This window comes from uncultured Arcticibacterium sp., assembly GCF_964021845.1.
GTDB lineage: Bacteria > Bacteroidota > Bacteroidia > Cytophagales > Spirosomataceae > Arcticibacterium.
Window position 1 is genome coordinate 115,343 of sequence record NZ_CAXHZC010000008.1, and the last position, 57,671, is coordinate 173,013.

Genomic DNA, 57,671 nt, shown 5'->3' on the forward strand with positions numbered 1-57,671 from the left:
AATAGCCATGATGGTAACTGGGCTTATGGCTCTTGCTTTTTTAAGTTTTTCAGGTATTAAATTGTAAACCTATTATTTATGCTACCTATACTTCTTAGTAGTATTGTTGTTTTTGTTTTAGTGGTTCTGTTGTTTGTATTCTTAATACTTACAGCTAAGGCTAAACTCTTGCCACAAAACGATGTGAAAATTATTGTTAATGGTGATAAGGATAATCCAATTATCACAAAGTCGGGAGATACATTGTTAAATGTTTTGGGTGCTAATGACCTGTTTCTTGCTTCTGCCTGTGGTGGAGGTGGAACATGTGCCATGTGTACTTGTAATGTTTATGAAGGTGGAGGAGAAGTTCTTCCTACGGAAACCAATCACCTTAACCGTCGTCAAGTAGGCGAGAAGCTTCGTTTGGCCTGCCAAGTGAAAGTTAAGGAGGATATGGAAATTAAAATTCCTGATGAGGTTTTTGGTGTCAAAAAATGGGAGTGTGAGGTTACTTCAAATTATAACGTTGCATCTTTTATTAAGGAGTTTCAGGTGAAACTACCGGAAGGTGAAAACTTAGATTTTGAAGCAGGTGGTTATATTCAAATTGACGTACCTAAAACTACCGTAGAATTTAAAGACATTGACATTACTGCTCACCCAAAGTATCATGAAACAGCTGATAAATTTAAAGAGGAGTGGGATAAATTTAACCTATGGCCTTTAAAAATGGTCAATGATGAGGAGGTTTTTAGGGCATATTCTATGGCTAATCATCCTGCAGAAGGTAATATGGTTAGTTTGACTATTAGAATAGCTACACCACCATGGGACAGAGCCAAAAACACATGGATGGATGTAAACCCGGGTTTATGTTCTTCTTATATTTTTGGGAGAAAACCAGGTGATAAAGTAACTATCTCTGGACCTTACGGTGAGTTCTTTATTAAAGACACGGAAGCAGAAATGCTTTATATAGGTGGAGGTGCAGGAATGGCACCAATGCGTTCTCACTTGTATCACTTATTCCATACACTAAAAACTAAGCGTAAGGTTACTTTCTTTTATGGTGGACGTACCAAAAGAGAATTATTTTACATAGAAGAGTTTAGAGAAATAGAGAAGCAATTTCCAAATTTTAAATTCTGTATTGCACTTGATAATCCTCAACCAGAAGATAATTGGGTACTTAAGAAAGATATTAATGATCCAGAAGGTGATGGTTTCAAAGGCTTTGTGCACAATGTGGTTATTGACGAATTCTTAAGTAAGCACGAAGCTCCTGAAGATTTAGAACTTTACTTCTGTGGACCACCGATGATGAATCAGTCGGTTATTAAAATGGCAGATGATTGGGGTATTCCAGACGAAAATGTAGCATTTGATGACTTTGGAGGTTAAGAAGAATCTTCTCTTCATAGTATTTATCACAATAGGGTTGTTGTCTTGTAAGCAAGGCAATAAACCCTATTCTGTTTTTCAGGGCTATGCTCAGGGAAGTACTTTTAGAATAGTGTATGAGTCTATATCGGAAAAAGACTATGCTTCAGATGTAGATAGTATTTTGCTAGTGATAGATAAAAGTATGTCGCTTTGGGATAGTACCTCTATCATTCGCAAGGTTAATGAAACAGAGGAAGCTGTGCTTGTAGATAGTCACTTTGCTAATGTTTTTAAGCGTTCACAATATTTTTATGAAATCAGTGAAGGGGCATTTGACCCAACTTTAGGCCCATTAATAGATGCTTGGGGTTTTGCAAGAAAGCATGGGACCAGTTTACCTACTGATAAAGCTATTGACAGTCTTAAAAACTTTATAGGACTTAATAAATTCCGCTTAGAGGGAAATACGCTCTACAAAGATTTTGCGGGAGCTCAATTGAATTTTAATGCCATAGCTCAGGGTTATACAGCAGATGTTTTGGGGGACTATCTCGAGACCCAGGGTGTCAAAAACTATTTAGTGGAAATAGGTGGAGAAACAAAAGCTAAGGGACTGAATCAATCTGGAGAGAAATGGAAAGTAGGAATAGAAAAACCAGACTTTAACCAGACGAGTGCTACCAATGCCATTAAGACGGTAGTTGGTTTAACAAATGGGTCTTTGGTGACCTCGGGTAGCTACAGGAAGTATATAGAAAAGGACGGTAAAAAGTATAGTCACACTTTAAATGCTATTACAGGAAAACCTGTAACACATAATTTATTAAGTGCCGCGGTGGTAGTACCTGAGGCAATGGATGCTGATGCCTATGCCACCATGTTTATGGTGATGGGAAAAGATTCCGCTATAACTTATGCAAACGAGCATGGCTTGGCCGTTCAGTGCATCTTTGATGATGAGGGAACCTTAGGTATAGCCTATTCCAATGCCTTTAAAGAACTAATAGTTTTAGAGAACTAGTCGTTTTGACAGGCTTCATCAGGTAGCTTTCCACACACACCACATACAGCTCCCTCTTTTTGAAGCATTGGGTTGTTATTGGCACATGTACCTTTGAATCTTCCGTTTTTTACAAATAGTATTCTCACGCTAAAAAGGAAAAAAGCAAAGAGAACTGCCGCAAGTGTAACTAGTAATAATTTCATGTTGCAATTTAACTATTTCTTCTAAGAACGTAATTACACTTGGTCATATTGAGGGATTTCTTTACTTTAGGTATTCTTATTTTAATCTAATTAAAGCTGTACTAAATGATAACTAAAGTAAAAACCCTATTAGAAGGAAAAGAACTGCAAGAAATAGTGACTGTTACGCCTACTACTACGGTAATAGAAGCGTTGGCGGTATTAGAAAAATATAAAATAGGAGCAGTTTTGGTCATGGAAAATGGTGAACTAAAAGGTATTTTTTCAGAAAGAGATTATGCAAGAAAGGGAATCATCAAGGGAAGGAAAGCAAAAAGTACTTTTATGAGCGACGTGATGACTACCAACGTTATAACGGCCAAAGTAACTGCTGGTATTAGAGATTGTATGGAATTAATGACCAATGGACATTTTAGACACCTTCCGGTAGTGAATGAAGAAGATAAGGTAGTAGGTGTGCTAAGTGTAGGTGATATTGTAAATGGATTGATAAAAGAACAAAGAACGCACATAAACTTTTTGGAAAACTATATATCAGGCTCTATAGCTGGCTGATAAATGAAGAAAAAGACGCTTTATATTATTCGACATGCTGAGGCAGAAGATTTTGGAAATTCTGCCATGTTGAAAGACTTTAATAGAAACCTGACGGGCAAAGGGATTTCCCAATCGGCTAGATTGGGAAGTTTTTTGGTTAAGGCTAATGTTAAAATTGATGGTTTTGTTTCTAGTCCAGCAAATCGTGCTTTTCAAACAGCAAAGGTTCTATTGGAACAATATAAATTAGACGAAGAGCAAATAACTCTAGAAGAATCTCTATATGGAGGAGGCCCAAGAGCTTATCTTTCATGCTTAAATGGAATCTCAGAGAATTTAAGTTCAGTTGCAATCTTTGGTCATAATCCGGATATTACTTTTTTTGCAGAATATTTAACACGAGATGATGTAGGTGGAAATATGAAAAAGGCTACCATAGTTGAGTTGGAATTTGAAAACCAGGACTGGGCCGAGATCTCTGGTAACACGGGAGACTTGGTAAGAAGGGTTGATGTAAAGAGTATTGAGGTTTAAAGAATGAAAAAGAAAAACATTTTCAAAATAGCCTTTGTGGTCTTTGTAGGCATAGTTATTCTATTGCTTTTGGATATGGCAAGGCATACTACAGCACCGTGGAACAAGGACAAACAAATAGAAAGAGCTGTTAACCCTTAAGCTTAGAATTTAAGGGTAGTTAAAATAGGATGATGGTCTGAAGCAAAGAGGCCTCCCCAAGTTTGAGAAATGGCAGCGTGTTTAAGTACTGTGATACCGCTATTTATAAAAATATGGTCTATTTGGCTATTTTCTCTTTCACTTGACTTAAAGCCTGTGAAGCTATCTATAGGGCCGTAATGTGGCGTCTTTGATACATCCTGCGTGTTTTTTAGACCACCATTTGTATAAATCAAAATAGGTTCATCTGTAGGAGTGCTATTAAAGTCTCCCATAAGTATTACTGGGTCTTTCATTTTTGCAATTAGAGCTAGAAGTAATTTAGAGCTCTCTACACGGGCTAGATCTCCGCGGTGGTCATAGTGCGTATTAATGGCTACAAAGGCTTTACCATCAGATTTTCTTATAAAGTGAGCCACGGTAGCAATTCGTGGCAAGGCTGCATCCCAGTCTTTAGAGGGTTTTTCAGGGGTCTTAGAGAGCCAAACAGTATTCCAACTAGTCAATGCTAGTTTAGATGAGTTATAGAAAATAGGGGAGAACTCTCCACCAGCTTTTCCATCATCTCTACCTACACCTACCCATTTATAATTAGAAAGGGCTTCTCCAAGAAAAAGTACTTGTGGTTCTGTAGCCTCTTGTAAGCCACATATATCTGTTTCAAAATAAGAGATGGTTTCGGCTACATGTTCTTTTCTGTTTTCCCATTGATTTATACCATCATTTGGGGTGGCATATCTAATGTTGAAAGACATCACGTTTAGTGAGGACTGAGACAAGCAAGAAATAGGAAGAAGTAAAAGAAGAATTCTTAATAACATAATTGGGTTGAAATTGTGTTCGAATTTACATTAACCCAAAAGGCTTTGAAACTATTGATTAAATAATTTCAGAAAATTATTTATCAGCCAAGATTCTTCTGCTTTTAATACAGACTGTACAGTGCTATTAGTGAAGTTAGTAACCTTATTTATATCGTCAATTATTTTCAACACCTCTTTTTTCTCATCGGTGTCTGGTTTTAGTTGAGATTTGATTTCGTCCATTGTTTCTATTATGGGCTCTATCTCTCTCCTTTTTCTTTCTTTGGCTATTTGACGGGCTACTTTCCAAATATCCTTTTCGGCTAAGAAGTATTCTTTACGCTCTCCAGGAAGTAATTGCTTATTAATCAAACCCCAGCTCATAAGGTCTCTCAAATTCATGTTCACATTTCCTCTGGAGATTTTTAAATCTTCCATGATTTGGTCTGCGTTCAGTGATTTGGGCGACAGTAATAGTAGGGCGTGAATTTGCGACATGGTTCGGTTTATCCCCCATTGAGTAGCAAGTGTACCCCACGTATGGATAAATTTATCCTTCGCTTCTTGTAGTTCCATAAATAGGCTTTATAAAAATCTTCTAGGTTTGCACGTAAGTCTGAACGTCAAAGTAAACTAAGGATATTGAATTTTCAAAATTTTCTGAAACTTATTTGACTGGCAAAAAGAAAGGAATCCATTCTTTTTGCAAAGATTAGATTCCTTTTTAATTAGCTGTCTACATGTGAGAACTAAAGCATTTCTTCGTCGTCGTCTGCTTTGACTCTGCCTGGTGTAGCTATGTTTGTAGAGTCAGAGGGTCTTCTAAAAGTCTCACCGGGACTAAAGATACAGTCGCCAGAAACTCTTACACCTGAAGGAATATCGAAAGAGCTTTTGCCAAATTCTAAGTCTTTATCAGCGTATACTTTTTGCATAAATAGTCCCCAGGCTGGTAATGCCATTCTGGCTCCTTGCCCATGGTAGATAGACCTAAAGTGAATAGATCTTTCTGAGGCTCCCGACCATACTCCAGCTACCAAGTTAGAGGTAAGTCCCATAAACCAACCGTCAGAGTAGTTTGAAGTGGTTCCTGTTTTACCAGCTACTTCATTACCACCTAGTACACCGTATCTTCCTAATCCTGCTGATGTACCTCCAGGCATTGTAGAGCCTTTCATAAGGTGAATCATTTTATAAGCAGATTCGGCACTTAAAACTTCTTTTTGGTCTGGGAGGTATTCTCTTATAAGTTCACCGTGCTTGTCTTCTATTCTGCTAACAAACAGTGGCTCTGTGTATTTTCCACCATTGGCAAATACAGAATAGCCGCCAAGCATCTCAAACAAAGTTACTTCACTAACACCTAAACAAAGAGAAGGACTATTAGCTAATTCACTTTTTATACCTAATTGTTTTGCCATCTGTATAACATTAGACGGTTTAAACTGTTTTATCAATCTCGCACTCACCGAATTAATGGATTCTCCCAAGGCCCTTCTTAATGTTAGCGAGCGGTATGAATACTTTCCGTCTGAGTTTTTAGGCGTGTAAGTTTTACCAACTAAGCCATCTTCCGCTCCAAATGTGATAGGTTCGTCCACTACTTCTTCACAGGTAGAAAAACCATTGTCAATAGCCGTGACATAAACAAATGGTTTGAAAGTAGAACCAGGCTGTCTTTTACTTTGCTCTACGTGGTCATATTTAAAGTGTTTAAAATTGATACCACCTACCCAAGCTTTGATGTTTCCGTTTCTTGGGTCCATAGCCATCATACCCATGTTTAAGAACCTCTTATAATACCTAATGGAGTCCATGTGAGACATAGTTGTGTCTTTTTCGCCTTCCCAAGTGAACACTGTCATGTCTACAGGTTTGTCCATTTCGGCAAATATCTTCTTCTCGTCTTTGCCATACTTCTTTTTAAGGTCTCTGTAAATCTGTGTTCTTTTAGCTACGGTTTCTATAAAACCAGGAATTTCTACATAACCGCTAGATGATTCCGCATTTCTTCGCTGTACCCATGGATTTCTTCCTTTCCAGTGCTCGTCAAATATTTTTTGCTGTTTCGCCATATGCTCTTCCATGGCCTCTTCAGCGTAGGCTTGCATTCTGGAATCTATGGTTGTATAGATTTTAAAACCTTTGGTGTATAAATCTTCTGGCTTGTAACCATATTTTTGAATTTCCTTTTTAGCCCAATCTTTCAAAAATTGTCTAAAATACGGGGCAGGACCATTGTTATGAGAGTCTGGTGAGTAATCAAGTACAATATCTTCTTCTTTTAACTGGTCAAAATCATCTTTGGCTAGTTTGCCATATTTTACCATTTGAGCCAAAACTACATTTCTTCTTGGCTTGGCGTATTGCGGTCTAAATTTAGGATTAAACCTTGATGGATTCTGAATCATTCCTATCAGAAGAGCTGCTTCGTTTACGGTAAGTTCAGATGGGGACTTTTGGAAATACGTTTTAGTGGCAGATTTTATACCATGTGCACCACTACTAAACTCAATAGTATCAAGGTACATTTTCATGATTTCCTTTTTCGTGTACCTTTTTTCAAGCTTTACACAGGTAATCCATTCCTTAGTTTTAATTATTAAAGTTCTTAGTACCGGCACATTGTAAAGGATACCTTGGTAAGATTCATCCATCCTTAATCTAAACAGGTTTTTGGCGAGCTGCTGTGTAATGGTACTACCCCCACCTTTATGATTTAAGGTAAGAACACCGGTTAATACACGAATCATAGCCCTTGCATCTATACCACCATGTTTGGTAAAACGTACATCTTCCGTAGCAATAAGAGCGTCAATCAAATAAGGAGAAAGTTCTTCCCAGTCTGCAGGGCTTCGGTTTTCGTAAAAAAATTTCCCGAGAACTTTTCCATCAGATGAGATAACTTCTGTGGCAATTTCACTTTTAGGATTGTCAAGGTCATCTACTGATGCCATTTTTCCAAAAAGCCAAAAAAGGTTAAAATTTACAGCTAGTAAATAAACTATGAATAGACCGATTCCTCCAAAGAAGAATAGGTAGAAAAAATTAATAAGCTTTTTGAATTTGCCTTCGGCTAACATGCCGACCTGTGGAATCTTCATAATATATAGGAAAACGAGTTTATTCTAAGTTCAAATTTAAGGGTTTATGGCTAAGAACGAATTCTTTTAAACCAAATTTCAATGAACACAGATTTGATTTAATCTTTTAAGTTATTATAATTTATACCTCGGCAGTGGACTTATAGATTGTTCTGTAAATTCTTTTGCCAAAAACTTATAGTAAGTACTTACCGCAATCATGGCGGCGTTGTCTGTACAATATTCAAATTGAGGAATAAAAACTTCCCACTTTTCTTTTTGTCCAGTTTCTTGTAATGCGTTTCTTAAGCCTTTATTTGCCGCCACACCACCAGCTATGGCCACATGCTTTACTTTATGCTTTCTAGTTGCCTTTTTTAGCTTTTGGAGCAGTGTCTTTACTAAAGTGTATTGATAACTGGCACAAATGTCGTCCATGTTTTCATCAATGAAATTAGTATCCTCTTTCACTTTTTTCTCAAGAAAGTATCTCAAAGCAGTTTTGACACCTGAAAAAGAAAAACTGAGACCTTTCATTTCTGAGATAGGAAACTCATATGCTAGCGGGTTTCCCTTGGCAGCATGCTTGTCAATCATTGGTCCCCCCGGATAATTTAAACCTAACATTTTGGCTCCTTTGTCAAAGGCTTCGCCCACGGCATCATCTTGGGTTTCGCCTATAACTTCCATTTCTAGGTAGTCTTTGACCAAGACTAATTGGGTATGGCCACCGCTAACAGTCAAACAAATAAAGGGAAATGCAGGTTTTGGGTCGTCTATAAAATGAGCTAAAATATGGGCTTGCATGTGATTGACCTCAATGAGCGGTATCTTATTTGCCAAGGCAAAGCCTTTAGCAAAGGAAGTACCTACCAGTAAGGAACCTAAAAGGCCAGGCCCCCTTGTAAAACCTACTGCTTTGAGTTCATTTTTTGTTACCTTTGCTTCCTTTAGGGCAGCGTCTACCACAGGTAAAATATGTTGTTGGTGTGCCCTTGAAGCTAGCTCCGGAACCACGCCGCCATATTTTTCATGTATAATTTGGGTAGAAACAATGTTGGATTTCACTTCGCCGTTAATAATAACCGATGCTGATGTTTCATCACAGGAAGATTCAATGGCAAGCAAGGCGATTTTTTCGGGCATAGTGTTACTTTAGAATAGCAAAATTAAGAAGAACAAAGCAAAAGGATTTGATAAAAAGTCTGAAAATAGGATTTAGGGCATTTTGGCTCCTCATTCTACTAATAGTAGCTATGGGTGCTATGCTTTTCTATGCTTTGCAATATTCCGAGTTTCAGACCGACATGAGTCAGAAGGCGGCCAACTGGCTTTCAGAAAAACTTGGGTCAAAGGTAACGGTAGGAAATGTACAAATTTCTTGGTTAGATGAGATAAGGCTAGAAGATGTCAATATAAAAGATTTAGACGGGCGAGACATGATTTATGTTCGCGAGGTTTATGTTAACTGTAAAACTAATTTTACACTAAAAGGCGACCAGGTTATCAATTTCGATAATAACCTCGATTTTGTGATGCTCAAAGAGCCCGACGTAAAGCTTATAAGAGAGGAGAATGGAAAGCTTAATATTGATGCTTGGATTAGCAAAGCAGCTTCTCTAAGGGCAAAGAGAGACACGCTAAACCCTCGAAGTACGAAATCTTTTACCATAGATGAAGCAGTAATTCAGAATGGTACATTTCAACTTACGGATGATTTTAAGGAGCTTTATCCAGAAGAACTTTTTGACTACTCTAACTTCAAAATAAAGAACATCACAGGAAATGTGAAAGATTTCTTTATTCATAGAGACACCATCACTTTTCACGGAACTAACATTAAAGGTTTAGAGCCAAGAAGCAACCTTGTTATAAAAGGAATTGATACTGACTTCTTTTATTCCAAGAAACAGATTCTGCTTCAAAACTTAGTAGCTAAAATTAATAACTCCGTTATCAAGGATTTCATAGGCATGTATTATGACAAGCCTTCAGATTTAAATAGGTTTAATACGCATGTACGTTTAAAGGCTAAGCTTAAAAACTCAGTTTTTGATTCTCAAGATTTGGGGAGAATGTCCATGGCAATGTATGCTTATAACGAAAACTATAGGGTAGATGCCAATTTGAGCGGATTGGTTTCTGACCTTTATTTTGAAAATGCCAAGGTTGGTTTTGGAGAACAAAGTTATTTGGCAGGAAAAGGACATTTTAAAGGTTTGCCAGATGTTCAGAATGCTTTTTACCACATGGAGGTTTCGCCTTCTTTTATAAATGCTCCAGATGCTAAGCAATATGCGGGCATAGATAATTACAACAAGTATGTAGAGAAGTTTGGCAAGGTGAATTTTGAAGGTCTTTTTAAAGGGACTTTTGAAGATTTCTTTACTGATGCAAAAGTTAACTCGTCCAATCTTGGCTCTGTAAACGGTAAGGTTCTTTTTGAAGTAGAGCCAATAACAAAGTTGCCAACTTATAATACGGACATAATAGAAAGTAAAATTCATTTAGGAAAGCTGACCAATAACCAGAAATTAAAAGACATCTCATTTAAAGGGAAACTTATTGGAGCGGGTTCTAGTCTAAATGACGCCTCTTTTGACATGGATGGCCTTATTGATAAAATCTGGTTCAATAATTATAACTTCAGAAACATCAAAGTTGATGGCTTACTTCGTCAGTCTGTTTTTGATGGAAATGTGGTGGTAAACGACCCAAACTTAAATGCTTCCGTTAATGGACGTGTAGACTTTAACCCAGAGCAAAACCAATTTAGAATTAATGGTCAGATAGATAAAAGTAACTTAATGCCTCTGGGTTTTACGGACGAGCCTATTCAGTTAGTCACCGAATTTAATTTCGACTTTGATGGTAATAAACTAGATAATTGGTTAGGTCAGGCAGCGTTTAAAAATACTTTTGTTAATAGAGAAGACCGAAACTTGGTTATTGATGATTTAAAATTTCTAAGCAGAAAAGAGAAGAATCAGCGAATTATGGGTGTTCGTACAGAATACTTTGATGGCGATATTTCTGGGGAATTTATTCCAAGTACTCTTTTAGCAGATTTGCTGGAGCTCAAAAAAGAGTATGGTTTGTTTTTCTCAGGAACAGCAGATGAAAGAGAAAGGTATTATAAGACCAAAGTTAAGGACTCTTTAAAGCTAGATTATGCTGCTCACTATTCGCTTGATGTAAAAGATACTAAAGACTTTTTTGCATTCTTTAACCCAGAAATTTCTGTCAACAAAGGCATGCAAGTCTCTGGTGATGTTAAGATTCAGTCTACTTCTCAGGTTTCGCTGTATACCACTGTAGATACCTTGATTTATAAAGGCAACTCCTTTTATAATAATGAGCTTGATTTTTATTCATCAAAGAGTGCTTTCTCGGCAGATGTGCTTACTTCATTAGTACTGTCTTCAGATGAACAAAAACTTTCTAGTGAGGTAGAAACAGAGAACCTTCAGCTTAATGGCTCTTGGGGGGGAGCTAAGAAGCTAAGTTTTGACGGAGGTATTCGTCAAAAAAATAGTACGAATAGAGCTTTGCTGTTTGGAGATTTAAGTTTCCTGAAGGATGGTTTTGCCATTAGTGTTAACCCTAAGAATAGTTTTGTGGACCTTCTAGATTTTAAATGGGTGTTTGATTCGGAGAATCTTGTAACTGTTTTTGGTTCTGAAGTGCAGTTTGAAGATTTTAGAGTTTCTAACAAAGAGCAAAGTTTGGCTCTCAGTGGTTTTGTTTCAGAAGATTCTACAAAACAGCTTTTTGCAGCAATAAATGAGTTTGACTTAAGAGCTTTGGAGCCCTTGGCTGCGTTAAGAATTGAGGGAATTGCAGATGGCGATGTATCCATTAGTAATTACTACAGAAATCCAATATTGCTTAGTAATGTGGTGGTTTCAGAATTAGTGTATAAAGATATTTTGGTAGGTGATGTTAATGCCGTTATTGATTGGGATAGGTTTTTAGGGAAAGTTAAGATTGACTCTAAAATTGAAAGGGAAGGTATAAAAATATTAGATGTAGTGGGCACCTATGACCCGAATTCTACTAATGGGATGAACCTAACGGCTGATTTAGATAATGCTAATTTGATTATTCTAGGGACTTTTGTTGATAATATCTTTTCAGATTTGGGCGGCTATGCTAATGGCGAACTTTCTATCACTGGAGGTCCAAGAGACCCAATTGTTAGAGGTGACGTTAAGATTGACGATGGTAGGCTGAAGATTAACGCTACAGGCAGTTATTTATATTTTTCCGATATAATTAAGTTTACAGAAGAAGGCTTTGTGGCAGATAAAGGTGGTTTTAAGGTTTATGACGCCAAAAACAACGGAAACGAGGCCTATTTAGAAGGAGGGATATTTAATGGTGGTGATGGAAATTTTATGATGGGGCTTCATGCCTATATTAAAGACCCTGATGGCTTTAGACTATTAAACACTGGGATTAATGATAATGATGCATTTTACGGAAATGCTTACGCTTCAGGCGACATTCACTTAACGGGTGATTTTTCGGATATACTTATTGCTGGTAATTTGGTGAGCAAGCCAAAAAGTAAAGTGACCATACCCTTAGACGCGGCAGCGAGTGTTGATACTGACGTGGAAGCCATTCCTTTTGCGTCTAAACCGAGTGAGGAAGAGGAGAAAGGAGAGAAGAAGGTTGTAAATAGAAATATTAGTGGTGTAAGGCTTTCTTTTAATTTGACGGTAACGCCGGAAGCCGAGGTCGAGATACTAATGGATAGGAGCAATAATGATAAAATTAATGCATTCGGTAACGCTCGTTTATCGTTTGATTATGATTCTAGAAACGACAATTTCACCATGAGTGGGCCCTATGAAGTGGTATCAGGGAAGTACGATTTTAGCTTTCAGAATTTGGCGTCGTTAAGAAAATTTGAAATTTTAGAAGGAAGTAGGATTTCTTGGTCAGGAGACCCTTATAACGCAATTATTGCTATTAAAGCTGCGTATCAAACTAATATTGATATGAGCGGAATATGGAGCAGTGAGGCCTCAGACTCAGAGGTGGATAATACGAGGTACCCGGTTAATGTTACTGTGAATATTAGCGATGAGCTTCAAGCCCCAAAAATTGACTATGAAATAAATTTTGAGCAAAATCAAATTCCAAGCCGACATCAGTCAGACTTGTTGGCTTTTGAGCAAAGGCTTCGAGATAACGAACAATTATTGAGTAGGAACGTAAGTTCCGTAATAGCTTTCAATAAACTCTTTCCTGAGAATAATATAAGAGACGCTTTTGACCAACAGTTCCTGATTGATAATATCAATAGTATGCTATCTAATCAAATAGGAAACTTAGCTAATAAATTAGACCCTAACTTACAGGTAGGGGTTCTTTTAGGAGACTTTAGGCAAAACCTTCTAAATAACATGCAGCTTAATTTTAGTTATAAGTTTCTGAATAACAGAGCTAAATTAAGTGGTAAAAGTTCTTATTCTAACGGACTAGAGAATGCCGCTACTTTTGCTGCTGCTCAAGGGCAGCTTTCTGTAGGCGGTGAGCTGGAATATCTGCTTTCTGAAGATGGTATTTGGAAACTTAAAGTGCATTCTAGAAGTGTACCTAATTCTAATTACTCCTTTCTTAATGCCACTACGGGCAATGTCACTGTTTCTGGAGCAAGTATTTTATTCTCTAGAAACTTTAATTCATTCTTTAACAAAAAGCCCAATAAAATACCAATAGGCGTGGGGAAAAAGGAAGAAGAGGAAGACGCCGAAGTGATTCCTGAAATTTCCTTTGCACATTAAGGATTCCACCAATAAGTGAATTTCATCACTATAGCTCGGTTTCTTACGTTAAAGTTTTCTGCTAAGTAATTATCTGTATACACTATGAATAAATCAGATGCTGGGCTGTAACGCCACTGTAATCTAGTATTCAGGTTAACATTATTATTTTGCTGGTTATACTGGAAGAAATTAGTGAAGAATAGCTTATTAGAAAGTGTTACGTCAATTCTGGGTCCAAATAACCAGAGTTTGTGTTTTGAATTTATCAAACCTTCAGGGAGTCTACTGTCTTCGCCAAAAGCTATTTGGTTATAATTGGCTTTCATAAGAATGGCCACATAAGGCTGAAAACGATAGCCTAATTCGCCCTCTAATCTAATTCTATTCCCGTCGGCATAATAGCCGCCAAATCTGCTACTGAAGGCGTAAGTGAAAACACTCTGAGGTTTAGAGTCGTACTCAAAGCCAGTGGCTTGCCAATAATGCTCTGTACCTGCCTTAATTTTTTCATTGGCAAAATTAGTTGGGTCAAAATCTCGCTGGGGTTTTACATAATCTATAGCTCCCCAAAGTCGTAAAACACTTCGGTCTTTAAATGTTACTCCATAATTAAGCATATGTAAGTACTCAAAAGTTTCAGAGTTTTCACGAGTGAAATATTGGGATAAAACTAGATTTGGACCATGACTAAGTATTGGACCTTTCTTAGGGAAGAATAAATAGGCTATTTCGGGCTTTGCCCTTATGTAATTACTTCTTTTTACATAACCTACCTCGTTGGCCTCTACACCTTCACCTACACTTTCCATTTGCATGGTAAGTTGCCAGTTTCTGGTGGTTCTGACTAAGTTTCCGGCCAGAATACTATTGTCTTTTAATTTATCAGGAGAAAATGTCTTTATAAAAAAAGCCTTGCCATTCCATTTGTTATCTTCAGAGGCCAAATTAAATTCTAAGCCTGCGGTTCTGTTAAAAGCTGAAATGGGGTTTGTAGCGTCTGTTAAGTTTTCTCCTATTAAGTCTCTATTTACAAATATTCCAGAAACATAAGAACGCTTAAAAACTTGACGCTGTACAGAGAGAACATTGTAAAAAGAGCCAGGGCCTTGGTTTTCATGAGCTTTTCCTGTTTGCATGGCCATGGCTCCAATTCGCCATTTTTCATTAACCTTACCACTTAGTTTCCCTCCATAATATATAGGAGCTTCTATCCCTATTCTTCTAGAAAAGAATGGTCTGATAGTTTGGAAACCAAAATTGTTAAAGATGTCGCCGTTTTCTAGGAAGAACTGCCTTCTTTCTGGGAAAAAGAGTTCGAACCTATCTAGGTTGGTTACCTGTACATCTACATCAACTTGCGAAAAATCGGGGTTTACCGTAAGGTCTAGATTCATGGAGGAGGTTAGGCCTATTTTGGCATCCAGTCCTACATTTTTAGTGAACTCAGGAGATGTATTCGCTTCATGGTTCACTACTCTTCCCACGTTTACATAAGGAATTACAGAAATGTTTAGTCCTGGTGCTGGTGGTGGTTTATCCCATACAAGATTCCCAGTATATGCGAGTGAAGCAGTAGGGAACTGTCTAGGAATAGGAGTCCATGATGATTTTTCTGTTGATTTTAAATCGTTTCGAGAGAAGTTGATACCCCAAGAGGTTACTTCTTTTTTATAGCGAAGTGTTTTAAAAGGAATGGCAGCTTCCCAAATCCAGTAGTCGCCATAGTATTTAGCTTCTGATTGCCATTTATTATCCCAACTTACGTCAATATTACTTCCGTTAGACATCAAACCATCCCATTGACCCCCTTTGGCATTTGAGCCGAATGAATAACCAGTGGTTAAATCATTAAAAGTATCTATGAAAAGAAGGTCATTGTCGTTTTTTGAAAAAGTGAAATCTCTTCGCATAGACTCCACCATGTAAGAGCCTGGTATGGTGTCATGATTTATAAAAAGCACGTATAAGTTTTTGTCGTCAAATGTAAGTTTGACATCCGTCCGAACAGCGGCCATGCTAGTGTCCATGGGTAAAACTTGAAAGAAATCACCTGCGGTTTTTGCATCTTTCCAAGCTTGTTCATCGGCTAGGCCGTCTACTTTTATGGGCGAAGTGCTTCGTTTGATAGCATATTGAAAGTTGGCATTCGGCTTTTGAGCCAAAACATTATGCTGCGAAAATAAAATAATGAGAAATAAAAGAAGTAGAGTTTTGGGCATGAAAAAACATCTTAGATATACAAAATACAAAATTAAGGTATTGTATTTTTCTAAGATGCTTTAAAATGTATTGATATATCTACGGTAAGGGTAAGTTTATCTATTCCAAACTCAAATCCTTACTACTTCAGCTTGTGTTAAGTGAGCAGACTCAACTAATTCTTTGGCATATTTAAGGTTTCCGGTAGGAGCCATTAAGTAAAGACGGCTATTTTTCATTTTAGCCAGCTCATTAAAAAGAGTTAGTTTAGAAATAGACTCTTGGCCATCTAAAACTTTTAAAGTAACCTCAAAAAAGCATCTTTTTGAATAACTAACACCAGTAACATCAGGTACAAATTTCAATTGGTCAGCGGCTCTTTCGTAAGAGAAAGGAATTTCAAAGCCATCCATGTTAGCTTTTATTTTGTCAAATCCGTTTTTCTTTGCCCAAGCAATAGTCTTTTCAATATGTTTGCTTTTATCCATTTTTTGTTGGTTAATCTTTTTTTTCGGAAAGGTTTCGCTGCTCCGTAGTGTTTGTACAAGCAACAAAGTTAAGTATTCTATTTTATCAACACAATATAATAATTGCAATCGCAGTAAATCTGGGTAATTTCGCCTCTCATTTCTACCTTTTGTAGGAAAAATAACATTTTTTGTAATTTAAATGAAACCACAGCAAGCACTTAAAGAATATTTCGGATATGATACATTTAGACCTCTTCAGGAAGAAATTATTCAACACGTTTTAACCAAAAAAGATGCTTTGGTTTTAATGCCAACTGGCGGAGGTAAATCTATTTGTTTTCAAATTCCAGCCATTGTTAATCCTGGTATTACTATAGTGATTTCACCTTTAATAGCTTTAATGAAAGACCAGGTGGAGGCACTTTTGGCTAATGGTGTGGAGGCCGCCTATTTGAACTCAACCTTATCATATGAAGAGCAGGAAACTATAATAAGAAAGGCAAATGACGGGATTTTAAAACTTCTTTATATCGCTCCTGAAAAGTTATTTTCTATAGATAGCTCTACTTTGTTAAAAGGCCTGAATATAAGCCTTTTTGCTATTGATGAATCACACTGTATTTCTTCTTGGGGCCATGATTTTAGACCTGAATATAGAAAATTAGATACGCTGAAAATTGATTTTCCGGAGGTGCCAGTACTGGCTTTGACCGCTACAGCGGATAAGGTGACCCGAAAGGATATATGTAAGCAGTTAGGTATACCGATAGAAAACGAATTCATCAGCAGCTTTGACAGACCTAATATTTCATTAAAGGTTTCTCCTGGACGTAAAAAGTTAAAACAGATAGAGAACTTTTTGTTGAATTCACAAAATCAATCCGGAATTATTTATTGCTTAAGCAGGAAGGGTACGGAGACGGTAGCGGCAAGCCTTCAGAAGATGGGATTTAAAGCCGATTTCTATCATGCGGGGTGCTCAGCAGATTTAAGAAGTAAACGGCAAGAAGATTTTATAAATGATGATTTACAAATTATAGTTGCTACGGTTGCCTTCGGAATGGGAATTGACAAATCTAATGTACGTTGGGTTATTCATTACAATTTACCAGGAAACGTAGAAAGCTTTTATCAAGAAATAGGAAGGGGAGGAAGAGATGGTGAAAATGCGAAAAGCCTTCTTTTTTATAGCTATGCCGATATTATTCAACGAAAAAGGATGATAGACAATTCGGAGCTACCACCAGAGCAAAAGGAATTGATGGAAGCGAAGCTTGACAGAATGCGACATTATGCAGAAGCTAATATTTGTAGAAGGCGAATCTTGCTGAGTTATTTTAATGAAGATTTGGAAAATGATTGTGGCAACTGCGATGTGTGTAAAAACCCAAGAAAAAGGTTTGATGGGACTGTGATCACTCAAAAAGCACTTTCAGGTATAGCAAGAACAGGCGAGAAAGTGGGAATGGGTATGCTTATTGATATTTTACGGGGTAGTAGAAATCAGAATCTGATGGGGTTGGGCTATGATAAAATACCAACTTTTGGTGTAGGAACAGATCTGAAATGGGAAGTTTGGGCAGATTATTTGATGCAAATGCTTAATTCCGGTGCTATGGAAATAGCCTATGATGAAGGCCACACTTATAAATTAAGTGAGGTAAGTTGGCAAATATTGAAAGGGAAGAGAAAGGTTGAGTTATCGGAGTTTGTGTCTTTTGAAGAAAAGAAAGCTCAGCAAGATGCGGAGGTTCCGTCAGGAAATGCGAAAAGAGACTTCATTAAAAATGAATTATTTGAAAAACTCAGACAGCTAAGAAAAGAAATAGCAGATAAGGCTGGCATTCCTCCTTATGTGGTTTTTCATGATAGTTCTCTACTAGAAATGGCTACAGACAAGCCAATTATTGAAAGTCAGATGTTGGCAGTCGGCGGAGTAGGGCAGGAGAAATTGAAGAAGTATGGCAAGGTGTTTCTCAAAGAGATTGTAAACTATGTGAATGCTAACAAGGTAGTAATTAAAGGTATGACTTATACCCAAACCTTACAGCTTTTTAAGGAAGGTAATTCGTTGGAAGAAATAGCGGTTATGAGAAAAATGTCGCCAGGTACAATAGCCGGGCATTTGGTTAAATTGAAATCAGAGGGAGAGGATATTGATTTGAAAAAGCTGATTGATACTTGGTCTTATGATACCATAATTAAAGGAGCAAAAGAACTGGGAATGACTCCAAGCCATATTATAAAGCCACTTTTTGAACACTTAGGAGGAGATATTGGCTATGATAAAATAAGGCTAGCTATGTCTATTTGGGAGGCAGAATAAGGTCTTTTGCCTAACAATGATGATTTCTTAAAACATGGTTTACGGCAGTTTTGGTTAAAAAGACTATCTTGATTCCTTAATCAATTCTTGCCCATGAAATCATTGAAACCTTTGCTCCTTTCTCTTCCTTTCGTTTTAACTTTTGCCTGCAAGGCTCCAGAAAAAGAAAAAAACTGGTACAAAGGAAACTTGCACACCCATTCTTATTGGAGCGATGGTGATGAGTTCCCCGAAATGATAATGAACTGGTATAAGGGGCAAGGTTATCATTTTGTTGCACTGACAGATCATAACACCTTGGCCGAAGGCGATAAATGGAAAGTGATTCCCGAAGACAGTTTGCACCAAGCGGGTTTTGAAAGATACCTGAAAGAATATGGTGTGGAATGGGTGAATTATAAACTCGATTCTGCGGGGAGAAGGGTGGTGAAACTCAAAACTTACAACGAATACACGGATTTATTTGAGGAAAACGAAAAGTTTTTAATCATAAAAGCCGAAGAAATTACAGATGGTTTTGAGGGTAAACCACTGCATATGAATGCCACTAATATTCAAAGCAAGATAGAGGCTCAAGGTGGCGGAAGTGTGGTAGAAGTGCTTCAAAATAATATTGACCAAGTTTTAAAGCAAAGAGAAGAAACTGGTGTGCCTATCATGCCACATATTAATCATCCTAATTTTGGTTATGCCATAACCTTAAATGATATGATAGCCCTAAAAGGAGAACGTTTCTTTGAAGTTTATAATGGGCATCCCACGGTTCATAATGAAGGAAACGAATCGCATATTTCTACAGAAGAAATGTGGGATAAAATTAATATAGCCTACCTGAAAGCAAATAAGCCAATGATGCAGGGCTTGGCTACGGATGATACGCATCATTATCATTCTTTTGGGAAGTCATGGAGTAATGCTGGTAGAGGTTGGGTTATGGTGCATGCAGATTCTCTAAATGCGGCTTCTCTTATACATGCCATGGAAGCAGGCGATTTTTACTCAAGTACTGGCGTGACATTAAAAAAGCTAAGTTTTGAGGACAAAAAACTTACTGTAGAAATTGATGGGGAAGAAGGCATAACATATACCACGACTTTTGTCGGTGTTAAAAAAGGTGCGGACAACTCCGAGGTTTTAAGTACTACGGAAGCATTGGAGAGTTCATTCGAAATGACAGATGATTTACTTTATATAAGATGTAAAGTCACTTCTTCAAAGTTACAAGATAATCCAATTGAGAATTTAATTTATGAAATGGCCTGGACACAGCCAGTTTTTTGAACATATTGATTCTGAGTGGTATAAAACTTATTTACTGTTTAGAGTGATTTAGTATTTTTATTAGAAGCTTTAGAAAGTTTCATCTTTCACATAAAATTTGGGTCTAAAAACTTTAGATTAGTGCTTTATTGCATTTTTTTAGAATAAAGTATACGCTATAACCCAAGCTAAGATAAACCATGAAACAAGTTTTAAGCACTCAGCGACTATTCTCTTTGGACGCTTTGCGAGGTTTTGATATGTTCTGGATTATGGGAGCTGAAGAAATCTTCCATAAGCTAGCCGAAATTACCAATACACCCGTTTGGGAAGGAGCTTGTAATCAATTTACACATCCAGATTGGCATGGTTTTGCTCTTTATGATTTAATATTTCCATTGTTTCTCTTCTTAGCAGGTGTGGCCACCCCGTATTCCGTAGGTAGGCAGCTGGAAAAAGGGAAAGACAAGCAAGGTTTATTATTTAAGGTGATAAAGAGAGGTCTAATTCTGGTTTTATTAGGCGTGATATACAATAACGGACTAGTGATTAAGCCTATAGCTGAGATTAGGTTTGCCAGTGTTTTAGGTCGAATTGGAATTGCATATATGTTTGCCAATATTATTTATATCTACTTTAAAGACAGAGGGCAAGTAATCTGGTTTGTGAGCTTGCTGCTAGGGTATTGGTTCCTTTTAATGTTTGGTTCGGCTCCGGGCTATCCTATGGGAGATTTAAGCATGCAAGGAAACATAGTTTCTTATCTGGACACTCTACTAGTTCCCGGAAAGCTTTACTTAGGCATACATGACCCAGAAGGTTTAGTTTCTGCTATTCCGGCCATTGGGACAGCTTTGTTAGGAATTTATGCTGGGAATATGTTGAAAAATACAACAGCTGATAAGCAAAAAGCTACCGTAGTCAAAATGCTGGCCATAGGTGTTTCTCTTGTAATTTTGGCTCAAATTTGGAACATATTCTTGCCAATAAATAAGAATCTTTGGACAAGTTCTTTTGTGCTTCAGTGTGGAGGAATTAGTATGGTCTTAATGGCTACATTTTATTACATAATAGATGTGTTAGGCTACCAAAAGTGGGCTTTTTTCTTCAAAGTTATCGGGGTCAATTCTATTCTGATTTACCTTTCAGGTCACTTTATAGACTGGGAGTTTACTACCAATGCTTTATTTGCTTGGTTAGGGCAGTTGATTGGTGAGCCCTATAACGCCGTAGTCATGGTTATTTGCTTTTTAGCTGTAAAATGGGTTTTCCTGTATTTTATGTACAAGAAAAAGGTCTTCTTGAAGGTTTAATAAATGATTTTGAAAAAGGTATTGGTTCTTCTAAGCTTCAGTTTGATAATTACATTTTACGGATGTATAAAGTCAAAACCAGCTTTGGCTGAAGAGGTAGAACTGATTGTAAACAATAGTGAGTTTAACGGTGTAGTTTTGATTAGTCAGAACAATGAGCAGAGTCTTTTAAAAGCAAAAGGTTTTGCTGATATAGAAAAGCGAGTACCGCTCAAAACATCAGACTTGTTTGTCATAGGTTCTATTAGTAAGCAAATAACAGCAGTATTGATTCTCAAAGAATTTGAGAAAGGAAGTATAACACTCCACGACCCTATTTCAAAGTATCTTAAACTAGCCCAGCCTTGGTCAAACACGATAACTATTCATCACCTACTCACTCACACCCATGGAATTGTGGACGTAAATCAAGATTTAGCTTTTGAAGTTGGTTCTCAGTTTCAGTATTCTCAGTTGGGTTATGAGCTGCTCGCCAATATTTTGGAAAAAGTAAAAGGCCAGTCTTTTCAAGAAATCTCAACAGCTTTTTTTAGAGAAAACGGATTGATGAAAACGTTTCATCCTGCCGATACAACCTACTCTGATTTGGTGAAAGGGTACATTCAAAACAGCGATAGCACTTTTACATTTGAAACTACAAGTTTAGAAAACTACGTACCAGCAGGGGCTTTAATTTCTAATGTTGAAGATTTACAGCTTTGGAATAAACTTCTTTACAGTGGAGTTCTGGTGAATTTTGAGACGCTAGAATTGATGAAAACGAGGTATGCCACCAGAGAGCATCCTATTTTTGGTAAGGTAGAATACGGTTATGGATTATTATTTAAAGATGGTCAGGCAAATGTAGAAGTGGGAGCATTCGGCTATGCCCCAGCTTTTGTTTCGGCTTGTTACTATTACCCAGAGATAAAAACAAGCATAGTTGTTTTAGAAAACGTAGCCAGAAACTTGGAAGACTTTAAAAAGACTTTTGCTGTACATTCTGAAATTATGGCTTTAGCAAAACAAGCCGCCTTAAAAGAAAGCGGCTTGTAATGAAGGTTATTTTCTGAGCCACCAGCCAAACCAGAGACCTACTAAGCCCCAGGAACCAACGGCGTCCAAAAGATAAGCTAGCGTTGGTGTTTCAAACCAAATAGAGTTAAGATAAGGAATGGTGAAATATCCAATAAACCCTACAGCAATACAAGAGGTTAGAATTGTTTGAAAGTTAGGGTTAGTCATTTTTAACAATAGCCAAGCCATTAGACCCGCTGCCAGTATGTCAATTAGAAACCCGCGAGACATGCTGGCAGCCATATTATTTGTCATTTCTTTATGGAAATATACTTGTGCCCATGGTTTGCCCAAAGCGGATTGCATAACTTCTTGGCTATCTTCGCCAGGAGCAGCGTTTGGCATAAAATAAAAGCCCTCTTCTAAGTTTTCATTTAGAAATTCTAAGACCTTGTCCTGATTGGGAGAATATTGCTGGGTGTCAGCATGAAAATTGATAGCAGCCCAAGAGGCAAACTGCCACAGGAAAAGAATAAGGCCACCTACTAAGGCACCGATAATTAGTTTTTTCATTTGAGGTATAAGGTTAGTTTAATCAAGTTTCAAAAAAAATAACCTCAAATGCAAATGCTCTTATATTTTGCTAAATGCTCATAGCTAGGCTTTAAAAGCCATAACTGATTTTTCGATGATAGCTACAGCCTCCAGTATTTGTTCTTCGGTAATGACTAAAGGCGGAGCAAATCTGATTTTGTTTCCATGCGTTGGTTTTGCGAGTAGTCCATTATCACGTAGTTTTAAACAGATGTTCCAAGCCATTGGCGAGTCTTCATCTGTGTCAATTTCTATGGCGTTTAGCAAACCTTTGCCTCTTACTAGTCTAATAAGTGAAGTTTTGTCAATGAGTTTATTAATTTCATCTCTAAAAAGTTGTCCAAGTTTTTCGGCTTTATCTGCTAAATTTTCGTCTAAGACTACTTTTAAAGACTCCATAGCCACAGCACATGCCAACGGGTTTCCTCCATAAGTAGAACCATGCTCACCGGGTTTTATAGTAAGCATAATGTTGTCATCTGCCAATACAGCAGATACAGGTAATACACCACCAGAGAGTGCTTTTCCTAAAATTACGATGTCTGGTTTTATTCCAGAATGCTCTATACATAGCATCTTACCGGTACGGGCTATGCCAGTTTGGATTTCATCTGCTATAAAAAGCACGTTTGCGTTTTTACATAGTTTATGAGCTTCAGAAAGATAATTTGAGTCTGGAACTACTACGCCGGCTTCACCTTGAATAGGTTCTACTATAAATCCTGCAATAAATGGGTCTTCCATAATGGCTGCTTCCAGTGCTTTGATATCATTATAAGGAACCACATCAAAACCAGGCATATAAGGTCCAAAACCTTTCTTGCTCATTGGGTCGGTAGATGCTGAAATAACAGCAAGCGTTCTGCCATGAAAATTTTCTCCAGCAAAAACTATTTTAGCTTTTCCTTCAGGAATTCCTTTGACCTCATATGCCCATTTTCTACAAAGTTTCAATGCTGTTTCTACGGCTTCCACACCTGAGTTCATCATCAAAACCTTTTGATAGCCAAAAAGCTCACTCATGTATTGTTCAAATTCACCTAGCCGTGAATTGTAAAAGGCCCTAGAAGTAAGCGTTAGCTTTTGAGCTTGTTCTGTCAAAGCATTGATAATTCTAGGATGGCAATGGCCTTGATTTACAGCAGAATATGCAGAAAGAAAATCGTAGTATTTCTTGCCTTCTACGTCCCAAACGAAAACGCCATCGCCTTTATCTAAAACCACTGGAAGTGGGTGGTAGTTATGAGCACCATACTTATCTTCTAGGGCTATAAGGCTTTCTGAATTGTTCATTTCTGCGTATTTTTTTTATTTCTTCAAAGGTAATTATTTGACTTGTGAGATGTGCAGATGGAGTCATATTGATTATTTTTGACAAAATAAAAGTTGAATTAACTTTTTAAGGCCAATGGATAATACAGATAAAGAAATACTAAAATTACTTAGCCAAGATGGTCGGAAGCCTTATTCTGAAATTGCTAAGTTTTTAGATATTTCAAATACCATGGTACATCAGCGAGTAAGCAAGATGAAACAAAAGGGTTATCTGAAAGGAGTGGAGGTAGTACTGGATGAGCGAAAAATGGGTTACGAGTGGAGTGCTTTTACAGGGATAGAGCTTAAAGAAGATTCAGACTCGAAAGCTATTATAGCCGCACTAGAGAAGATTCCAGAAGTGATAGAATGCTATTATATAACAGGAAAATATACCCTTTATATTAGAATAGTGGCTAGAGATAGCGAACACATGCGGAGTGTACTTTATGAGAAAATTGACCACATTCCGGGGGTGCTAAAAACGGAATCACTCATTGATTTTGGTACAGCTTTTAAACGGGGAGTGCCTATTGTTTAAACCTTTTTTTGCTTAAAAAAACAAACATTAAATCTATTTATAAAGCCTGCAACAAGTTAGATTTCTCGCTATTGAATTTTGTAATTTGCGGGCTGAATTTAGACTTATGAGAGAAACAATATATTTTGATAATGCCGCCACCACTTCTTTAAGTCCTGAGGTATTAGAGGTTATGCTGCCTTATTTTAAGGAAATTTATGGAAACGGCTCTTCTATTCATGGAATGGGAAGAAAGGCCAAGGCCGCTGTAGAAAATGCAAGGAAAAAAGTAGCTGAAACTTTAGGGACTTCACCTTCAGAACTTTTCTTTACTTCAGGCGGAACCGAAGCAAATAATACTGTTTTAAGAAGTGCGGTAGAAAGCCTTGGTATAAAAACTATTATTTCTTCCAGTATAGAGCATCATGCGGTGTTGCATCCTTTGGAGTATTTGTCTAGTAAGGGTCTTGTTAACTTTAAATTGGTAAAACTTGATGAAAACGGTTCTGTAGATTATCAAGATTTGGAAGAAGTTCTAAAAAACAGCCCGAATGCTTTGGTGAGCTTAATGCATGGCAATAATGAGGTCGGGAATATTCTAGACTTGAAAAGAGTTTCTAAACTTTGTAGAGAAAATAAGGCTCTGTTTCACTCAGATATGGTTCAAACAGTAGGTAAGCTTCCTATCAATCTTCAAGAAATTGATATTGACTTTATTTCGGGCTCTGCTCATAAATTTCACGGGCCTAAAGGTGTTGGTTTCTTATATATAAATGCCAATAATAAACTTACACCATACCTTATAGGTGGAGCTCAAGAAAGAAATATGCGTGGCGGAACAGAGAATGTAGCTGGCATAAGTGGTTTGGCTCATGCCTTGGCTTTGGCCACAGCAGCCATGTCTGAAAGAAAAGCTCATATTTTGGCTTTAAAAACTTATCTTAAGAAAGAACTGGAATCATCTTTTAAGGGGATTAGGTTCAATGGTATGTCGGGAGATTTAGATAATAGCCTTTATCATATTTTAAATGCAAGTTTTCCTGCTCATCCAGATAATGAGATGCTCCTTTTTAGTCTAGACATTGAAGGTATTTGTGTTTCAGGTGGTTCGGCTTGCAGCAGTGGAACAGATATAGGATCACATGTATTAGAAGCACTAAAGATACAAGATGAAAGGGCCAATGTTCGTTTCTCATTTAGTGAGCAAAATACGATGGAAGAAATTGACAAAACCATAATAGTGCTAAAAAGGATTTTAGGTAAATAGTCCTTTTATTGCTCGAGTTCTTTTCAAAAACAACACGCTATGAAACAGTTATTAGATTATATAAAGACGGTTTTTATGCCCAACGAGGGAAATATAACAGAAAGCACCACTCCGGTATTTGTAAGTAAAGAAGAAAAGCAACTAGAAAGTATAGCTAATTCTCCTTTGCTTAGTAGAGACTTAAGCTGGATGACTTTTAATAACAGAGTCTTAGACCAAGCTAAAAAAGCGGACTTGTCTATTTTTGACAAGCTGAAATTTATGGCTATTACGGAGTCAAATCTAGATGAGTTTTTTACGGTAAGAGTAGGTAGTTTATATAACTATCTAGATTACGGAAAACAGCGAATTGATTATTCAGGCTTACGCGAAACGCCGTTTAGGGCTAGACTTTTGGCTTTAACCAGTGATTTTTATCAAGAAAGAAATAGACTTTTTAGAGAAGAGTTAGAGCCTGAGTTTCTGAAAAATGGCTTTAAGATTATAGGTTTTGAGGATTTAAATCCTACAGAAAAAAAGAAGGCGGTAGATTTCTTTGAAAATAATATTTTCCCAATGCTTACGCCAATGGTCTATGACCAAACACACGCATTCCCAATTCTTTTGGCAAAGAACCTTATTCTAGGAGTGGTAACTAACGCCAAGAAAAGGTTTTACAGCAGTTTAGATGATGAGCCAAGAAAGCTGTCTTTTATTCAAATTCCGAGAAACTTGCCAAAATTTTACACTTTTGAAGAGAATGATGTAATAAAGTTTTTGCCAATTGAGAGAATCATAATAAACCAAATTCAGAAGCTTTATAGAAATGTAAAGATTGAGTCGGTAGATGTATTTAGGATTCTAAGAAATGGAGATTTTACTTTAGAAGAGAGCGACGATATTGAAGCGGATTTTGTGGATGAAATCAAACAAAAAATTAAAGAAAGAAAGGTTGGTAGGTTAGTAAGTATTTCCATAGAACATGAACCGTCAAAATGGATGATGGATGTGCTCAAAAAGCGATGGGAGATAGATGAAGCTAATATTTTTATAAATACCGAGCTTATGGATTATACCCGTCTTTGGGAGCTTATAGGCCATCCTGAGTTTAAAGAAGAGCTGCCGCAGCCCAAACCTGCAGTACCTGCCTTTAACTTTGGTAGAGATAAGATGCATAGCATTTTTGATACACTAAAAGACCAGGACGTATTGCTACATCACCCGTATAATAATTTTGAGCCAGTACTTCAACTGGTGGAAAGGGCGGCAAAAGACCCTAAAGTGTTGGCCATTAAATTGACTATCTACAGGCTTGCCAAAAATTCTAGAATTACGGCTGCTTTATTAAAAGCTGCCGAAAACGGGAAACACGTTTCAGCGTTGTTTGAAATTAAAGCTCGTTTTGACGAAGAAAACAACATTAAAGAAGCCGCAAAACTTCAAAAGGCTGGCTGTTTTGTAATTTATGGCATTGGGGGTTTAAAGACCCACACCAAACTCATGCTGATAGTAAGGAAAGAGGGCGACAAAGTGGTTCAATATGCCCATATGGCCTCTGGAAATTATAATGAAGACACTGCAAAGCTCTATACCGATATAGGTATCATGACCTCTAAACCAGACTATACTAAAGATATTTCTGAATTTTTTAATGTAATTACTGGTCATTCTATCCCTACTAATTATCGGAATCTCATTACCTCTCCCAGAGATATGCGAAACACCATCATTGAGATGATTAGAAAAGAAGCCTCGAATGCGAAGAAAGGTTTACCAGCAGGTATTTGTATCAAAATTAACTCTCTGGAAGATAAAGAAACCATTGAAGAGTTTTATGCGGCATCGCAGGCTGGAGTTAAAATAGAGCTTATTGTAAGAGGAATTTGCTGTCTTAAACCTGGTAGAAAAGGTTTGAGCGAAAATATTAATGTCAAATCTATTGTAGGGCACTATTTAGAACACTCTCGTATTTTTTATTTCCATAATAATGGCCATCCGAAGGTTTTTGGTAGTAGTGCAGATGCCATGGTAAGGAGCTTCGACAGGCGTATCGAATCTATGTTTGAAATAGTGGATGAAGGCATTAAAAAGAAGCTTATTCTTATGCTAAAGAATAATTTAAAAGACAATGTAAACTCTTATGATTTACTTGAGTCTGGAGAATATATAAAGAGAGATTCTTCGGTAGAACCTTTCAACATTCATGAAGAGTTTTATAACTTAAAAGATGAAGACATAGAGAAGGCAAGTTTGGCATATTTATTCCAAAATGAGCCTGAGGTGGAGTTAAATAGAGAAGCCTAAAGAAAAACCTCCATAAAAATTTTGACCGCCGGTTTCTGAGGCTTCGTAAAATACGAGGCCGCTTCTTCTTACTCTAGGTGTTACACTTATTTTAAGTTGAAAAACTTTTGGTTTCGGTGGAATATCAATAACTAAATGAGTGCGGAAGGCAGCCACTAGGTTGAAATAATCTCTATTATTAGATGTAGGGTAAATGATTTTGGCATAACCGCCACCTAGCTCCAAAAAGTATTCTAGATCAAAAAGTGGAGGTTTGGTTTTGCATTTATTCATAACCCTAGAGGTAAGTCCTTTCTTTAGGTTATTTATCAAAATATTATAAGAAGCTCCTACTGGAATAGAAAATCCAGCACCTTGACCAAAACCTGCAGGCAAATAACCAAATCCAACACGTGCTGAAGCGAAACTCTTATGATACCTTAAAGGAGCCATTTCATAATTAATAGACATGATAGGGCTCAAGCCAAACCCCTCTGCTACTATAGCGGATTTGTACCGAGACCTATACATTAGCTGCGAATGTGCAGTATGTGCTAGTAGGGTAGCCAGCATTACCATTAAAAGTCTCCTGGAATTAATTTTCAAGGTTAAATAAGCATTTAAAGCACGTAAAAACGAACGAAAGTAAAACTATATGGTCTAAAATCCCTTATTTTGGGTCAAATTTCAAACCAAAATCCTTTTAATGGAACGTTTCACTGGCCTTTTAGGTATAGTTGTCTTGCTCGGAATTGCATTTTTGATGAGTAATAACAAGAAAAAAATCAATATTAAGCTGGTTTTGTGGGGCTTAGGCTTACAGTTAAGTTTTGCACTACTCATACTTAAAACACCTATTGGCCTGCCTTTTTTTAAATTCTTTGATGTCCTTATAGGTAAACTTCTTTCTTATTCTGACGCTGGTGGCGATTTCCTTTTTAAATCTTTTGTAAGTGGAATTGTGGATACTCCAAACTTAAACTTTGCCATTCGAGTATTGCCTACCGTTATCTTTTTCTCCGCTTTAGTTTCTTTGTTTTATCATTTAGGTATAATGCAGCGAGTGGTTAAGGCTATAGCATGGGTGGTTCAAAAGACCATGGGAACCAGTGGCTCTGAAACGCTGAGTGTGGCAGGAAGTATTTTTGTAGGTCAAACGGAGGCTCCTTTATTGGTTAAGCCTTTTATAAAAAAAATGACCAAATCTGAACTCATGACTATCATGGTGGCAGGTTTTGCCACTATTGCTGGCGGAGTGATGGCTATTTATGTCAAAATGCTTGAAGATATTCCCGGGATTGCGGGGCATCTTATGGCCGCATCTATTATGAATGCTCCTGCTGCTTTGATAATCGCCAAAATTATGTTTCCAGAAACGGAAGAGTCTGAGACGAAAAACTCTTTAGATATTAATGTAGAAACAAGTTCGGGGAATGTGGTAGAGGCTGTAGGAGATGGAGCGGTGGACGGTTTGAAGTTAGCTGCAAATATCGGAGCCATGCTGATTGCCGTGGTAGCTATTGTAGCTATGTTAGACGGAATGCTAGGTTATGCTAATACCTCGTTAGCAGAAATTCTTGGTGTAGCATTTAGACCTTTAGCCTGGACTATGGGTGTGCCATGGTCAGAAGCTAGTACAGTTGGTGGCCTTTTGGGCGAGAAAATAGTTTTGACAGAGCTTATTGCTTATGCCGATTTAAGAACAGTAATGGCTGATGGTCAACTTTCTCAGCGTTCTTCTATTATAGCTAGTTATGCACTTTGTGGCTTTGCTAATTTTGCTTCTATTGGAATTCAGTTAGGTGGTATTGGAGGAATAGCTCCAGAAAGAAAGAAAGATATAGCCAAACTGGCTACCAAAGCCATGATAGGTGGTGCTATTGCATCAAACTTAACGGCATGTATTGCAGGAATTTTAATTTGATTTAAAATTTTGAATAAAATATTTAAACCTTTCCAACCATTGCTAAACCTTCGGGGTCTTAGTTATTGAAAAGGGTTTTAGGGTTAAAAAGGTTGAGGGAACGCTTCATAGCAATTCCGTTCAACCTTTTTTCTTTTTAGGGCAGGTCAACTCTTATGTTGAATCGCCTCAATCCACTTTATTCTGTGCCATAGGCAACCTTTTTAGCCCCTCGTTCATTTAATTAATATCAAACTAGGTATTACATTTAGACAACTCATATTATGAAACAGACTTTTTTAAGCATACTCTTCGGAGTAATATTTTTGATGAATAGCTGTACAGTAAATAGCCCTTCACCTCAAAGTGTTGATGTCACTTTGGATGAAACTTTTGCAAATAGAACTACAGGTTTTGCTTTTGACTTTCTTAAAGAATTAGAAAAAGAAGAGATAGATGAGACCTTCTTTGTTTCGCCTTTAAGTCTTCACATGGCACTTGGTATGCTCTTAAACGGAGCCGATAATCAGTCAAAAGAAGAACTGATTAAAACCTTGAACCTAGAAGGTTTAGATATGGATCTTATCAATAGTAGTTATTTAGAATTAATAGATAAGCTACCTAATGTAGACCCTTTGGTAACAAATGAGTTGGCTAATTCACTTTGGCAGCGAAACGGCTTTGATGTAGAAGCTGATTATAAACAAACGCTAAAAGATTATTTCAAAGCGGAGCTTTATGAAGAAAATTTTGATGCAGCTACCCTAGCAAAAATTAATCAATGGGCGAGTGATAACACGCATGAAAAAATCAAAAAAGTGTTAGATGAAATATCAGAAGATCAAGTTCTTTTCTTAATGAATGCCTTGTACTTTAAAGGAGATTGGGCCAATCAATTTGACAAGGACAAAACATTTGAAGATAGTTTCAATGGGAAAAGTGGTCTGTCAAAGGTTGATATGATGGCTAACCTTGACACTTTTGCTTATGCGGATATGGGAAGCTTTAAAGCAGTAGATTTACCTTACGGAAATGAGAAGTATGGCATGCGAGTATTACTTCCAAAAGAAAACGATGTCTCTGCTTTGTTGAATAGTTTGGATGAGGATGTTTGGAAAGGTATGGACGAGAAGATGTCTGTTCAAAAAATTGACCTAAAGCTCCCGAAATTTAAAATGGAGTATGAGAAAAAGCTAAATGACGTTTTGATAAATATGGGTATGCCTTCTCTGTTTTCTAATGCTGCCGATTTGTCAAAGATTACTGCTCCCGCTGGTAAGATTAAAGTCGGTTTTGTGAAACAAAATTCTTTTGTAGCAGTAGATGAAGAAGGAACAGAGGCCGCTGCAGTTACTACTATAGGTATTGAACTTACCTCGGTGCCATCATATCCTTCTTTTTATGTCAATAAGCCTTTCTTGTTTTTCATTTATGAGAAAGGTTCTGGGACTATTCAGTTTGTAGGTAAAATATTAGACATAGAGAAATGAGAAATTTGATTATAATTTTCGTTTTTGCCTTGTTTGGTAGTTCCTGCACTACGGGTTATGATTGCTGCGTAGCACCGCCAGCACTATCAGAATTTCATGGTGAATGGAAATTAGTGAAGATAGTGAATGGATTTGCCCAAATAGAAATAGAGGGAGATGAAATAGGTTTTGAAGAATCACTGGTGATAGACGCGGCTGCTCAAACTTTTGTTAGAAAAAGAGAAGGCATGCAGGAAGAGACATCAAGGCTAGCCGTAAGAAAAGAAGGAGGACAGGACGCTTTGGTTCTTTTAGATGAGGATATGTATCATTGGTATCATTTTGAGGAGTTAGGCGGTGTTTACCATCTAGTTCTTTATCAAAAAAGTTATGTAGATAGTTATTTAGCAGACGGTTCTTCGTATTATTATTTACATCAATAATATAAACTTTCTGTGTGACGTATTTAATGTCAATTATTCTCCATAGCTTTGCGTGGCAAATAAGAGATATTTAATTATTTGCTGATGATGAACTCCTCCAAGCTTCTTTTTGAAGCACTTACCTACGACGACGTACTATTAGTTCCTGCTTATTCTGAGGTTCTTCCAAGGGATACCAGCACGGTAACCAAACTTTCAAGAAACATTTCTCTCAACATTCCTTTACTTTCTGCGGCCATGGATACGGTTACAGAATTTGAGATGGCTGTGGCCGTGGCTCAAGAAGGAGGAATGGGAATAATTCACAAAAATATGAGCATAGCTGCCCAAGCTGAGCAAGTAAGAAAAGTGAAGCGTTCTGAAAGTGGGATGATCATTGACCCAATTACTGTTAAGAAAGGAGCTCTTTTAGGAGATGCCCTGAAACTAATGCAGGAATTTAAAGTGGGTGGAATTCCTGTAATTACAGAAGACAATACCCTTTACGGAATTGTGACAAATAGAGATTTAAGGTTTCAGACAGATATGTATAAACCTATTGAATCTGTAATGACAAAAGATAATCTTATTACTGCAGCTTTAGGAGCATCCTTAGAGGAGGCTGAAAGCATTTTAATGGAGCATAAGATTGAAAAGCTTCCGATAGTAGATAAAGATTATAAGTTGGTGGGACTTATTACTTACAAGGATATTTTAAAGAAGAAAGATAGACCAAATGCTGCTAAAGATAGTTTTGGTAGATTATTAGTAGGTGCTGCGGTTGGTGTTACTTCTGATATTGAGGAGCGAGTAGCTGCATTAGTTAAAGCTGGAGTAGACTGTGTGAGTATTGATACGGCTCATGGCCATTCTAAAGGAGTTATAGAAACACTTTCTAGAGTTAAGAAAGCTTTTCCTAGCATTGATGTTATTTGTGGAAATATAGCTACCGGCGAAGCCGCAAAAGCTTTGGTAGATGCAGGAGCTGACGCCATTAAGGTAGGTGTAGGTCCTGGAAGTATCTGTACCACCAGAATCATTGCTGGAATAGGAATGCCGCAATTATCGGCTGTTTATGAGTCTGCTAAGGCCATTGCTGGTTCTGGTGTACCAATCATTGCTGATGGAGGAATAAGATTCTCTGGAGATGTGGTGAAAGCTTTAGCAGGAGGGGCAAGCTCTGTTATGATAGGTTCGCTTTTAGCAGGAACAGACGAAGCTCCAGGAGAAATGGTGATATATGAAGGACGTAAGTTTAAAACTTACCGTGGGATGGGTTCGGTAGAGGCGATGGAAGACGGGTCAAAAGACCGTTATTTCCAAGATGCAGAAGCTGATGTGAAGAAACTAGTACCAGAAGGAATTGTAGGCAGAGTGGCTTACAAAGGAAAAGCTGGCGAAGTTCTTTATCAAATGGCTGGAGGATTAAAAGCTGGAATGGGTTATGTAGGTGCTAGCAATATGGAGGAATTGCAGCAAGCCAAGTTTGTTAAAATTACATCATCAGGAATGGCAGAAAGTCATCCACATGATGTGCAAGTAACTAGAGAGGCTCCTAATTACTCGAGATAGATAATGAAAAATAAGATTTGATATCAGGGGGTAGCTTTTAAGCTTCCCCCTGTTTGTTTTTAAAACAATGATAAACCAAGAAACCAAAATATTTACGCCCCAATACTTACTCCTTTGCTTAAGCTCATTCTTATTTTTTGCCAGCTTTAATATGCTTATTCCTGAGTTGCCAGATTACCTGAGCAGCATGGGAGGCGAAGACTTTAAAGGTTTAATTATTGGTGTGTTTACTATTACTGCTGGACTTTCTAGACCGTTCAGTGGCAAGTTGACCGACAAATGGGGCAGAATACCCGTCATGGTAGTTGGAGCCGCTGTTTGTGTATTATGTGGCTTTATTTATCCATGGGCTAATACCATTTTCTTCTTTTTATTATTAAGGCTTGTTCATGGATTTTCTACTGGCTTTAAACCTACGGGAACCGCTGCTTTTATAGCGGATATTGTGCCAATCACTAGAAGGGGAGAGGCTATGGGTATTTATGGTTTTGTTACTAGTACCGGAATGGCTTTTGGGCCTTATTTGGGAAGTATAGTGGCATCAGAGTTTTCACTTAATACCCTTTTTTATACCTCTTCGGTTTTTGCATTTATGTCTGTTGCCATTCTTTTTTCTATGAAAGAAACACTAGCAAAAGAAAAGAGAGAGCCATTCTCTTTTAAGCTTTTTAAAATTAAACGTTCAGACCTATTTCATCCAGACCTCTGGCCAGTGGCGGTTACCGTATTCTTAACCTCTTTTGCTTACGGCACCATCATAACCCTGACCCCAGATTTGAGTAAAATTGTAGGTGTAGAAAATAAGGGGCTTTTCTTCTTAATATTTACGTTGGCATCGCTCTTTACTCGAATTTTAGGTGGTAAAATATCTGACAAAAAGGGAAGGGTTCGTGTTTTAATATTTGGAGCGGTACTATTAGTGATGGCCATGGGCTTAACTTCTATTACCTCACACTATTACTTTTTTATAGCTGGAGGTATATTTTTTGGAACTTCATGGGGTTTGATTTCTCCTTCTTACCAAGCTTGGACTATTGACCTATGTTCTGAAGAAACCCGAGGCAGGGCAGTGGCCACCATGTACATTGCTTTAGAAGCGGGCATAGGTCTTGGAGCAGTAGTACCTATGTTTTTATATGATAATAAACCAGAACAGATAGGCTACGCTTTTCAGCTTTGTATGCTTATGGCTGCTTTCGCAGTTGTTTTCTTGGTTTGGTATAAAAGGAAGTTTAAAGTGGCTTAGCTAATTGATATCCTAATGGCTTTTTGATGGTGTCTGATATGAAAGGTAAAAAAAAGGCACATTTCTCTAATGGATAGTTTTCCTAGAACTGGCTGCGGTAACCTTAAGCTACTTAGTTGCCATTCTGGGGTCTGATCTATTAAGATTATTACATCCTGATGGACATTTAGAAATTGTTCCATTTCATATGCTAAGGAGCTGATTTCATGCATTCTAGGTTCAAAACCAGTAACTGCTGGGAATTCTGCGTTTCCGTATGTTCTTTCAATCCATTCAGAATCTCTTTGTTCATTTAGGTTAAAACCAAACTTTAAAACCAAGGCAATCTTTGGTGCTCTTAAAGCTTTCCTAAAGATTTTAGCACTCAAGGTTAAGTGAGCCATGTTTTGAGCAGCAGACCATTTGTTATTTTTTTGGAAGTAAAACTGCTCTTTAGTTAAATGGTCTACATCATTAATGACGGAGTCAAGCGTTTTCTGAAAGTCTTCCTTAATTTCTAGTTTGTTCATAATACTTTTCAATTTGATTAAAGGCTATTGGCCAAAGGCTGTTTAGTTTTCTTCTACGAAAGAAATTGAAATGTCCGATGGATTTAAGTCCAAAGTCATTTGGTTTTATCCATTTAAAATTAACCGGTGTTTTTGTTTTCACGTGTCTCCATAAATTGTCCACGTTTTGTCTGGAACAGATGTCATCGTCAATAGCCGTAATTACAGTTATTGGAAAGTTGAACACTTGTGGGTTTTGTAATTCAGAAATACCTTTGGCATTGTTGGGGTGGTAAAAATAGTCGGGGTATTTGCACCACCGTTTCCATGTATTTGTGATGTTTTTAGGCATGTCTTCCATTAAACCCAAAAATTTAAGTTTAGAATAACCATAAATTAAATGGACTATGGGAGCTATTATGTCAAAGAACAATAAGGAGCGGAATTTGTTGCCAGGTGGCATAGAGCCTCTATAGCCAGATGAAGTGGCCACGCATATCATTCCGTCTACTTTATCTATATTAGGAACGAAAGGGATTAATTGACCACCCACACTATGAGAGACAAAAAATAAGGGCAAACCTGGGTATTTGTTTGATAAGAAATCAATACCCGCAGCCATGTCTTTTCTACCCCAATCTAATAGTTCATAATTACAGTTTTTTAACCCTTTTTCTGGTTGTGAATCACATACTCCTCTGTAATCATATAATAAACAAGCGTATTTTTTTTCGCCAAAAAATGTTGCGAGAGCCCTATAGAATTCTTTTGGTACGGCTGTAGCAGAATTAAATTGTATTAGAGCTTTTGGTTTTTCTGGTGCTAGTAAGATTGCCGAAAGCTCTATACCGTCAGAAGTGATTAAGCTAATGTTTTGTTTTTCTATGCTAACCAAACGTTTGTTATTTATTGGGTTATTTTTTTTATTTCATTTTTGAAAGTGTACGTACAAACACGTCTTTAAGGTATTGGTCTGTTTCATAGAGCTGGCTAAACATAACAGCACCTTCAAATTCCATAATAGACTGCTCAGCAAGTCGGCTTGAGGTAGTTTCTGGATACTCTTCCATGAATATTGTTTTCATAGCTTCCTTCCAAGAATCAAAAATTCCTTTTAACGTTTCTTTAAAAATTACTGATTGGCCTGCTACTTCTAAGGTGGTATTTCCTACTATACAGCCACCTTCTTGAGAAAGTAAGGTTTTGCCAAGCTTCAGGAGCATTTTTTCCATTTTATCTCGTGTAGATATTCCAGTTTCTTTGGAAATAGAGAAAACGGCATAATCAAGATAGCTTTTTACACTCTTTAAGACCTCTGCCATGAGTACCTCTTTCGATGCAAAATAGTGATAGAAGCTGCCCTTCTGTAAGCCGCAAGCGGTAGCCAAATCACTCATTGAAGTTTTATAATAACCGTTTCTCCGAAACACGGTTAATGTTGTTTGAATTATCTCCTCTTTGTTAGTTTTTGTTAAAGGCATATCCAAAGTTAATAGAAATATTGAATATGCCAAACGAGCGTTTAGTAAGCTCAAAAAAAAAGACCAACAATTGTTTGTCGGTCTCTCTTAAAAAAGCATTATTATTTGATTACCGCTGCCCACATTTTATCGGCAACAAACCTGTTTCCAGTTGCATTTAAGTGAACTCTATCCGTAGTTAAAATTCCTCTATCTTTATTCTCTGAGTTGTTATTTAAATTATAAGCTAAAAAATCTTTTCTGAGGTCTATTACTTCGCATTTGTTTTTTTCGGCTAGGCCTCTAATGATTTTAGAATATTCATTGAGGTCACCATCTTGCTGGTTGCTATGGTCTGTTTTTTCGCCAATGGCTGCAGGGGTGCATAATAGTACCTTAATATTTTGCTTTTGAAGCTTCTCTATTACCGCTTGATAAAACTTTTGAAACTTATCAGCATCTGTTCCGGTTCCATGACTTGCTTTATGCCAAACATCGTTTACTCCCACAAAAAGAACTACCACATCAGGATTTTTAGAAAGGACATCATCTTCCATCCTGAGGTATAAGTCGTAAATTTTATTTCCGCCTATTCCGGCTCCAATGAGTTCATATTTATCTTCCAAACCTTTTGACTTGAGTTCTTCTTGCATTAAGGTAATATAGCCTCCTTTGTTAACACCAGCCTGAGTAATAGAATCTCCAAAGAAAATTACTTTGGTAGTTTTTGATTGGAACGAAGTGACCATAAAAAATAGGAGAGAGAGACTAAGAAGTTTTAAATATTTCATTTTGTAAGGGTATGATTAAGGCACTAAAGATATGTTTTCATTTTCGATTTTCGAAAGAAAAGGGAGCGTGCCTTTTTCATAATCTACAGGAAGTTCGTCCAAATCATAATTTTGGTCTTCGTACCCATAATTATTATAGTCTTGAAAAAAGAAGGGACCAACTTTTTGTCGGTTAATTGCTTCTCTAAACCTGACACCGCCACCGCTCGTTTCATAAGAGTATGCTAAGTAATCGACTGTTTTTGAGTTTGCGTTTATCCAAAACTTGTAAATGTCTTGATGATCTTCCCCTCCACCTTCTTCATCAAACCAAACTCTGATTTGATGATATTTTTGACCTTTTATGGTAACTTCCTTTTCGTAGGCCTTATTAACAGCGGGGTCATTTAAACCATATGGCAAAAAGAAAAAGTATGCTACTGAGTTAACTGAGTTTTCATATTTTTTGGCAGTACTGTCAGAAAGCGAAACAGGCGTATTATTTATCAAACGTTGAAAGGAATTGTTTCTAAGTACATCTGTAATGGTATTGCCTAGGCTGTCTTTCAAGGTTCTTTGGTAGGTGTAATCACCCTTATTTCTTTCAAATTTATAGTCTATCCCTCTAAAAGTAAAGGCTGTATGGATATTTTGAAAGGATGAGCCTCCTTGGATTTCGATGGCATCATCAATGATTTCTTGCTCTTTCTTAATACAAGAAATTAGGGAAGTGGCTATTAAAAGAGAAAAGAGAATTTTGTGCATAAATGTTTCTGGTTTGTCACACAAACGATTTACGCGAAAGGAGGGTTTCCCTTATTGGCTAAAAAAGGAGGCTCTTTAAAGAAAATTATAGAGCCTCCTAAGATTTATTTCATCGTTATTTCTTCTGATTCAAACTTGATAACAGGATTTTTAATGGCGGGCAATGTTTTTAAATATGCATAAATAGCTCCTAAATCATCTTCTGTCATGCCGCCATACATCATCCAAGGCATAAACGTTTGAAATTCGCCATTCATAACTTTGGGAGGAGTGAAGGTACTGTCGGTGTAGCTTTTGAAAAGAGTTATAAAATCTTTTTCTGAAAGGAGTAGGCCTGTCTTTGGGTCTGGGGTAAGATTGGCTGCATATACAGTTCCAAAGCCGGCTAAAGGGAAGCCTGTACCTCCGCCAAATTCAGTGCCTGGAATATTATTTCCTTTTGAGTCTTTTTTAGAATGACATTCTATACAGCCTGCGGCATTTGTTAAATATTTTCCATAATTTATTTTATCGGTTTTGTCGGGCAATAAAACAGGATTAGCAGGGCTTGGGAAAGTATTCTTTATTAAGCTAACTGGGAAGTCAGTGCTAGACTGTTTGTTTTTCGAGTTTATCGGTTTTAAAGAACGTAGATAGGCTATAATGGAGAATACATCTTCGGTAGCCATTTTATTATATGCAGGCCATGGCATTACAGGGAAAATAACCTCATTACTTTTAGTAACTCCAGAGGTAATGGCTCTGTATATTTCGCCGTCGGTCCAGTCTGATAAACCATGTGGCGTGATATTTCTAGAATAAAATGTACCTGGGAATCCTTGATTTTGGTCGAATTTTTCTCCTCCGGCCCCTTCAGTCCCCGGTTTTGGAGGTCCCGAAAGTAAACTGAAGTCACGCTCAGCGTGACAATCCATACACAGGGTTACATGGTTAGCCAAGTATTTTCCTCTTTCAATTCTTTCAGGACTTAGTTCAATCTCGAGTTCGTCAGAAACAGGAACGTTTGGCAACGCAAATTTGACATAACATATGGCTATCAATAGAGCTCCAAAAAGGCTCAAAAGTAAGTATGTAATTATTTTTTTCATGGTGTTCCGGTAAGTTTATGACGTCAAATTATAAGCTAAGAATGGGAATTCAATATTTTTTTACTGAGCGGGCATTTTTTTGAAAAACCGCATTGATTAATTACAATTTCAAGCATATTTGCAGTATGCAAGAACTGTTTAGTGTTAATGAAACTCTTTTTACTGTTTTAGGCTATGATATGAGCCTTATCGAGCTAATTGCTACTATTTCTGGCGGTATAGCTGTCTGGTTGTCGGCGAAAGAAAATGTTTGGAGTTGGATTATTGGTCTTATAAACGTGGTTTTAGCGTTTTTTATGTTCTTTCAGATTCAGCTTTATCCAGATATGTTTCTGCAGATATTTTTCTTCATCACCAATATTATCGGTTTTTGGCAATGGAAGTTTCCTAAAGCAAGCGAAGCTAATGCAGTAAATGAATTACAAATCACAAAATTGAGTGTTCGAAATTTTGCTCTTCTATCTGCCCTAGGCGTAATAGGCACCCTTATAATGGGTACTTTTTCGAGCAATTTACATGAAATAGCACCTAAGGTATTCAGTATACCGAGTGCTTTCCCTTATATGGATTCTTTTACCACGGTCATGAGCATTGTGGCCACTTTTATGCTGATAAGAAAGAAAGTGGAAGCTTGGTGGATATGGTTGGTAGTGGATGTGATAGCCACTTACATGTATTACATCAAAGATGTGAAACTTTATTCGCTGCTCTATTTCATATTTGTGATTATCGCGGCCTTTGGAGCTATGGAATGGACTAAAAGGTATTTGAAGCAGAAGGAGGTTTAATTGACAATATGCCATTTAAGTAAGCCTGCTTTTGCTAGAAAATAGCGAAGAGAAACACCTAAAACTCCGATACCATATTTCGAGCTTCTAGCAAAGTTGATAGAAGAAGCTTCGTCAAAGTATTTGGTAGGGCAGGTGACTTCCGCAATCTCGTACCCTTTCCAGAATATTTGGGCTATAATCTCATTGTCAAAAATGAAGTCGTCATCACATTTTTCAAAATCAATGCTGTTTAAAACTTCGGAAGAATAGGCTCTGTAACCAGTATGGTATTCCGATAGTTTTTGACCTAGAAGGATGTTTTGGGTCAATGTTAAGAATCTGTTAGCAATGTATTTGTAAACAGGCATGCCACCGTTCAATGCTCCTTTTCCCAAGATTCTGGAACCAAAAACCACTGGGTATAAGCCTTCGCCGATGATGGATGTCATAGCTTTGATAAGTTTTGGTGTGTATTGATAATCTGGATGAACCATGATGATTATTTCACCTCCAATTTCAATGGCTTTGCGATAGCACGTTTTTTGATTCCCTCCATAGCCTTTATTCTTTTCATGGCTAATCACATGCTTTATGCCTAGTTTTTGAGCTACTTTGACGGTCTCGTCAGGACTAGCGTCATCCACTAAAATCACCTCATCTACCACATCCATAGGGATTTCTGCAAAAGTCTGCTCTATGGTTTGAGCTGCTTTATACGCAGGCATTACCACCACCACTTTCTTATTATTATACATTAAAGTCTATCGTTGGGTTTGGTCTTCTGAAAATCAGAATTCGTGCCAAAATAGTATATTTTTGAAGATAATGATGCATTTTTGCAGCTTGATTCAGGCTGGATATTTAAATCTTACAACATGGAGTTTTCTAACGAAATATTATTTTTTGGTGGTTTTACGGTGTTCGTGATTTTTGTGATGCTCCTTGACTTAGGTGCATTTTCAAAAAACGAGTCACATACTGTAAAGTTTAAAGAAGCGGCTAGCTGGAGTGCGGTATGGGTAAGTTTAGCTGTTGCCTTTTATTTCTTCCTTCGCCATTATGGGTACCTAATTCATGATATAAGCACTCCCGAAAACTTAGAACAGGTACGCGGTCATTTTTATGATGGCCTGAATTTGCCAGAGGCTTATGATTTGGCGGTTAAGAAATTTCAAAATAATATGGCCTTGGAGTATATCACAGGCTATTTGGTAGAGTATTCGCTGTCTGTAGATAATATTTTCGTGTTTATTCTGATATTCAATTCGTTCGGAGTAAGGCCCCTATACTATAAAAAAGTACTTGTTTGGGGTATTTTAGGTTCTATAGTTTTAAGGTTTGGTTTTATATTTTTAGGAGCAGCCTTGATTCAAAAATTTGAGTGGATACTTTATATTTTCGGGGCTTTCTTAGTGTATACAGGTATAAATATTCTCTTTAGTAAAGATGAGGAGGAAGAGATTGATACTAAAAATCACCCTGCAGTAAAAATTACCTCACGATTTTTTAACGTTTATGAGAAGTTTGTTTCGGATAGGTTCTTCATAAAAAATAAATATAAAGGGGATAAAGTCTTTATTACGCCTCTTTTTGTAGTAATCATAGTAATAGCTTTTACTGATGTAATATTTGCTGTGGATTCTATCCCAGCCATATTTTCAATCACAAAAGACCCTTACATAGTTTTCTTTTCTAATGTATTTGCCATCATGGGGCTTAGGTCTATGTTCTTTTTCTTGGTGAATATTATTGACATGTTCTCTTACCTAAAGTATGGTTTAGGCGTTTTGCTTACTTTCATTGGAGTAAAGATGTTAATACACCATTGGCTTACAGAGTGGGGCTTTAGTAATCAACATTCCTTAATGGTGATAGTAGGAATACTGGCCATTAGTATTATTGCTTCTTTGGTTTTTCCTCCAAAAGATGAAGCTGGGGTAAAGGCCTAATCCACCAGTTACGGCTCCAAACCTTTTGGAAATACCAGCCCTTGTTTTTTAACATGAGCGGCAAGTAAGCGAAAGACTCTTTTATAGACTCCGCAGCATAAAACAGCTGGTCGTCTGTTAAGATGAGTTTTTCGTATTCTTTGTTATTTCTTTTAGTTAGATCAGCAAAGGGAAGTTCGCTGGAAAACTCTTGGCTAGACTTAGTGATATCATCTTTTAGCATTTTGCTCCAAGATGGGCTTGCAGGCTTAGGTAAAATAGGTTTAAAGTTCCCCTCGGATACATTTTTGGCGTATTCTAGATATGCTTTAAAAAGTTTTGGTCCGTCGTTCGTGCTGTTTGCTACCTTTAAATCTTCTGGATTTATACTGCTGATTATTTTGATTTTTTCTCTAGCTCTGGTAATGGCCACATTAAGCCTATTTTCACCACCCTGCTGATTTAAACTACCAAAATTCATCAAGACTTTGCCTTTAATATTTGGGGCATAGCCAATGGAGAAAATGACTATATCAAACTCGTCTCCCTGAATATTTTCAATATTTTTTACAGTAACGTTTGGTATTTTTTGAGTCAAATCTTGAATCAAGTCAGCTTGCATGAAGTTAAACGTAACCACGCCAATGCTTTTGTCTAAATGATATTCCCTTATAATTTCGACTACTTCTAAAACCTTTTCGGCTTCAATCTTATTCTGATTATTCTCCCAAATGCCAGATACTTTGATAAAATCGATACTCGGATTTTCAGCATTTAACTCTGAGAAATTTGGTAATAGTTTAAGCTTGTTATCATAAAAATGTTGGTTAGAAAAATCTATTAGATCCAGCGTTTTACTTCTGTAATGTCCCCTTAAGATAGTTTTTGATAAAAAATGTGAAGAGAAATCTAAAAGAGATTCGGTTTCAAGCACAGCATTGTCTTGGAGTTCTTCGTCCATTTTAATTCTGTAGAGGTCGCTGGGTTGGAGCTGTTTACTGTCACCGGCTATCACTACTTGTTTCCCTCTTAACATGGCAGGAACACCTTTTTCTGCATAACACTGCGAGGCCTCATCAAAAATAACAAGGTCAAATTCTTCGCTTTTAAATAATGGGAATATGGCAGAAACCGTTTCAGGGGAGGCCATCCAGCATGGAACTAAGTCAAATAACTCATCGCTAAAGTTAGTTAACAGCTTCCTTATGGGCCATATTTGTCTTTTTTTTGTGGTTTGGTGATGTAAATCGCGATAGGTAGTATAGTTGCCTAAACGGTTCTTTTCAATGTTTTTATAAGTGTTTTCTCTCAGTTTTATTTGAAGAAACTCGGTACTGTATTTTTGCTTTTTGAGAACTAAGCTTTGGAGCTCTTCCTCCCAGAGTTCCATTTGCATAGAGCTTACACTCCTTAATATCGGCGATTTTTCCTCCAAATCTTCTATGAAATGGATAAAGAGACTTTGTTTAAAATGGAAGGAGTACTCGCTTCTATAATGTTTTTTACATAGTTCATAGCAGCTTTTTTCAACTGCCGTTAGTTCGCTGTAAAGCTTATCTCTCCCACATAAATTATCAAAATGCCCTTCTAAGTATTTATCAGTTTCTTTGAAAGAGTGCTGGTCAAGGTTTTGAATTTGAAAATCAGAAAGGTATTTAATCCAGGTAGCTTTATTAGCCTCGGTTTCGTCTAATAACTTTTGCCAAGTTTTCATTTTCTTATCAAAAGTAGCTTTGTCGGTAAGCGTTAAACTTCTTTCTGATATAGTATCAAGTTCTTGGTAAAAAAGATGGCACTCTTTCTGAAAGTTTAGCTCCTCTAATAATTCTTCTTTTTCAAAGTATTCTTTTTTATCGTCAACCTCTATACCTATCTCATGTAGACGAATGTAGTCTTCTAGTGTAGCTTGAAGATAGGGGAAGTTTTTAGGCGTAGCCTCAAAATTAAAAGCTTTTAAGTAGTTAAAAGCTTCTGCTTTCTTTTTCGAAAAAAGGTCCCAGAATAGCCTATTTATTATATTAGAGCTCTTTTCTTTTACATCTGATATGAAATTTAGAGCAATGTTTATTTTTTCAATATTTCTATACTCATCAGGAATACTAGGCATTTCCTTTAATGAAACTTCGTCAATGAAGTGCTCTATTTTTTTTAATGAAAAGCTTTTATTATTTGCTTTCTGAATGCTGTCAAAAGCTTTTTGAGTATTAAATGATTTGAGGTACGTAGCTATTATTTCTCTTTCTGCTTGGGTACCTAATTTGAAACTTTCTCCTAGTTTTTCTAATCCTTTTTTTACAGAAACTATCTTTTTTAAAGAAATTCTTATTTCTGGAAAGTCTGTAAAAGCAAGATTTGAAAATGGCTTTCTGTTTTGCCAATAGGTATAAGCCTCTTCATTTTGCTCTTCAAAAAATGTTTTTTGATATTTTTCTAAGGTTTCGAGCTTATGAACATAAGTATCCAAGGTGTCAAAATGAAAAAATGCAAAGGAGGTGCCTAAGTCAAGGTTCTTTTCTGTTTGATGTTCGGCAAGTAAGTATATCTCTTTAATTGATTTACCGTATGATGAACTGTCAAATAAAGCTTCTTTATAAGATTCTAATTCTCTTACTATTTGGTCAATTTTCCTGCATGTAGCATCAAATTCTCTTTCTAAAAAAATGGCGTTCAAACTTTCATTTGCATGCTTATTGGGTAAAATATTATCTATTTGACCTGCTATTTTAGAGTAAAGCCCTTTCCTATCAGACTGGAAATCATGTACCAGAGCAGAGAATTTATCCATTCCTATTTCAGAAAGCCTTTTATAAACAGTATCTATAGCTGCTCTTTTCTGACAAACAAGAAGTACCTTTTTGCCATCTGCGGCATAGTCTGCCATGAGGTTGCAAATAAGCTGAGATTTTCCCGTACCAGGAGGTCCTTGGATAACTAATGACTTTCCTGATTTTATCTGTTTGATGGCTTCTTCTTGCGAAGCATCCACAGGAAAAGGCAAATGCAAATCTTCTTCTTTTATTTTTCCTTGTTCTGGGTTTTCTTTAAAAAGATATTGTTGTATCTCTCCTTGATATTTGGCTAAACCATCGGAAATGAGTAGGTCATAATCTGCGGCTATGTAAGAACCTGTTTGCGGAAAAATACCTAAAACGGCTTGGGACTCTAGTTTGAGTTCTCCAATTTTTATTTTTTCTAAACTTTCTTTCTTAACCGTTTCAAAGGGCTGTAGTTTCTGATTGAAAAGTTCGGAGTTAAAATTGATTTCTAGTTTGCTCTTTTTTAGAAATTCATAAAGTTCTGTTAAAAATAGTATAGACTCGTCTCCAAATTCTTCAAAATTAAAGTTGAAAAAATCTTCGTCTACAAAAGTCTTGTTGAATTGGCTGTAAGCCAAAAGAAAGGTTTTATTGAAACTTATGCTGGCATCTTTTTTTTCTAAATGCCATTTGTTGCCTTCCAATACTAAGTTGACAGGAAAGAATAGGAGGGGGCATCTTACCAATGTGCCGTCTACTAATTTCCCTGAAACAAAAGGGTAACCAATATATAAATCTTGGGCACCGCGTTCTTCTTTAAGAAGTATATCTGTTTTCCATATTTTTCTGAGATGAAGGCTTATTTCGTTGCTTTTTCCGTCTCTTGGGTCAATTTTATCACAAAGGTGTATTGATTTCTTTGAAGAAATTAGAGCATCTAATATAGGCTGATTGTTTAACTGTTCCAGAAGCCTAAGGTCAATAAATTGACGAAGGATAGGTCTTAGAAGAAGAAGTGAACGGTTTTTAGAGGTTAAGTTAGTAAGCCGTTTTTTATATGTTATAAGCAGTTTTAGCATTTATAGACATTGCATCGTAAGGGAACAACAAAGGAATATAATCAAATAGCTTACCATAATTTATTTATAATAAACTATTTCTGTTTTAGCTAGCTCAAATAGTCATCAAATTACAGCCTCTTACATCTGAGTTATCAAATCTACCCAAAACTTTAAATTCTTGGTAATCTTCTGAAAAGTTACCTAAATCTTGAGTCTCTATAAAACAACAAGAGTCAATATTTGCTAAATCTATAACGTTTATCCCGCCTGTTTTTTTGTAATTCCTTTTTGCAGCAGTTTTACTACCAAGTTTAAAACTTGGTAGGTAAGAAAAGGGGTCGTTTACTTCACGAATTAGTATTTTCATAGTGGCCGAAGGTTTGAACCAGCCGTCACCCTTAGAGTATGCCTGTGAAAGTAATTCTGTCATGCCGTACTCAGAATGTATTTTCTCTGTTTTAAAAGCTGCTTTAAGAAGTTCATGTACCTCTTCTCTTAATAATTCTTTTCTTTTTCCTTTCATACCCCCAGTTTCCATGATTAGCAAGTTTTCAGGGACTTGGATGTTGGGAGCGTGTTTTTCTATTAAGTCTAACAGGGCAAACGTTACCCCGAGCAGTAACACCTTCTTCTTATTTCCTTTTTGGTTGACTAATTGTTCTATTTTTTTTGCTAAAGCTTCAATATTGTCTAAGTAAAAGCCAGATTCAGTGGAGAATGATTTGTAAATAAAACTCTGGACCATATACACTAGTGAAGAGTTGTTACGCTCTAGGTAGTTTGGTAATAGAGCTAAGATGTGATAGTCGCTTATTGGGCCGTAAAAGGTTTCAAATGTCTTTGCACTTAGGTATTCGTAAAAAGGAAGATCGGCTATATGATGTTTTGAACTAACGTCGCCTGTGGTTCCGCTACTTTCAAAAGTGTGCTGTATGGTGGCTGTGCCAGAAAGAACTGCATGTGTTTTAAAGAAAGAGATAGGTAGGCAAGGTATTTTTTCTAAATGAGAAACCTTTGATGGTTTTACGCCTAGGTTTTTCAAATAGGCCTTGTAAATCGGATTCTGTTCCGCTTGAAATTTGAATATTTCAAGAGCTACTCGCTCAAAATTTTGGTCATTTTCAGATAGTGAAATTACAGCGGCCTTGAGTTCGTCTTTTATATTCACAAATGGACAATTGATTTTTTTTTCGTTTTTTAAACGGAACGCGTATGTTTTTCGTTCTTTTACAAAATTACTTTTGATTTGATGACCGTGGGAAGAATAATTACTTTTTTATGTTTTGCTCTTTCATTGAGTTCTTGTTTTAAAGAGCCAGACTTTGCTTTGACGCCAGTTATAAACTTTGACTCTATTAGCAGTCAAATAAGATTGGACCAAGATGGAGGGCTCACAAAAGACTCTGTGGTAGTAACAGTATATTTTGAAGATGGTGATGGAGATTTAGGATACAGTGAAATTCAAAAGGAAGAAGCTGTAACTTCAGACAACTTTAATTATTTAATTAAGCCTTTCAGGAAACAAAATGGTGTTTTTAAAGAATTTCAACCTTTAATCCCTTACTCAGGATATTTCCCAAGTTTAAGTTTGGAAAGTAAGCCTGGACCAATTGAAGGTTATTTAAGTTATTCTATAGATTTCTTTCATGCGTTTACGCCTAAATTTGACACCTTGAAATTTGAAATTCAATTAAAAGATAGCTCCGGAAATCTCAGTAATTCTACAGAAACCGAAGAGATAGTTCTAAATAGAATTTCGGCACTTTAGTTAAACTATAATTCCGAAGGTAGTTCCCTTTTCTAGTTCAGATTGTTTGATAAAAAGCTTTCCGCCATGGTAAGTTTCAATTATTCTTTTAGCTAGAGTAAGTCCAAGGCCCCAGCCCCTCTTTTTGGTAGAAAACCCAGGTCTGAAAATCTTTCTTTGATTGGCGTTGGAAATTCCTTTTCCAGTATCTCTGATATCAATTTGGACCTTACCGTTTGGTTTTTGATAAATGGTGACATGAAGTTCTCCTACTCCAGCCATAGTATCTACAGCATTTTTGCAAAGGTTTTCTATAACCCATTCAAATAGGTGCCTATTTATTTTAGTTAAAACTTCGGCTGGCAGGCTGTTGGTTACATGCCAGTCTATTTTAGTTGAAATTCTTCGTCTCAAATAAGTTGTAGTTTCTTCCACCACAAGACCTACGTTTTCTTCCTTTTTGGTGGGAACAGAACCAATATTTGAAAACCTAGTGGTGATGGTTTCAAGGCGGTAAACATCCTTTTCCATCTCATCTCCTATGGTTTGGTCAAAACCGTCTGAGTCTCTGAGTACTCCTATCCAACCTAACAAGCCAGATATGGGTGTACCAAGTTGGTGAGCGGTTTCTTTGGCTAAACCTACCCAAACTCTATTTTCTTCGGCTTTTCTGGAAGAGCTGTAGGCTATAAAAGCTAAAGTTCCAAAAACTAAAAATGTGGCTAGTAATATGTAAGGGAAAAACTTTAATTCCTTAAGTGTAGTGGAACTAGAATAATATAGATATCCTCTTTGGCCGTCTAAGAGGTCAATTTCAATAGGCTCATGTTCTGCGGCCATTTCTAAAATCATTTCATCTTCGAATGCTTTTCTTTCTTTTGGGCTAAAGTGTTTAGTAGAATCTATTAATTCCGGAACATTGACAATATTTATAACTTCCCCATCTGAAACTAGAATTGCAGGTATACTTTCATTTGCAGCAATTACCTCTGATACAAAAGTATAATCACATGGACTATCAAGACCCTGCTCGATGAAAAAGCGGACACTTTCTGCATAGAGTGCTGCATACTTTTTTTCTCGGTCTTCAAGGGCTTGCCCAAGCTGATTGAAGTAATATAATACACCTGCTCCCACAAGCATTAAAACACTTATGATTACTAGTCTCCAACCAGATAACTGGTCTGACATATTAAAAAAGAACCTGTTTTTAGTCATTATTAAATTTTAGGAACGGAATTGTTATTCCAAGCGTTAATTATCTCCACGGTTAATTTCAAGTCTTGCACTTTTTCAAGAAACAGACATTCCTGTTTAGAATGAATCTAAATTGCATTTTGTGATTTTAATCATAACAAAGATATATTATTATAAACGTAAATTTGTGTCGCAATAACATACGGTATGACAAGTCAATTTAAAGTAATATCAATCTCATATAAAACTTCATCGCTGGAGTTAAGGGAACGTATTGCATTAAATGAAGATGAGTGTAAGGCTCTACTTCTTAAAATTAAAGATGTTTTTGGGATTAGTGAGTCGGTAGTTTTGTCTACATGTAACCGTACTGAGATTTACTATCTAGCAGACAATGACTGCTCTATTGATTTAGTCAAGCTGTTAGCAGCAGAAAAAGGTGTTGACTCTACTTTGATTCTTTCGCACATAGAGACTTTTTCAGAAGAGAAAGGTTTAGAATATGTTTTTGAAGTTGCCACTGGTTTGCATTCGCAGGTTATAGGTGACCTACAAATTCCGAATCAAATCAAAAATGCATATCAATGGTCTGCAGATATGGATATGGCTGGCCCATTTATTCACAGATTAATGCATTCGGTTTTCTTTGTGAACAAACGTGTAGTTCAAGAAACTGGTTTTAGAGACGGTGCTGCTTCTACTTCTTATGCCACTGTAGAGACCATGGAGTCTTTCTTACATTTATTAAATGAGCCTAAGATATTGGTTTTAGGTCTTGGAGAGATTGGCCAGGATGTAGTGAAAACTTTGAACGATAAGGGTTATAGTAATTTTACTGTTGCTAACCGTACACATTCAAAAGCAGAGAAGCTTTCAAGTTCTTTGCATTTTGATATCCTCGCTTTTGAAGATGTTAAAAGGAACCTCAAAAGGTTTGATATAGTAATTTCTTCTATTCGGACAGAAGAGCCATTTATTGACTTAGAAACGGTAAAGGATTTAGGTCATAAAAGTGTTAAATACTTTGTGGACTTATCTGTACCAAGAAGTATTTCACCGGATATTCAAAAAGAGCCCGGTATGGTTCTTTATGATTTGGATGAAATTCAGGTGAGAGCTAATAGAGCTTTGGAAGGACGCAAGTCATCTATACCTGCTGTGAAAAATATTATAGGCGGAGCGGTTAAAGATTTTGGCGACTGGTCAAATCAAATGGTGGTTTCTCCAACTATTCAAAAACTTAAAGGAGCTTTAGAGCAGATTCGTAAGGAGGAAATGTCCAAATATGTTAAGTCTTTATCTGAAGAAGAGGCTGTCAAAATGGATAAAATAACTAGTAGCATGATGCAGAAGGTTATAAAACTTCCAGTTCTCCAATTAAAGGCTGCTTGTAAAAGAGGTGAGGCCGAAACCCTCATTGATGTCCTCAATGACCTTTTTGATTTAGAAAAGGTTAAATCGTAGTTTTTCTTAAAATTTCCTAGGCCTAATAGTTGTTTCTATTGCTAATAGAACGGCTTTGTCTACACATTGATTTGGCATCTTAATTAAGAATTTATTTTTGATGGAAATGGTATGTATAAATACGTATCTTGTAGGTCAAAATTTATCTGAACCCTATTATGAAAAAATTGCTTCTCCTTTCTTTCGCTAGCTTAGTTCTAGCTTGCTCGCCTTATAAAAAATATGCTGATACCGAAGCTCGCTGGGAAGAGGAAATAACCAAGCTAGAGTATAGAGATGATGCTGAAACCTACTCTGACGATGCGGTTTTATTTATTGGAAGCTCGAGTGTAAGAATTTGGAAAAATATAAAGGAAGATATGGCACCCTATGAGCCTATTAGAAGAGGTTACGGAGGAGCACATTTTTCAGATTTAATTCACTTTACAAAGCGATTAGTCTACCCGCATAATTTTCAAGCCTTATGCATTTTTGTGGCAAATGATATCACCGGTGGTGATAATGACAGAAGTGTGGGTGAGGTAATGACTCTTTTTAAAGAAGTAGTTAGAACAGTGAGAGTGAAATATCCTGATACCCCTATTTTTCAAATAGCTGTTACGCCTACCAGTAGCAGATGGAAGGTTTGGCCAGAGGTAAATAAGTTAAATGAAAAAATGAAGGCTTACTGTGAGAGTCATACTAATATGTACTTCATTGATTCTGTGGCTCCATACCTAAATGAAGAAGGTATGCCGAGAGATGAGCTTTTTTTAGGTGATAAGCTTCATCAAAATCAAGCTGGTTATGATATATGGGCGGCCGAAATAAAGAAGGAATTAGATAAAGTTTTGAAATAATAATTACTGCCTAAAAAGAAAATAATGAAATACCTTTTAGCCCTTTTGTCTGTTTGCATGATAGTTTCTTGCCAAACTCAAACCGAAGAAAATGTAATGGAAAGCCCAGAAGAATTGACTCTATTAGTAGGTACTTATACCGCGAGAGAAAGCGAAGGTATTTACATGTATAAGTTTAATCCTGAAACGGGAGATAGCAGATTAGTGAATGTTACCAAAGGTTTGAATAATCCTTCATTCTTGGCCCTTTCGCCTAACAAAAAGAACGTTTACGCTGTAAGTGAAATAGAAGGTGGTAGTGTAGTTTCTTTAGCTTTAGGAGATTCTACTTTAACAGAAATTAATATAGCTTCTTCTGGAGGTGTGCATCCATGTCACATTACTACTGATAAGTCTGGGAAGTGGGTATTGACTGGTAATTATTCAAGCGGCTCTTTAGCTGTTTTGCCAATTTTAGAAAATGGTGGTGTAGGAGCTCCTGTTCAAGAAATAAGTCATAAAGGGAAGGGTCCAAATAAAGAGCGTCAAGAAGCTCCTCATGTTCATTCGGTCAATGTTTCTCCAAATAATATGGACGTTTTTGTACCAGATTTGGGTATTGATAAAGTAATGGCTTATAGACTTGATGCAGCTACAGGGCAGTTAACTGAAGGGAAGTCAATGTCTGTTTCTGCTGGCTCTGGACCTCGACACCTTACCTTTCATCCAAACGGGAAATTTGCTTATGTGGTGCAGGAGTTAACCGGAGCAGTTACAGCATTTAAGTATTCAGATGAAGGATTAGAAACTATTGAGGAGGTAAGTACACTACCAGAAGACTTTGATGGGAAAAACTCTTCTGCAGATATTCATATTTCTCCAGATGGTAAGTTCCTTTACGCTTCAAATAGATTTGTAGACACTATTGCTATATTCTCTATCGACAAAGAAACAGGAAAGCTAACAGAGCTTAGTCATCATTCTGCTTTGGGTCAAATGCCTCGTAATTTTGTAATTTCTCCTTCTGGAAAATTTATTTTAGTGGCAAACCAAGAATCTGATAATATTGTCATTTTTGACAGGGATGAAGTGACTGGTAAAATTTCTCCAACCAATAAAGAGATAAAGGTTTCGATGCCAGTTTGTTTGCTATTTGTAGATTAATTAAAACTTTTTCAAGAAGCGTAGTCTTTGAGCTATGTGTTTTTTCTGTAATTCAAAAATCTTCTGTCGTTTGAAATATTAATGGCATAGTTTTGTCGTTGGATTATAGAAATAGCCCCGTGCTTCATGATTAGATTAGTAGTAGCTTTTGTATTTGTATTGGTATGCCAGTCGTGTTTTCTTTTTCAAGGAGATCAGCCGGTTGGTCCTGAAGAGCCAAGTGAGGAACCTTTGCCAGAGTTTTTGTCTTCACCAGCCTCGTTTCCTATTCAAAAGGGAATAATGAATCAAGCATCTGGCATAGTGGCTAGCCAGTCAATGTCAGGAAACATTTGGGTAACAGAAAACGGGAACACTTCGCCATCTTTATTTATGCTTTCGAACACTGGAGACTATCTTGGTAAAGTTACCTTGCCACTATTTAATAGAGACTGGGAAGACATGGCAAGCGGACCCGGTCCGGTGGACGGTCAGAACTACCTTTATATTGGAGATATAGGTGATAATGCCTCTGTGCATAAAAACTATATGGTTTATAGATTAAAGGAGCCTACATCTTTAAATGACCAAAATTTAGATTTAGTAACTATTCAATTCAGGTATCAAGATATGGATGCTATTGATGTAGAAGCTATGTTTGTAGATCCAAACACTAAAGACATTTACTTTATAAGCAAAAGGCAGCTTTTTAGCGTCAGGGTTTACAGATTGACATATCCTTATAGTTTAGATACACAGAATGTAGCAGAGTTTTTGGGTACTATACCTCATTCTGGAATTACAGCAGCAGATATGTCTTCTGATGGGAAGCAGTTGCTAATAAAAGACTACAATGCAGTATTTTACTGGCGTCTAAAAGAGTCAGAAACTATTTATGAGGCTCTATCTAGAAGCAGAGATGTAGGTGCTCCATATTATGTTGAACCACAAGGAGAGGCTATTTGCTTTGATGTTAATAATTCTGGATACTATACGCTTTCCGAATTAAATAACGCCTCTCAGGTTAATTTAAACTATTACCAAAGAAAAGTGGTGGAGCAATAAGATTGCTCCTTAACCGAACATTTTTCCAAGTCTTCCGGCTCCTTGAAGTTTGTTCATTTTCTTCATCATCTTTCTCATTTGGTCAAACTGCTTCAATAGGTTGTTAACTTGTTGAATAGATGTACCGCTACCGTTGGCTATTCTCTTTCTTCGAGTGCCGTTGATGATGTCTGGATTCTCTCTTTCTTTTGGAGTCATTGATTTTATGACAGCTTCTATAGGTTTGAAAGAATTATTGTCAATATCCAAGTCCTTTACAGCTTTCCCCATTCCTGGAATCATGCCCATAAGGTCTTTAACATTACCCATTTTCTTGATTTGCTCTAACTGACTTAAGAAATCGTTGAGGTCGAATTTATTCTCCCTCATTTTCTTGTTAAGTCGTTTAGCATCTTCTTCGTCATAAGCTTGCTGAGCTCTCTCCACTAAGGAGATAACATCACCCATGCCCAAGATTCTATTGGCCATTCTGTCTGGGTGAAAGATATCTAAATCTTCCATTTTCTCCCCAGTACTCATGAACTTGATTGGCTTGTCTACCACTGCTTTCACCGAAAGAGCAGCACCACCGCGTGCATCACCATCTAATTTGGTAAGAACTACACCATCAAAGTCAAGACGGTCGTTAAAGGCTTTTGCGGTATTGACGGCATCTTGACCAGTCATGGAATCAACCACAAAAAGGATTTCAGTAGGATTAATAGCCTTTTTGATATCCTCAACCTCTTGCATCATTATTTCATCCACAGCAAGTCTACCGGCTGTATCAATAATGACTATATTTTTTCCTTTACTTTTTGCTTCGGCTACAGCATTTTTTGCAATGTCTACAGCATTCTTATTGTCAGGCTCTGCGTATACATCTACACCTATTTGCTCACCAAGAACCTGTAATTGCGTAATGGCAGCGGGACGATAAACGTCAGCAGCTGTTAGCATTACTTGCTTTCCTTGTTTCTTTAAGTAACTGGCAAACTTGCCAGAAAAAGTAGTTTTACCAGAACCTTGAAGACCTGCTATCAAAACTACCGCTGGTGAGCCAGTAATGTTGACGGCTTTAGCCGTGCCTCCCATTAGTTGGGTAAGCTCGTCTTGAACAATTTTGGTAAATAGCTGACCAGGTTCTACGGCTACTTTTACTTTTCTGTCTAAAGCTTCCTGCTTTACTCTATCAGTGACCTCTTTGGCTACTTTATAGTTTACGTCAGCATCTATTAGAGCTCGGCGAATTTCTTTTACCGTGGCCGCAATATTGACATCTGTGATTCTGCCTTTACCCTTTAGGGTTTTAAAGGCTCCTGATAATTTATCCTGTAAACTTTCAAACATTTCTTATAGCTGTTTCTTGTAATTGACAATGGGTCAAAAAGGATCGCAAATTTAACGATTTGACTTCATGTAAAGAAATAAAAAGCCCCCACTTAATTGAAAGTGAGGGCTTTTTTAAATGTAAAATCTTACTTTTCTTAATTGAAGACTTAAATTATAGGTTTGTTACTACTCTAGTAGTTTCAGTTTTGATTTCAAATGGCTTTACAGTGCTTTCTTTTCCTGTAGTTAATACCAATTTATAACTTCCGTCTGGTAAAGAAGATAAGTCAAATACTTTAACATAATCTTCGTTTACTACTGAAGTTTTGTAAAGAACCATACCACTGTCATCTTTTATTTCTAAGATAGACCTAGCTTCCAGGTTAAATGCCGCAACTTTGAATTTAAGGTTTTTCATTGCCTTTAAAGTCAAATCACCTTTTACGAAATTGGTGGCGAAAATGTAATCGTTTGCGATAGAAGCAGTTGATAATCCGATTAACATAACTGCTGATAAAATTAGCTTTTTCATATATTTTGCTTTTTTGTTGTTTTTAAAGTTTTAATTCTTGGTTTTTCGCAAAGGTTAGTTGATTGTTTTGTTTCCCTTTGACGTTACAAACATACGGAAGAGTCTTATTACAAAGCAATAGGCAAAAAATGTTTCAAGAATATTCATATCACAATCCTATCATTATATTAGAATAGTACAATGATTGTGTAGAGGGTACTATAAGTACTTCATAAAGTGCAATCCTTTTATTTTGTTCGTAAAATATTGATATTAAAGTATATAAAGAAAATAGTAGGATATTTCTAAATGGAAGTCCAAACTAAGGTTAGAATTGTACTAATTGGATTATTCCTTTGTTTGTCAAAGTGAGGTTAACTATTCAAACTCTTGCTGTTTTATTTTTTTGAAGTTATAAAAGGAACCATTTTAGCTAAGTGATTATGAGTTCGATATGGCTAGGTGTGATAAATAATTAATACCAACCTTTACTTTGTTTCTTACCCTAGCATAGAGTTTATAGAAATTCTTGATTTCTCACAGAGCTATGGCTTAAATAGTGGCTAGTTTTATAGGGAATACTCAGGTGTGATTTAGGCATAAAAAAACCTCCACTGCAATATGGAGGTTTCTTCTAAATAAAAACGAGTTCTTGACTCTAAAGAATTTCTGAATTAAAGGTTAGATACTACTCTAGTAGTTTCAGTTTTGATTTTGAATGCCTTAACTGTATTGTCGTCTTCTGTAGAAAGGATTAAACGGTAGTCGCCATCTGGAAGAGAAGATAAGTCTAACACTTTAGAGTAATCTTCAGAGTTTACAGCTGCTTTGTAAAGTACTGTTCCACGGTCGTCTTTCAATATCAAAATTGACTTAGCCTCTACGTTAAAAGCAGAAACTTTAAACTTTAAGTTTTTCATTGCTTTCAAGCTTAAGTCAGCTTTAGCAAAGTTTGCTGCATAAATATGGTCGTTGGCAATTGTAGCAGTTGATAATCCAATTAACATTACTGCTGATAAAATTAGCTTTTTCATATATTTCTTAATTTTCCTGTTTAAATCTTAGTTTTATGCAAAGGGTGATTTTTGATTTTGTTTCCCTTTGACATTGCAAACTTAGGGTATAGTGGCAATACGATGCAATAGGCTAAGTGTGACGTGATGAATATTCATATCACAATCCTACCAAATTATTAGAATAGTACCACGATTGTGCTATTGATACTATAAGTACTTTAAAAAGTACAATGAGTGTGTTTGTTTAAGTAAGTGGCTGATATTAAAGTATATAAAGAAATGTATAGGATCTCTTTTCTTTGAAGTCCAAACTTAGCGTGGAATTGTACAAATTGTATTATTTCGATAAATGTCTAATTATTATAGGGCCTGAAGGTCGTACTTCATATGGTATGAATGAATATAAATTTGGTGCTTCTCTGCGAGTTTAGGTTTAGTTGATGCTAATGAATTATTGATATCGCTTGTGAGATTATAAATCATCTAGAGTCTCAGTACAGTTTTATTTAGGAGGTGCTAGGGCATAAAAAAACCTCCACTTTTAAAAGTGAAGGTTTCAAAACCAAAGTAGGGTATGCTCTTTGACTAATTTATCTTACAGATTAGATACTAATCTGGTTGTTTCAGTTTTGATTTGAAAAGACTTTACTGAGCTTTCTTTTCCTGAAGATAATACTAAACTATAGTCACCGTCTGGAAGAGAAGATAAGTCAAATACTTTCACGTAGTCTTTGTCTTGTACAGGTGCTTTGTATATAACGGTTCCTCTATCGTCTTTCAAAACCAACGTTGACTTCTCTATAATATTCAAAGCTGTTACTTTGAATTTAAGACCTTTCATGGCCTTCACATTTAAATCTGTTTCTACTAAGTTAGTAGAGTAAATGTGATCGTTTGCTTCTGCGTTAGTTGCGGCTGATAATCCAATTAACATAACCGCTGATAAAATTAACTTTTTCATTTTGTTCTTCTTTTAAGTTTTCTAAACTGTGAATTCTTAGATTCTTACTTGTCGGGGATGTTATTTTTGTTCCCTTTGACATTACAAACATAGGGTAATGTGCCCATACGATGCAATAGGCTTGATTGTGTACTTGTTAGATTCATATCACAATCCTATCATAATCTTAGAAAAATACTACGTTTAGTTAAACCTTGCTATAAGTACTTTAAAAAGTACAATGCTAATTAACAATTACGTAACATGTTGATTTTTAATGATTTGATGAAAAGTCTAGGACTTTTGCTTTTTGCTGTGCAATACGCTGTTAGAATTGTTCAATTTGAACTTTTAGGCTGTTTTGAGTAGGATTGAATTGAGCCTAATGGATATAAAAAAATCCCGTTGAAATTAATCAGCGGGATTTTAAAAGATTCTAAAGGAGTATTAAACTAATCCTTCAATTCTATTAATGCAGTTAAGATCTTCAAATGCAACTTTAAGACGAGCTACCATGCTAGATTCGCCTTCTCTAAGCCATTTTCTTGGGTCATAGTACTTTTTGTTTGGTACATCATCACCATCTGGGTTACCTAATTGAGTTTGTAGGTAAGCCTCGTTCTTTTTGTAATACTCAAGAATTCCTTCCCAAGTGCTCCACTGCATATCAGTGTCAATGTTCATTTTAACGGCACCGTAATCTATGGCTTCTCTGATTTCTGCTCTAGAAGAACCAGAACCACCGTGGAATACAAAGTTTACAGGAAGAGGACCAGTTTTAAACTTCTCTTGAA

At 36.7% G+C, this 57,671-nt stretch carries 51 protein-coding genes (2 of these 51 running past the window's edge); 26 read left to right on the forward strand and 25 right to left on the reverse strand.

The window, feature by feature from the left end:
• The 3 genes in view from nqrE to AADJ06_RS19515 are tightly spaced (at most 40 nt apart) and all read left to right on the forward strand, a layout consistent with a single transcriptional unit that may run on beyond the window.
• On the forward strand, positions 1-67 hold the end of the coding sequence (gene nqrE, locus AADJ06_RS19505) for an NADH:ubiquinone reductase (Na(+)-transporting) subunit E (protein WP_341228174.1). The gene continues 548 nt to the left of window position 1, outside the view; the window shows 67 of its 615 coding nt (coding positions 549-615); its start codon lies beyond the left edge, outside the window; it ends in the stop codon at positions 65-67.
• Positions 68-78: 11 nt separating this feature from the next.
• A complete protein-coding gene (nqrF, locus tag AADJ06_RS19510; protein ID WP_341228175.1) occupies positions 79-1,383 on the forward strand; it encodes an NADH:ubiquinone reductase (Na(+)-transporting) subunit F in 1,305 nt (434 codons plus the stop codon).
• A 40-nt stretch (positions 1,384-1,423) separates the two neighbouring features.
• A complete protein-coding gene (locus tag AADJ06_RS19515; RefSeq protein ID WP_341228176.1) occupies positions 1,424-2,386 on the forward strand; it encodes an FAD:protein FMN transferase in 963 nt (320 codons plus the stop codon).
• On the opposite strand, the gene AADJ06_RS19520 is transcribed toward AADJ06_RS19515, so the two are convergent.
• Positions 2,383-2,571: a hypothetical protein gene (locus AADJ06_RS19520; protein ID WP_341228177.1), complete on the reverse strand. Its 189-nt coding sequence runs from the start codon at positions 2,569-2,571 to the stop codon at positions 2,383-2,385. The two genes, AADJ06_RS19515 and AADJ06_RS19520, sit on opposite strands and share 4 nt — an antisense overlap.
• 105 nt (positions 2,572-2,676) lie before the next feature.
• Here AADJ06_RS19520 and AADJ06_RS19525 point away from each other — a divergent pair, with 105 nt between their 5' ends.
• Genes AADJ06_RS19525 through AADJ06_RS19535 form a run of 3 tightly spaced genes read left to right on the forward strand, consistent with a single transcriptional unit; the run spans position 2,677 to position 3,783 of the window.
• Entirely contained in the window at positions 2,677-3,126 is a 450-nt protein-coding gene (locus AADJ06_RS19525; RefSeq protein ID WP_341228178.1) for a CBS domain-containing protein, read from the forward strand.
• Between the two features lie 3 nt (positions 3,127-3,129).
• Positions 3,130-3,642 (forward strand): histidine phosphatase family protein, encoded by a 513-nt coding sequence (locus AADJ06_RS19530; RefSeq protein ID WP_341228179.1) that lies wholly within the window; start codon positions 3,130-3,132, stop codon positions 3,640-3,642.
• Positions 3,643-3,645: 3 nt separating this feature from the next.
• Positions 3,646-3,783, forward strand: a complete 138-nt coding sequence (locus AADJ06_RS19535) for a hypothetical protein (protein WP_341228180.1) — start codon at positions 3,646-3,648, stop codon at positions 3,781-3,783.
• A 2-nt stretch (positions 3,784-3,785) separates the two neighbouring features.
• On the opposite strand, the gene AADJ06_RS19540 is transcribed toward AADJ06_RS19535, so the two are convergent.
• The 4 genes from AADJ06_RS19540 to tsaD form a co-directional block, all read right to left on the reverse strand.
• Positions 3,786-4,604 carry an endonuclease/exonuclease/phosphatase family protein gene (locus tag AADJ06_RS19540; RefSeq protein WP_341228181.1) on the reverse strand — a complete coding sequence of 273 codons (819 nt, stop codon included), beginning with the start codon at positions 4,602-4,604 and terminating at the stop codon, positions 3,786-3,788.
• A gap of 51 nt (positions 4,605-4,655) precedes the next feature.
• The gene (locus tag AADJ06_RS19545) at positions 4,656-5,162 is read right to left on the reverse strand and encodes an ArsR family transcriptional regulator (protein ID WP_341228182.1); all 507 of its coding nucleotides are present in this window, start codon (positions 5,160-5,162) and stop codon (positions 4,656-4,658) included.
• 173 nt (positions 5,163-5,335) lie between these two features.
• Positions 5,336-7,690 (reverse strand): transglycosylase domain-containing protein, encoded by a 2,355-nt coding sequence (locus tag AADJ06_RS19550; RefSeq protein WP_341228183.1) that lies wholly within the window; start codon positions 7,688-7,690, stop codon positions 5,336-5,338.
• Positions 7,691-7,804: 114 nt separating this feature from the next.
• Positions 7,805-8,815: a tRNA (adenosine(37)-N6)-threonylcarbamoyltransferase complex transferase subunit TsaD gene (gene tsaD / locus AADJ06_RS19555; protein WP_341228184.1), complete on the reverse strand. Its 1,011-nt coding sequence runs from the start codon at positions 8,813-8,815 to the stop codon at positions 7,805-7,807.
• A gap of 47 nt (positions 8,816-8,862) precedes the next feature.
• On the opposite strand from tsaD, the gene AADJ06_RS19560 reads away from it, so the two are divergent.
• Positions 8,863-13,464, forward strand: a complete 4,602-nt coding sequence (locus tag AADJ06_RS19560) for a hypothetical protein (protein WP_341228185.1) — start codon at positions 8,863-8,865, stop codon at positions 13,462-13,464.
• Here AADJ06_RS19560 and AADJ06_RS19565 read toward each other — a convergent pair.
• Both AADJ06_RS19565 and AADJ06_RS19570 read right to left on the reverse strand, forming a co-directional pair.
• Positions 13,461-15,665 (reverse strand): DUF5916 domain-containing protein, encoded by a 2,205-nt coding sequence (locus tag AADJ06_RS19565; protein ID WP_341228186.1) that lies wholly within the window; start codon positions 15,663-15,665, stop codon positions 13,461-13,463. The genes AADJ06_RS19560 and AADJ06_RS19565 overlap by 4 nt on opposite strands.
• A 111-nt stretch (positions 15,666-15,776) precedes the next feature.
• Positions 15,777-16,133 carry a hypothetical protein gene (locus tag AADJ06_RS19570; protein WP_111370886.1) on the reverse strand — a complete coding sequence of 119 codons (357 nt, stop codon included), beginning with the start codon at positions 16,131-16,133 and terminating at the stop codon, positions 15,777-15,779.
• A 181-nt stretch (positions 16,134-16,314) separates the two neighbouring features.
• Between AADJ06_RS19570 and recQ the strand changes: the two genes are divergently transcribed.
• The 4 genes from recQ (at position 16,315) to AADJ06_RS19590 (ending at position 22,049) form a co-directional block, all read left to right on the forward strand.
• Positions 16,315-18,441 (forward strand): DNA helicase RecQ, encoded by a 2,127-nt coding sequence (gene recQ / locus AADJ06_RS19575; protein WP_341228187.1) that lies wholly within the window; start codon positions 16,315-16,317, stop codon positions 18,439-18,441.
• A gap of 93 nt (positions 18,442-18,534) precedes the next feature.
• Positions 18,535-19,722, forward strand: a complete 1,188-nt coding sequence (locus AADJ06_RS19580; RefSeq protein WP_341228188.1) for a histidinol-phosphatase — start codon at positions 18,535-18,537, stop codon at positions 19,720-19,722.
• Between the two features lie 179 nt (positions 19,723-19,901).
• Positions 19,902-21,014, forward strand: coding sequence for a DUF5009 domain-containing protein (locus tag AADJ06_RS19585; protein WP_341228189.1), 1,113 nt, complete (start codon positions 19,902-19,904; stop codon positions 21,012-21,014).
• Positions 21,015-21,023: 9 nt separating this feature from the next.
• A complete protein-coding gene (locus tag AADJ06_RS19590; protein WP_341228190.1) occupies positions 21,024-22,049 on the forward strand; it encodes a serine hydrolase domain-containing protein in 1,026 nt (341 codons plus the stop codon).
• Between the two features lie 6 nt (positions 22,050-22,055).
• On the opposite strand, the gene AADJ06_RS19595 is transcribed toward AADJ06_RS19590, so the two are convergent.
• Both AADJ06_RS19595 and rocD read right to left on the reverse strand, forming a co-directional pair.
• The gene (locus AADJ06_RS19595) at positions 22,056-22,583 is read right to left on the reverse strand and encodes a hypothetical protein (RefSeq protein WP_341228191.1); all 528 of its coding nucleotides are present in this window, start codon (positions 22,581-22,583) and stop codon (positions 22,056-22,058) included.
• Positions 22,584-22,667: 84 nt separating this feature from the next.
• On the reverse strand, positions 22,668-23,897 hold the full coding sequence (rocD, locus tag AADJ06_RS19600; protein ID WP_341228192.1) for an ornithine--oxo-acid transaminase: 1,230 nt from the start codon (positions 23,895-23,897) through the stop codon (positions 22,668-22,670).
• 115 nt (positions 23,898-24,012) lie between these two features.
• Here rocD and AADJ06_RS19605 point away from each other — a divergent pair, with 115 nt between their 5' ends.
• The 3 genes from AADJ06_RS19605 to ppk1 all read left to right on the forward strand — a co-directional run bounded on the left by AADJ06_RS19605 (position 24,013) and on the right by ppk1 (position 27,988).
• A complete protein-coding gene (locus AADJ06_RS19605) occupies positions 24,013-24,459 on the forward strand; it encodes an Lrp/AsnC ligand binding domain-containing protein (protein WP_341228193.1) in 447 nt (148 codons plus the stop codon).
• 106 nt (positions 24,460-24,565) lie between these two features.
• Positions 24,566-25,705 carry a cysteine desulfurase family protein gene (locus AADJ06_RS19610; RefSeq protein ID WP_341228194.1) on the forward strand — a complete coding sequence of 380 codons (1,140 nt, stop codon included), beginning with the start codon at positions 24,566-24,568 and terminating at the stop codon, positions 25,703-25,705.
• A 39-nt stretch (positions 25,706-25,744) separates the two neighbouring features.
• Positions 25,745-27,988 carry a polyphosphate kinase 1 gene (gene ppk1 / locus AADJ06_RS19615; RefSeq protein ID WP_341228195.1) on the forward strand — a complete coding sequence of 748 codons (2,244 nt, stop codon included), beginning with the start codon at positions 25,745-25,747 and terminating at the stop codon, positions 27,986-27,988.
• Here the strand turns inward: ppk1 and AADJ06_RS19620 are convergent.
• Complete coding sequence (locus AADJ06_RS19620) at positions 27,971-28,573, reverse strand: hypothetical protein (RefSeq protein ID WP_341228196.1); 603 nt, start codon at positions 28,571-28,573, stop codon at positions 27,971-27,973. The genes ppk1 and AADJ06_RS19620 overlap by 18 nt on opposite strands.
• A gap of 100 nt (positions 28,574-28,673) precedes the next feature.
• On the opposite strand from AADJ06_RS19620, the gene AADJ06_RS19625 reads away from it, so the two are divergent.
• The 5 genes from AADJ06_RS19625 (at position 28,674) to AADJ06_RS19645 (ending at position 34,579) form a co-directional block, all read left to right on the forward strand.
• Entirely contained in the window at positions 28,674-29,891 is a 1,218-nt protein-coding gene (locus AADJ06_RS19625) for a nucleoside transporter C-terminal domain-containing protein (protein ID WP_341228197.1), read from the forward strand.
• Positions 29,892-30,154: 263 nt separating this feature from the next.
• Positions 30,155-31,360 carry a serpin family protein gene (locus AADJ06_RS19630; RefSeq protein WP_341228198.1) on the forward strand — a complete coding sequence of 402 codons (1,206 nt, stop codon included), beginning with the start codon at positions 30,155-30,157 and terminating at the stop codon, positions 31,358-31,360.
• The gene (locus AADJ06_RS19635) at positions 31,357-31,782 is read left to right on the forward strand and encodes a hypothetical protein (RefSeq protein ID WP_341228199.1); all 426 of its coding nucleotides are present in this window, start codon (positions 31,357-31,359) and stop codon (positions 31,780-31,782) included. Before AADJ06_RS19630 ends, AADJ06_RS19635 begins: the two co-directional genes overlap by 4 nt.
• 81 nt (positions 31,783-31,863) lie before the next feature.
• On the forward strand, positions 31,864-33,333 hold the full coding sequence (gene guaB / locus AADJ06_RS19640; protein ID WP_341228290.1) for an IMP dehydrogenase: 1,470 nt from the start codon (positions 31,864-31,866) through the stop codon (positions 33,331-33,333).
• A gap of 67 nt (positions 33,334-33,400) precedes the next feature.
• Positions 33,401-34,579, forward strand: a complete 1,179-nt coding sequence (locus AADJ06_RS19645) for an MFS transporter (protein WP_341228200.1) — start codon at positions 33,401-33,403, stop codon at positions 34,577-34,579.
• On the opposite strand, the gene AADJ06_RS19650 is transcribed toward AADJ06_RS19645, so the two are convergent.
• The 6 genes from AADJ06_RS19650 to AADJ06_RS19675 all read right to left on the reverse strand — a co-directional run bounded on the left by AADJ06_RS19650 (position 34,576) and on the right by AADJ06_RS19675 (position 39,150).
• On the reverse strand, positions 34,576-35,088 hold the full coding sequence (locus AADJ06_RS19650) for a DinB family protein (RefSeq protein ID WP_341228201.1): 513 nt from the start codon (positions 35,086-35,088) through the stop codon (positions 34,576-34,578). The genes AADJ06_RS19645 and AADJ06_RS19650 overlap by 4 nt on opposite strands.
• Positions 35,069-35,962: an alpha/beta hydrolase gene (locus AADJ06_RS19655; RefSeq protein WP_341228202.1), complete on the reverse strand. Its 894-nt coding sequence runs from the start codon at positions 35,960-35,962 to the stop codon at positions 35,069-35,071. The genes AADJ06_RS19650 and AADJ06_RS19655 overlap by 20 nt, the downstream gene beginning before the upstream one ends.
• 28 nt (positions 35,963-35,990) lie before the next feature.
• Positions 35,991-36,548 (reverse strand): TetR/AcrR family transcriptional regulator, encoded by a 558-nt coding sequence (locus tag AADJ06_RS19660; protein ID WP_341228203.1) that lies wholly within the window; start codon positions 36,546-36,548, stop codon positions 35,991-35,993.
• A gap of 101 nt (positions 36,549-36,649) precedes the next feature.
• On the reverse strand, positions 36,650-37,318 hold the full coding sequence (locus AADJ06_RS19665; protein ID WP_341228204.1) for a GDSL-type esterase/lipase family protein: 669 nt from the start codon (positions 37,316-37,318) through the stop codon (positions 36,650-36,652).
• Between the two features lie 15 nt (positions 37,319-37,333).
• Positions 37,334-38,062, reverse strand: a complete 729-nt coding sequence (locus AADJ06_RS19670; protein ID WP_341228205.1) for a DUF6503 family protein — start codon at positions 38,060-38,062, stop codon at positions 37,334-37,336.
• A 104-nt stretch (positions 38,063-38,166) separates the two neighbouring features.
• Entirely contained in the window at positions 38,167-39,150 is a 984-nt protein-coding gene (locus AADJ06_RS19675) for a c-type cytochrome (RefSeq protein ID WP_341228206.1), read from the reverse strand.
• A 125-nt stretch (positions 39,151-39,275) separates the two neighbouring features.
• Here AADJ06_RS19675 and pnuC point away from each other — a divergent pair, with 125 nt between their 5' ends.
• Complete coding sequence (pnuC, locus tag AADJ06_RS19680; protein WP_341228207.1) at positions 39,276-39,938, forward strand: nicotinamide riboside transporter PnuC; 663 nt, start codon at positions 39,276-39,278, stop codon at positions 39,936-39,938.
• Here the strand turns inward: pnuC and AADJ06_RS19685 are convergent.
• Complete coding sequence (locus AADJ06_RS19685; protein WP_341228208.1) at positions 39,935-40,675, reverse strand: glycosyltransferase family 2 protein; 741 nt, start codon at positions 40,673-40,675, stop codon at positions 39,935-39,937. The two genes, pnuC and AADJ06_RS19685, sit on opposite strands and share 4 nt — an antisense overlap.
• A 120-nt stretch (positions 40,676-40,795) precedes the next feature.
• On the opposite strand from AADJ06_RS19685, the gene AADJ06_RS19690 reads away from it, so the two are divergent.
• Positions 40,796-41,869, forward strand: a complete 1,074-nt coding sequence (locus AADJ06_RS19690; protein WP_341228209.1) for a TerC/Alx family metal homeostasis membrane protein — start codon at positions 40,796-40,798, stop codon at positions 41,867-41,869.
• Here the strand turns inward: AADJ06_RS19690 and AADJ06_RS19695 are convergent.
• Positions 41,817-45,683: an AAA domain-containing protein gene (locus AADJ06_RS19695; protein WP_341228210.1), complete on the reverse strand. Its 3,867-nt coding sequence runs from the start codon at positions 45,681-45,683 to the stop codon at positions 41,817-41,819. The genes AADJ06_RS19690 and AADJ06_RS19695 overlap by 53 nt on opposite strands.
• A gap of 94 nt (positions 45,684-45,777) precedes the next feature.
• A complete protein-coding gene (locus AADJ06_RS19700) occupies positions 45,778-46,833 on the reverse strand; it encodes an acyl transferase (RefSeq protein ID WP_341228211.1) in 1,056 nt (351 codons plus the stop codon).
• A gap of 87 nt (positions 46,834-46,920) precedes the next feature.
• Here AADJ06_RS19700 and AADJ06_RS19705 point away from each other — a divergent pair, with 87 nt between their 5' ends.
• Entirely contained in the window at positions 46,921-47,433 is a 513-nt protein-coding gene (locus AADJ06_RS19705; protein ID WP_341228212.1) for a hypothetical protein, read from the forward strand.
• Here AADJ06_RS19705 and AADJ06_RS19710 read toward each other — a convergent pair whose 3' ends face one another.
• Positions 47,434-48,603 (reverse strand): ATP-binding protein, encoded by a 1,170-nt coding sequence (locus tag AADJ06_RS19710; RefSeq protein WP_341228213.1) that lies wholly within the window; start codon positions 48,601-48,603, stop codon positions 47,434-47,436.
• A gap of 213 nt (positions 48,604-48,816) precedes the next feature.
• Here AADJ06_RS19710 and hemA point away from each other — a divergent pair, with 213 nt between their 5' ends.
• The 4 genes from hemA to AADJ06_RS19730 all read left to right on the forward strand — a co-directional run bounded on the left by hemA (position 48,817) and on the right by AADJ06_RS19730 (position 53,099).
• Positions 48,817-50,073, forward strand: a complete 1,257-nt coding sequence (hemA, locus tag AADJ06_RS19715) for a glutamyl-tRNA reductase (RefSeq protein ID WP_341228214.1) — start codon at positions 48,817-48,819, stop codon at positions 50,071-50,073.
• Positions 50,074-50,231: 158 nt separating this feature from the next.
• A complete protein-coding gene (locus AADJ06_RS19720; protein ID WP_341228215.1) occupies positions 50,232-50,912 on the forward strand; it encodes a GDSL-type esterase/lipase family protein in 681 nt (226 codons plus the stop codon).
• A gap of 24 nt (positions 50,913-50,936) precedes the next feature.
• Positions 50,937-52,055 carry a lactonase family protein gene (locus AADJ06_RS19725; protein ID WP_341228216.1) on the forward strand — a complete coding sequence of 373 codons (1,119 nt, stop codon included), beginning with the start codon at positions 50,937-50,939 and terminating at the stop codon, positions 52,053-52,055.
• A gap of 126 nt (positions 52,056-52,181) precedes the next feature.
• Positions 52,182-53,099 carry a PE-PGRS family protein gene (locus AADJ06_RS19730; protein WP_341228217.1) on the forward strand — a complete coding sequence of 306 codons (918 nt, stop codon included), beginning with the start codon at positions 52,182-52,184 and terminating at the stop codon, positions 53,097-53,099.
• Between the two features lie 9 nt (positions 53,100-53,108).
• Here AADJ06_RS19730 and ffh read toward each other — a convergent pair whose 3' ends face one another.
• From ffh to fbaA, 5 genes are all read right to left on the reverse strand, one after another.
• Positions 53,109-54,428 (reverse strand): signal recognition particle protein, encoded by a 1,320-nt coding sequence (gene ffh, locus AADJ06_RS19735; RefSeq protein WP_341228218.1) that lies wholly within the window; start codon positions 54,426-54,428, stop codon positions 53,109-53,111.
• Between the two features lie 154 nt (positions 54,429-54,582).
• Positions 54,583-54,942, reverse strand: coding sequence for a hypothetical protein (locus AADJ06_RS19740; RefSeq protein WP_341228219.1), 360 nt, complete (start codon positions 54,940-54,942; stop codon positions 54,583-54,585).
• A 653-nt stretch (positions 54,943-55,595) separates the two neighbouring features.
• The gene (locus AADJ06_RS19745) at positions 55,596-55,955 is read right to left on the reverse strand and encodes a hypothetical protein (RefSeq protein ID WP_341228220.1); all 360 of its coding nucleotides are present in this window, start codon (positions 55,953-55,955) and stop codon (positions 55,596-55,598) included.
• Positions 55,956-56,532: 577 nt separating this feature from the next.
• Positions 56,533-56,898, reverse strand: a complete 366-nt coding sequence (locus AADJ06_RS19750) for a hypothetical protein (RefSeq protein ID WP_341228221.1) — start codon at positions 56,896-56,898, stop codon at positions 56,533-56,535.
• A 426-nt stretch (positions 56,899-57,324) separates the two neighbouring features.
• On the reverse strand, positions 57,325-57,671 hold the 3' portion of the coding sequence (fbaA, locus tag AADJ06_RS19755) for a class II fructose-bisphosphate aldolase (RefSeq protein WP_341228222.1). 736 nt of this gene lie beyond the right edge of the window; the window shows 347 of its 1,083 coding nt (coding positions 737-1,083); its start codon lies off the right edge, out of view; it ends in the stop codon at positions 57,325-57,327.

Coding starts and splice junctions, on each gene's coding strand:
- nqrF (WP_341228175.1), top strand. CDS start 79: ATGCTACCTATACTTCTTAGTAGTATTGTTGTTTTTGTTTTAGTGGTT.
- AADJ06_RS19520 (WP_341228177.1), bottom strand. CDS start 2,571: ATGAAATTATTACTAGTTACACTTGCGGCAGTTCTCTTTGCTTTTTTC.
- AADJ06_RS19525 (WP_341228178.1), top strand. CDS start 2,677: ATGATAACTAAAGTAAAAACCCTATTAGAAGGAAAAGAACTGCAAGAA.
- AADJ06_RS19530 (WP_341228179.1), top strand. CDS start 3,130: ATGAAGAAAAAGACGCTTTATATTATTCGACATGCTGAGGCAGAAGAT.
- AADJ06_RS19535 (WP_341228180.1), top strand. CDS start 3,646: ATGAAAAAGAAAAACATTTTCAAAATAGCCTTTGTGGTCTTTGTAGGC.
- AADJ06_RS19540 (WP_341228181.1), bottom strand. CDS start 4,604: ATGTTATTAAGAATTCTTCTTTTACTTCTTCCTATTTCTTGCTTGTCT.
- AADJ06_RS19545 (WP_341228182.1), bottom strand. CDS start 5,162: ATGGAACTACAAGAAGCGAAGGATAAATTTATCCATACGTGGGGTACA.
- AADJ06_RS19550 (WP_341228183.1), bottom strand. CDS start 7,690: ATGAAGATTCCACAGGTCGGCATGTTAGCCGAAGGCAAATTCAAAAAG.
- tsaD (WP_341228184.1), bottom strand. CDS start 8,815: ATGCCCGAAAAAATCGCCTTGCTTGCCATTGAATCTTCCTGTGATGAA.
- AADJ06_RS19565 (WP_341228186.1), bottom strand. CDS start 15,665: ATGCCCAAAACTCTACTTCTTTTATTTCTCATTATTTTATTTTCGCAG.
- AADJ06_RS19570 (WP_111370886.1), bottom strand. CDS start 16,133: ATGGATAAAAGCAAACATATTGAAAAGACTATTGCTTGGGCAAAGAAA.
- recQ (WP_341228187.1), top strand. CDS start 16,315: ATGAAACCACAGCAAGCACTTAAAGAATATTTCGGATATGATACATTT.
- AADJ06_RS19580 (WP_341228188.1), top strand. CDS start 18,535: ATGAAATCATTGAAACCTTTGCTCCTTTCTCTTCCTTTCGTTTTAACT.
- AADJ06_RS19585 (WP_341228189.1), top strand. CDS start 19,902: ATGAAACAAGTTTTAAGCACTCAGCGACTATTCTCTTTGGACGCTTTG.
- AADJ06_RS19595 (WP_341228191.1), bottom strand. CDS start 22,583: ATGAAAAAACTAATTATCGGTGCCTTAGTAGGTGGCCTTATTCTTTTC.
- rocD (WP_341228192.1), bottom strand. CDS start 23,897: ATGAACAATTCAGAAAGCCTTATAGCCCTAGAAGATAAGTATGGTGCT.
- AADJ06_RS19605 (WP_341228193.1), top strand. CDS start 24,013: ATGGATAATACAGATAAAGAAATACTAAAATTACTTAGCCAAGATGGT.
- AADJ06_RS19610 (WP_341228194.1), top strand. CDS start 24,566: ATGAGAGAAACAATATATTTTGATAATGCCGCCACCACTTCTTTAAGT.
- ppk1 (WP_341228195.1), top strand. CDS start 25,745: ATGAAACAGTTATTAGATTATATAAAGACGGTTTTTATGCCCAACGAG.
- AADJ06_RS19625 (WP_341228197.1), top strand. CDS start 28,674: ATGGAACGTTTCACTGGCCTTTTAGGTATAGTTGTCTTGCTCGGAATT.
- AADJ06_RS19630 (WP_341228198.1), top strand. CDS start 30,155: ATGAAACAGACTTTTTTAAGCATACTCTTCGGAGTAATATTTTTGATG.
- AADJ06_RS19635 (WP_341228199.1), top strand. CDS start 31,357: ATGAGAAATTTGATTATAATTTTCGTTTTTGCCTTGTTTGGTAGTTCC.
- AADJ06_RS19645 (WP_341228200.1), top strand. CDS start 33,401: ATGATAAACCAAGAAACCAAAATATTTACGCCCCAATACTTACTCCTT.
- AADJ06_RS19650 (WP_341228201.1), bottom strand. CDS start 35,088: ATGAACAAACTAGAAATTAAGGAAGACTTTCAGAAAACGCTTGACTCC.
- AADJ06_RS19660 (WP_341228203.1), bottom strand. CDS start 36,548: ATGCCTTTAACAAAAACTAACAAAGAGGAGATAATTCAAACAACATTA.
- AADJ06_RS19665 (WP_341228204.1), bottom strand. CDS start 37,318: ATGAAATATTTAAAACTTCTTAGTCTCTCTCTCCTATTTTTTATGGTC.
- AADJ06_RS19670 (WP_341228205.1), bottom strand. CDS start 38,062: ATGCACAAAATTCTCTTTTCTCTTTTAATAGCCACTTCCCTAATTTCT.
- AADJ06_RS19675 (WP_341228206.1), bottom strand. CDS start 39,150: ATGAAAAAAATAATTACATACTTACTTTTGAGCCTTTTTGGAGCTCTA.
- pnuC (WP_341228207.1), top strand. CDS start 39,276: ATGCAAGAACTGTTTAGTGTTAATGAAACTCTTTTTACTGTTTTAGGC.
- AADJ06_RS19685 (WP_341228208.1), bottom strand. CDS start 40,675: ATGTATAATAATAAGAAAGTGGTGGTGGTAATGCCTGCGTATAAAGCA.
- AADJ06_RS19690 (WP_341228209.1), top strand. CDS start 40,796: ATGGAGTTTTCTAACGAAATATTATTTTTTGGTGGTTTTACGGTGTTC.
- AADJ06_RS19695 (WP_341228210.1), bottom strand. CDS start 45,683: ATGCTAAAACTGCTTATAACATATAAAAAACGGCTTACTAACTTAACC.
- AADJ06_RS19710 (WP_341228213.1), bottom strand. CDS start 48,603: ATGTCAGACCAGTTATCTGGTTGGAGACTAGTAATCATAAGTGTTTTA.
- hemA (WP_341228214.1), top strand. CDS start 48,817: ATGACAAGTCAATTTAAAGTAATATCAATCTCATATAAAACTTCATCG.
- AADJ06_RS19720 (WP_341228215.1), top strand. CDS start 50,232: ATGAAAAAATTGCTTCTCCTTTCTTTCGCTAGCTTAGTTCTAGCTTGC.
- AADJ06_RS19725 (WP_341228216.1), top strand. CDS start 50,937: ATGAAATACCTTTTAGCCCTTTTGTCTGTTTGCATGATAGTTTCTTGC.
- AADJ06_RS19730 (WP_341228217.1), top strand. CDS start 52,182: ATGATTAGATTAGTAGTAGCTTTTGTATTTGTATTGGTATGCCAGTCG.
- ffh (WP_341228218.1), bottom strand. CDS start 54,428: ATGTTTGAAAGTTTACAGGATAAATTATCAGGAGCCTTTAAAACCCTA.
- AADJ06_RS19740 (WP_341228219.1), bottom strand. CDS start 54,942: ATGAAAAAGCTAATTTTATCAGCAGTTATGTTAATCGGATTATCAACT.
- AADJ06_RS19745 (WP_341228220.1), bottom strand. CDS start 55,955: ATGAAAAAGCTAATTTTATCAGCAGTAATGTTAATTGGATTATCAACT.
- AADJ06_RS19750 (WP_341228221.1), bottom strand. CDS start 56,898: ATGAAAAAGTTAATTTTATCAGCGGTTATGTTAATTGGATTATCAGCC.